44 protein-coding genes and 1 tRNA gene are annotated in these 52,314 nt (G+C 62.0%); 30 read left to right on the plus strand and 15 right to left on the minus strand.

Annotated elements, in window-relative coordinates:
- The first annotated feature begins 74 nt into the window (after positions 1-74).
- From fdnG to nrfD, 3 genes are read left to right on the plus strand one after another with little or no spacing between them, the layout of a single operon-like run.
- The gene (gene fdnG / locus QKE52_RS12010; RefSeq protein ID WP_232745308.1) at positions 75-3,350 is read left to right on the plus strand and encodes a formate dehydrogenase-N subunit alpha; all 3,276 of its coding nucleotides are present in this window, start codon (positions 75-77) and stop codon (positions 3,348-3,350) included.
- A gap of 9 nt (positions 3,351-3,359) precedes the next feature.
- Complete coding sequence (locus QKE52_RS12015) at positions 3,360-4,403, plus strand: 4Fe-4S dicluster domain-containing protein (RefSeq protein WP_347948884.1); 1,044 nt, start codon at positions 3,360-3,362, stop codon at positions 4,401-4,403.
- A complete protein-coding gene (gene nrfD / locus QKE52_RS12020; protein WP_347948885.1) occupies positions 4,400-5,491 on the plus strand; it encodes an NrfD/PsrC family molybdoenzyme membrane anchor subunit in 1,092 nt (363 codons plus the stop codon). The genes QKE52_RS12015 and nrfD overlap by 4 nt, the downstream gene beginning before the upstream one ends.
- On the opposite strand, the gene selD is transcribed toward nrfD, so the two are convergent.
- A complete protein-coding gene (gene selD, locus QKE52_RS12025) occupies positions 5,481-6,458 on the minus strand; it encodes a selenide, water dikinase SelD (RefSeq protein ID WP_347948886.1) in 978 nt (325 codons plus the stop codon). The two genes, nrfD and selD, sit on opposite strands and share 11 nt — an antisense overlap.
- 35 nt (positions 6,459-6,493) lie before the next feature.
- Between selD and QKE52_RS12030 the strand changes: the two genes are divergently transcribed.
- The 5 genes from QKE52_RS12030 (at position 6,494) to QKE52_RS12050 (ending at position 10,459) form a co-directional block, all read left to right on the plus strand.
- Positions 6,494-6,588 (plus strand) — tRNA-Sec (locus tag QKE52_RS12030).
- A 24-nt stretch (positions 6,589-6,612) separates the two neighbouring features.
- Positions 6,613-7,896 carry an L-seryl-tRNA(Sec) selenium transferase gene (gene selA / locus QKE52_RS12035; RefSeq protein WP_347948887.1) on the plus strand — a complete coding sequence of 428 codons (1,284 nt, stop codon included), beginning with the start codon at positions 6,613-6,615 and terminating at the stop codon, positions 7,894-7,896.
- On the plus strand, positions 7,897-9,687 hold the full coding sequence (gene selB, locus QKE52_RS12040) for a selenocysteine-specific translation elongation factor (protein WP_347948888.1): 1,791 nt from the start codon (positions 7,897-7,899) through the stop codon (positions 9,685-9,687).
- A 182-nt stretch (positions 9,688-9,869) separates the two neighbouring features.
- On the plus strand, positions 9,870-10,151 hold the full coding sequence (locus QKE52_RS12045) for a type II toxin-antitoxin system RelE/ParE family toxin (protein ID WP_049156403.1): 282 nt from the start codon (positions 9,870-9,872) through the stop codon (positions 10,149-10,151).
- 8 nt (positions 10,152-10,159) lie between these two features.
- Positions 10,160-10,459, plus strand: a complete 300-nt coding sequence (locus tag QKE52_RS12050) for a HigA family addiction module antitoxin (RefSeq protein ID WP_049156400.1) — start codon at positions 10,160-10,162, stop codon at positions 10,457-10,459.
- Positions 10,460-10,907: 448 nt separating this feature from the next.
- On the opposite strand, the gene QKE52_RS12055 is transcribed toward QKE52_RS12050, so the two are convergent.
- The gene (locus tag QKE52_RS12055; protein WP_347948889.1) at positions 10,908-11,765 is read right to left on the minus strand and encodes a hypothetical protein; all 858 of its coding nucleotides are present in this window, start codon (positions 11,763-11,765) and stop codon (positions 10,908-10,910) included.
- A gap of 79 nt (positions 11,766-11,844) precedes the next feature.
- Between QKE52_RS12055 and zupT the strand changes: the two genes are divergently transcribed.
- Positions 11,845-12,642 (plus strand): zinc transporter ZupT, encoded by a 798-nt coding sequence (zupT, locus tag QKE52_RS12060; RefSeq protein WP_347948890.1) that lies wholly within the window; start codon positions 11,845-11,847, stop codon positions 12,640-12,642.
- Positions 12,643-12,645: 3 nt separating this feature from the next.
- Here zupT and QKE52_RS12065 read toward each other — a convergent pair whose 3' ends face one another.
- Genes QKE52_RS12065 through QKE52_RS12075 form a run of 3 tightly spaced genes read right to left on the minus strand, consistent with a single transcriptional unit; the run spans position 12,646 to position 14,864 of the window.
- Entirely contained in the window at positions 12,646-13,566 is a 921-nt protein-coding gene (locus QKE52_RS12065; protein WP_010187282.1) for a DUF808 domain-containing protein, read from the minus strand.
- A gap of 42 nt (positions 13,567-13,608) precedes the next feature.
- Positions 13,609-14,145: a DUF402 domain-containing protein gene (locus tag QKE52_RS12070; protein ID WP_347948891.1), complete on the minus strand. Its 537-nt coding sequence runs from the start codon at positions 14,143-14,145 to the stop codon at positions 13,609-13,611.
- Positions 14,145-14,864, minus strand: a complete 720-nt coding sequence (locus QKE52_RS12075; RefSeq protein WP_347948892.1) for a hypothetical protein — start codon at positions 14,862-14,864, stop codon at positions 14,145-14,147. Before QKE52_RS12075 ends, QKE52_RS12070 begins: the two co-directional genes overlap by 1 nt.
- 281 nt (positions 14,865-15,145) lie before the next feature.
- Here QKE52_RS12075 and typA point away from each other — a divergent pair, with 281 nt between their 5' ends.
- The 8 genes from typA to QKE52_RS12115 all read left to right on the plus strand — a co-directional run bounded on the left by typA (position 15,146) and on the right by QKE52_RS12115 (position 22,928).
- Positions 15,146-17,056 (plus strand): translational GTPase TypA, encoded by a 1,911-nt coding sequence (gene typA / locus QKE52_RS12080; RefSeq protein WP_347948893.1) that lies wholly within the window; start codon positions 15,146-15,148, stop codon positions 17,054-17,056.
- Between the two features lie 81 nt (positions 17,057-17,137).
- Positions 17,138-18,739: an ABC transporter family substrate-binding protein gene (locus QKE52_RS12085; protein WP_347948894.1), complete on the plus strand. Its 1,602-nt coding sequence runs from the start codon at positions 17,138-17,140 to the stop codon at positions 18,737-18,739.
- Complete coding sequence (locus QKE52_RS12090; RefSeq protein ID WP_347948895.1) at positions 18,729-19,598, plus strand: PIG-L family deacetylase; 870 nt, start codon at positions 18,729-18,731, stop codon at positions 19,596-19,598. Before QKE52_RS12085 ends, QKE52_RS12090 begins: the two co-directional genes overlap by 11 nt.
- Positions 19,595-19,987, plus strand: a complete 393-nt coding sequence (locus QKE52_RS12095) for a hypothetical protein (RefSeq protein ID WP_049154368.1) — start codon at positions 19,595-19,597, stop codon at positions 19,985-19,987. Before QKE52_RS12090 ends, QKE52_RS12095 begins: the two co-directional genes overlap by 4 nt.
- A gap of 50 nt (positions 19,988-20,037) precedes the next feature.
- Positions 20,038-20,361 carry a ferredoxin gene (fdxA, locus tag QKE52_RS12100; RefSeq protein WP_005327491.1) on the plus strand — a complete coding sequence of 108 codons (324 nt, stop codon included), beginning with the start codon at positions 20,038-20,040 and terminating at the stop codon, positions 20,359-20,361.
- A 3-nt stretch (positions 20,362-20,364) separates the two neighbouring features.
- Entirely contained in the window at positions 20,365-21,450 is a 1,086-nt protein-coding gene (dapC, locus tag QKE52_RS12105; RefSeq protein ID WP_347948896.1) for a succinyldiaminopimelate transaminase, read from the plus strand.
- Positions 21,451-22,257, plus strand: a complete 807-nt coding sequence (locus QKE52_RS12110; protein WP_046648281.1) for a pseudouridine synthase — start codon at positions 21,451-21,453, stop codon at positions 22,255-22,257. It begins immediately after the preceding gene.
- Between the two features lie 107 nt (positions 22,258-22,364).
- On the plus strand, positions 22,365-22,928 hold the full coding sequence (locus tag QKE52_RS12115; RefSeq protein ID WP_046648283.1) for a GtrA family protein: 564 nt from the start codon (positions 22,365-22,367) through the stop codon (positions 22,926-22,928).
- Positions 22,929-23,360: 432 nt separating this feature from the next.
- On the opposite strand, the gene QKE52_RS12120 is transcribed toward QKE52_RS12115, so the two are convergent.
- The 6 genes from QKE52_RS12120 to QKE52_RS12145 form a co-directional block, all read right to left on the minus strand.
- Positions 23,361-23,840, minus strand: coding sequence for a SoxR reducing system RseC family protein (locus QKE52_RS12120; protein WP_232745310.1), 480 nt, complete (start codon positions 23,838-23,840; stop codon positions 23,361-23,363).
- On the minus strand, positions 23,824-24,033 hold the full coding sequence (locus QKE52_RS12125) for a helix-turn-helix transcriptional regulator (protein WP_046648286.1): 210 nt from the start codon (positions 24,031-24,033) through the stop codon (positions 23,824-23,826). The genes QKE52_RS12120 and QKE52_RS12125 overlap by 17 nt, the downstream gene beginning before the upstream one ends.
- Before the next feature lie 54 nt (positions 24,034-24,087).
- A complete protein-coding gene (locus QKE52_RS12130) occupies positions 24,088-24,948 on the minus strand; it encodes a DUF559 domain-containing protein (protein ID WP_049154375.1) in 861 nt (286 codons plus the stop codon).
- Between the two features lie 484 nt (positions 24,949-25,432).
- On the minus strand, positions 25,433-26,863 hold the full coding sequence (locus QKE52_RS12135; protein ID WP_347948897.1) for an amino acid permease: 1,431 nt from the start codon (positions 26,861-26,863) through the stop codon (positions 25,433-25,435).
- A gap of 87 nt (positions 26,864-26,950) precedes the next feature.
- The gene (dapD, locus tag QKE52_RS12140) at positions 26,951-27,922 is read right to left on the minus strand and encodes a 2,3,4,5-tetrahydropyridine-2,6-dicarboxylate N-succinyltransferase (protein ID WP_010187251.1); all 972 of its coding nucleotides are present in this window, start codon (positions 27,920-27,922) and stop codon (positions 26,951-26,953) included.
- Positions 27,923-27,940: 18 nt separating this feature from the next.
- Complete coding sequence (locus QKE52_RS12145; protein ID WP_347948898.1) at positions 27,941-29,299, minus strand: amino acid permease; 1,359 nt, start codon at positions 29,297-29,299, stop codon at positions 27,941-27,943.
- Between the two features lie 91 nt (positions 29,300-29,390).
- On the opposite strand from QKE52_RS12145, the gene dapE reads away from it, so the two are divergent.
- The 7 genes from dapE to QKE52_RS12180 are packed head-to-tail and all read left to right on the plus strand — an operon-like array spanning position 29,391 to position 34,294.
- Complete coding sequence (gene dapE, locus QKE52_RS12150) at positions 29,391-30,479, plus strand: succinyl-diaminopimelate desuccinylase (protein ID WP_347948899.1); 1,089 nt, start codon at positions 29,391-29,393, stop codon at positions 30,477-30,479.
- Positions 30,480-30,486: 7 nt separating this feature from the next.
- Positions 30,487-31,257: a TIGR00730 family Rossman fold protein gene (locus tag QKE52_RS12155; protein ID WP_144013745.1), complete on the plus strand. Its 771-nt coding sequence runs from the start codon at positions 30,487-30,489 to the stop codon at positions 31,255-31,257.
- A 26-nt stretch (positions 31,258-31,283) separates the two neighbouring features.
- A complete protein-coding gene (gene folP, locus QKE52_RS12160; protein ID WP_175972976.1) occupies positions 31,284-32,096 on the plus strand; it encodes a dihydropteroate synthase in 813 nt (270 codons plus the stop codon).
- Between the two features lie 3 nt (positions 32,097-32,099).
- Positions 32,100-32,837, plus strand: coding sequence for a glucosyl-3-phosphoglycerate synthase (locus tag QKE52_RS12165; RefSeq protein WP_158397602.1), 738 nt, complete (start codon positions 32,100-32,102; stop codon positions 32,835-32,837).
- Between the two features lie 3 nt (positions 32,838-32,840).
- A complete protein-coding gene (locus QKE52_RS12170; protein ID WP_347948900.1) occupies positions 32,841-33,194 on the plus strand; it encodes a DivIVA domain-containing protein in 354 nt (117 codons plus the stop codon).
- Between the two features lie 35 nt (positions 33,195-33,229).
- Positions 33,230-33,397 (plus strand): DUF3117 domain-containing protein, encoded by a 168-nt coding sequence (locus tag QKE52_RS12175; protein ID WP_010187237.1) that lies wholly within the window; start codon positions 33,230-33,232, stop codon positions 33,395-33,397.
- 9 nt (positions 33,398-33,406) lie between these two features.
- On the plus strand, positions 33,407-34,294 hold the full coding sequence (locus tag QKE52_RS12180; RefSeq protein ID WP_347948901.1) for a methyltransferase domain-containing protein: 888 nt from the start codon (positions 33,407-33,409) through the stop codon (positions 34,292-34,294).
- A gap of 588 nt (positions 34,295-34,882) precedes the next feature.
- Here QKE52_RS12180 and QKE52_RS12185 read toward each other — a convergent pair.
- Both QKE52_RS12185 and glgA read right to left on the minus strand, forming a co-directional pair.
- Complete coding sequence (locus QKE52_RS12185; protein WP_046648298.1) at positions 34,883-36,340, minus strand: GH32 C-terminal domain-containing protein; 1,458 nt, start codon at positions 36,338-36,340, stop codon at positions 34,883-34,885.
- Between the two features lie 11 nt (positions 36,341-36,351).
- Positions 36,352-37,506, minus strand: a complete 1,155-nt coding sequence (glgA, locus tag QKE52_RS12190) for a glycogen synthase (RefSeq protein WP_046648299.1) — start codon at positions 37,504-37,506, stop codon at positions 36,352-36,354.
- 188 nt (positions 37,507-37,694) lie between these two features.
- Between glgA and glgC the strand changes: the two genes are divergently transcribed.
- Entirely contained in the window at positions 37,695-38,912 is a 1,218-nt protein-coding gene (gene glgC / locus QKE52_RS12195) for a glucose-1-phosphate adenylyltransferase (protein ID WP_046648300.1), read from the plus strand.
- Positions 38,913-39,404: 492 nt separating this feature from the next.
- On the opposite strand, the gene QKE52_RS12200 is transcribed toward glgC, so the two are convergent.
- The gene (locus QKE52_RS12200) at positions 39,405-40,052 is read right to left on the minus strand and encodes a methyltransferase (protein ID WP_046648301.1); all 648 of its coding nucleotides are present in this window, start codon (positions 40,050-40,052) and stop codon (positions 39,405-39,407) included.
- 163 nt (positions 40,053-40,215) lie between these two features.
- Between QKE52_RS12200 and sigE the strand changes: the two genes are divergently transcribed.
- The 3 genes from sigE (at position 40,216) to QKE52_RS12215 (ending at position 42,053) form a co-directional block, all read left to right on the plus strand.
- Positions 40,216-40,881 carry an RNA polymerase sigma factor SigE gene (sigE, locus tag QKE52_RS12205; RefSeq protein ID WP_046648302.1) on the plus strand — a complete coding sequence of 222 codons (666 nt, stop codon included), beginning with the start codon at positions 40,216-40,218 and terminating at the stop codon, positions 40,879-40,881.
- A gap of 82 nt (positions 40,882-40,963) precedes the next feature.
- The gene (locus QKE52_RS12210) at positions 40,964-41,413 is read left to right on the plus strand and encodes an anti-sigma factor (RefSeq protein WP_046648303.1); all 450 of its coding nucleotides are present in this window, start codon (positions 40,964-40,966) and stop codon (positions 41,411-41,413) included.
- Positions 41,414-41,480: 67 nt separating this feature from the next.
- A complete protein-coding gene (locus tag QKE52_RS12215) occupies positions 41,481-42,053 on the plus strand; it encodes a Sec-independent protein translocase TatB (RefSeq protein ID WP_070700806.1) in 573 nt (190 codons plus the stop codon).
- Between the two features lie 7 nt (positions 42,054-42,060).
- Here QKE52_RS12215 and QKE52_RS12220 read toward each other — a convergent pair whose 3' ends face one another.
- Positions 42,061-43,200, minus strand: coding sequence for an Mrp/NBP35 family ATP-binding protein (locus QKE52_RS12220; protein ID WP_347948902.1), 1,140 nt, complete (start codon positions 43,198-43,200; stop codon positions 42,061-42,063).
- Between the two features lie 159 nt (positions 43,201-43,359).
- Between QKE52_RS12220 and QKE52_RS12225 the strand changes: the two genes are divergently transcribed.
- On the plus strand, positions 43,360-44,136 hold the full coding sequence (locus QKE52_RS12225; protein WP_347948903.1) for a hypothetical protein: 777 nt from the start codon (positions 43,360-43,362) through the stop codon (positions 44,134-44,136).
- 387 nt (positions 44,137-44,523) lie between these two features.
- Entirely contained in the window at positions 44,524-52,119 is a 7,596-nt protein-coding gene (locus QKE52_RS12230; RefSeq protein WP_347948904.1) for a G5 domain-containing protein, read from the plus strand.
- The last annotated feature ends 195 nt before the right edge of the window (positions 52,120-52,314 follow it).

Below are 52,314 nucleotides of genomic sequence, written 5' to 3' on the forward strand. Positions count from 1 at the left end.
GTTTTGGGTTTGTTCAGTATTTTCTGGTCTTGAACAGGGTGGAAAACGCAAGGCCAAGCCAGTAGGTTTGAATCATGTCACGTTTTAGCCCACTGAATTGGCCCGTTGTGCGCCAAATCCGGAACAAGGATGCCTTCGGCCGCGACGTGTCCACGCAGTCGGCTAAGAGTGAAGACCTGCGCGGACGCACCGTTGACGCGGACCGCGTCGTCCAGTCGGTCTGCCCCTACTGCGCAGTGGGTTGTTCTCAGCGCGTTTATGTCAAGGATGACCGCGTCATCCAAATCGAGGGCGACCCAGATTCCCCGATTTCCCGCGGCCGCCTGTGTCCCAAGGGCTCTGCGTCTGAGCAGCTCATTAATTCCTCGACCCGCATCACCACGATCAAGTACCGAGCTCCCTATGCCACCGAGTGGCAGGAGCTCGACGAAGAAACCGCGATGGATATGATCGCGGACCGTTTCGTGGAGGCGCGCGCGAGGCACTGGGAGGACGTCGATAAGCATGGGCGTCGTCTCAACCGCACCATGGGCATTGCGGGCCTGGGTGGTGCGACGCTGGATAATGAGGAGAACTACCTTATCAAGAAGCTGTTTACCGCCACCGGCGCCATTCAGGTGGAAAACCAGGCGCGTATATGACACTCCGCCACTGTTCCTAGTCTAGGAACGTCGTTTGGCCGCGGCGGCGCAACCCAACCGCTGCAGGATATGGCGAATGCGGACTGCATCGTCATCGAGGGTTCTAATATGGCGGAATGCCACCCCGTGGGATTCCAATGGGTCGTGGAAGCCAAGAAGCGTGGTGCGCGCATTATCCACGTGGATCCGCGCTACACACGTACGTCTGCCTTTGCGAACCGTCACATCGGCATTCGCGGAGGCACGGACGTGGTGTTGCTCGGCGCGATTATCAAGTACGTGCTGGATAATGACCTGTATTTCCACGATTACGTGGTGAATTACACGAACGCGGCGTCGATCATCTCGCCGGATTTCCAGGACACCGAGGATTTGGAGGGCTTGTTCTCCGGGTACGACGCAGAGAAGGGCAAGTACGTCACGGACTCGTGGCAGTACGTGCGAAAGCCTGAGGGCTCCTCGTGGAACGTGGAGAAGGACATGACGCTGGAGGATCCGAATACGGTCTTCCAGATTCTCAAGCGCCACTACTCGCGCTACACCCCGGAGATGGTGGAAGAGACCTGTGGCATTTCGCCGGAGGACTTCTACTACTTGGCGGACTCGATTGCGCAGAACTCCACCCCGGAGCGCACTACGTGCTTCGCCTACGCGCTGGGCTTTACCCAGCACACCCTGGGTGCACAGTTCATCCGTACCGCGGCGATCCTGCAGCTGCTCATGGGCAACGTGGGCCGACCTGGCTCGGGGATCATGGCTTTGCGCGGGCACGCCTCGATTCAGGGATCGACCGATATTCCGACCCTCTTTAACTCGCTGCCGGGCTACCTGCCCATGCCGCACGCGGATCAGGAGACCTGGGAAGATTACCTGGATTCCTTCCGGCAGGAAGACCAGAAGGGTTTCTGGCAGCTGGGTGAGAACTACGCGGTCTCGCTCATGAAGTCCTACTGGGGCGACGCCGCAACCAAGGAAAATAACTGGGGTTTTGACCTCATGCCGCGCCTGTCCGGTGCGCACTCGACGTATGAGACCTTGTTGGCCATGCTGCGCAAGGAGGTGGAAGGCTACTTTGTCTTTGGCCAGAACCCGGCGGTGGCGCAGTCCAACGGCGGCATGCAGCGCCGCGGGCTCGCCTCGCTGAAGTGGCTGGTTGTCCGCGATTTCCAGGAGATTGAAACGGCAAGTTTCTGGAAGGATTCGCCGGAAGTCAAGAACGGCGAGCTCAAGACCGAGGAGATTGCCACCGAGGTCTTCCTCATGCCGGCGGCAACGCACGTGGAGAAGTCCGGAACCTTTACCCAGACTCAGCGCATGGTGCAGTGGCGCTTCCAGGCGACTCCGCCGCCGGGCCAGGCCCGCAGTGAGGCCTGGTTCTTCTACCAGCTGGGCAAGAAGATTCGGGCGCGCCTCGCGGATTCAACTGATCCGCGCGATCTGCCGATCAAGTCTGTCACCTGGGACTACACCGAGGATGAGCACGGCGATCCAAGCTCGGATGAGATTCTGCGTGAGATCAACGGCTACTACCTTGATGGGCCTAAGAAGGGCCAGCTTTTGCCGGCCTTTACGGAGATGCGGGCCGACGGTTCCACCTCCGGCGGCTGCTGGATCTACACCGGCGTGTACAAGGACGGTATCAACCATGCCGCGAAGAAGGTTCCGGGTTCGGAGCAGAATGAAGTAGCACTCGACTGGGGTTGGGTCTGGCCGGCCAACCGCCGCATTCTGTATAACCGCGCCTCCGCCAAGCCGGATGGCACTCCGTGGTCGGAGCGCAAGAAGTACATTTGGTGGGACGAGGACCAGGGCAAGTGGGTCGGCGATGATGTCCCGGACTTCCCGGTGACCAAGCGCCCGGACTACGTCGCGCCTGTCGACGCCGTCGGCCCCGACGCCCTGGACGGTGATGATCCCTTCATTATGCAGCCGGATGGCTTGGGTTGGCTGTTCGCGCCGAAGGGGCTGTCCGACGGACCGCTGCCGACTCACTACGAGCCGCAAGAATCACCGGTGCACAACGCGCTGTACAAGCAGCAGCAGTCACCGACGCGCCTGACTATCAAACGCGCGGACAACCTTTCCCGCCCCGAGCCAGGGGAGCGGGGCGAGGACGTGTTCCCGTTTGTCTTCTCCACCTACCGTCTGACGGAGATGTACACCTCGGGCGCGATGTCACGCCGCCTGCCTTACTTGGCGGAGTTGCAGCCGGGGCTCTTCTGCGAGGTGGACAAGGAACTGGCCGCCAAGCGTGGATTGGTCAACGGCGAGTGGGCCACCATCGTGTCCCCGCGCGGCGTCATCGAGGCTCAGGTTTTGGTGACGGACCGCATGGAGATGCTCACCATCAATGGTGAGGACTTCCACCAGATCGGCTTGCCGTATCACTACGGAGAATCGGAGACCACCGAGGTGGCCGGCGATGGCGCCAACGACTTGTTGGGCCTGACCCTAGAGCCGAACGTGTTCATCCAGAACTCCAAGGTGGGGGCATGCGATATCCAGCCGGGCCGCCGTCCGCGTGGCGAAGCACGCGTCAAGCTGTTGCGCGAATACCAAGAGCGGGCGCACCTCACTGTAGATTCGGGTAACCGGATCCTCGATGTCTCAGACGCTTTCAGCACGGAAGAGAACACTGCTTCTGCAGAAAACACTGGTGATGATTCCACAGCTGGCAACGAAGCGGACTACGAAGGCAAAGAAAGCTAAGGAGGACTCATGGCGAATTTCTTGACCGAAAAGGCCGATCGACACGGCTATGAGACCTATCAGCGAATGGCGTTCTTTACCGATACCTCGGTATGTATCGGCTGCAAGGCCTGCGAGGTGGCGTGCAAGGAATGGAATCGCAACCCGGTGGAGGGTTATGCGGTCACCGGTAATTCCTATGACAACACCGGTGGGCTAGGCGCGAATACGTGGCGCCACGTGGCTTTCATCGAGCAAAACAACGAGCGTATTGAGCAGGCACGCGAGGACGGGCGCAAACTTGTCTCGCTGGGCCTGCCCACGGTGTCCGCACCGAGCGTCACCCCAGATACCGATGATTTTCGCTGGCTCATGTCCTCCGACGTGTGCAAGCACTGCACCAATGCTGGATGCTTGGACGTGTGCCCGACGGGCGCGCTCTTTCGCTCTGAGTTCGGCACCGTCGTGGTGCAGGATGATGTGTGCAATGGCTGCGGTACGTGCGTGGCCGGGTGTCCCTTCGGCGTCATTGAGCGCCGCGATGACGGCGGCGTGACGCTCAAGGCAGACAAGACCGCCACCGTGGATTATGAGGTCCCGGATCATGCGGGCGTCAACGTTCTGGCCAAGCTGAAGCAGCTGAAACCCCAGGGACCTGACCACATGCCGGGGCAGGCGATGCCGATCAAGAACTTGGGCGTGGCCCAGAAGTGCACCATGTGTTATGACCGACTCAAGATCGGCGAGCAGCCCGCGTGCGCCAAGACGTGCCCGACGGATTCCATCCAGTTCGGCCCTTACGAGGAGATGCTCGCTGCTGCGCAGGAGCGTGTGCGCGTCCTGCACGAGCAGGGGCTGACGGAGGCTCGTCTCTACGGCGCCAATTCCCAGGATGGGGTCGGTGGAACGGGTTCTATTTTCCTGTTGCTCGATTCCCCAGAGGTCTACGGGCTGCCGCCGGATCCACGCGTGCCCACGGCGGATTTGCCGCAGATGTACAAGACCGCAGTGAAAGCTATCGGAGGAATGGCGCTGGCCGTGGCCGGGGCATTCATGTTGGGAGGCCGCAAATGAGCGAATTTGATGAGTATCGCCCGCCCCAGGAGCCGCGGCGCCGGCGCGGCGGCAAGAAGCGCCGGCGTGGACGAGTCGGCGCTGGGGCACAGGATGGTTCCAAAGAAGAGCGTATGGCGGAGGACTTCGAGTTCTCCTCGTATTACGGCAAGCCCGTAGTCAAGGCCCCGCCGTGGGAGTGGCCCATCGGCGGCTATCTCTTCCTCGGCGGCGTGGCCGGCGGTTCTGCGATGTTGGCCGCCGGTGCCCAGGCCACGGGGAACGCACCGCTGAAACGCTCGACGCGGCTGACGGCTTTCTCCGCGGCGTCGGTAGGCTCGGTCTTTTTGGTGCTCGACCTCGGCCGCCCAGAGCGCCTGCTCAACATGTTCCGCGTCTTCAAGGTGACCTCGCCGATGTCCATCGGCTCGTGGATCCTGGGCAGCTTCGCTTCCGCCGCGGCCCTGCCGGCGGTCGTGGAAGCGGACGCACTGGTCGGCGGTGTGCTGCCGAAGCCGCTTCGCCGCCTCCTCGATACGGCGGCGGGTCCAGCAGGCGCTGTCGCCGGCGTGCTTGGTGGCCCGCTGGCGGGCTACACGGCGGTGCTGTTGGCCAACACGTCAAACCCGACGTGGAATGACGCGAAGAAGCATCTGCCTTATGTGTTCGTGTCCTCGGCTTCGGCGGCGGCGTCGGGCGCCGCCATGGTCTTCACACCGGTGGAGAATGCTGGCGCGGCACGAGTACTCGGTATCACTGCCGCGGCGACCGATCTGGCCGCGACCCGTGTCATGGAAGCGAACATGGAGCCCGAGCCTCTGCGTCCGCTGCACGAAGGCACGCCCGGGAAACTCATGAAGGCCTCCGAGGCGCTCATTGCCGCGGGCGGGGTGGGAACCGCAATCGCGTCGGTCACAAAGTCGCGCGCGGTGTCGGTGGTCTCCGGCCTGGCACTTCTGGCGGGTTCTGCCTGCACGCGTTTCGGCGTGCTCAATGCGGGGCTGGAGGCGGTGAAGGACCCCGCGACAAGCATCGGCCCGCAGAAGCGCCGTGCTGAGGCCCGCCGCCAGACAGAAGGCCTCACGCACTCGACGGTGACTAGCGGATAGTAATGCGCGCCTCACCCGTCACGGTGCGCCCAATGACCGGATAGCCAGGAACCTCGCCGATGACCAGCAGGCCACCCGAGGTTTGGGCATCGGCGAGGAAGACCAAGTCCTCTTCGCTCAAGTCTGAGTCGAGGTGGGGGCGGACCCAATCCAGGTTGCGGCGCGAGCCGCCCGGGATGAAGCCCTCCGCCAGGGCCTCCATGGCGCCGTCCACCGCAGGAACAGCGGAAAAATCCAGCTCCGCACCAATACCGGAGGCGCGGCACATCTTGTAGAGGTGGCCCAGAAGCCCGAAGCCGGTGACGTCCGTAGCCGCGCGCACGCCCGCGGCTACGGCGGCCGCGGCAGCGTCGCGGTTGAGCGTGGTCATGGAATCCACCGCGGCCTGGGAGACTTCACCGGTGGCCTTGTGCTTGTTATTGAGGATGCCCACACCAATCGGTTTGGTCAGCGTGATGGGCAGGCCCGCCTCGGCGGCGTCGTTGCGCATAATCTTGTCGGGGTGGACGATGCCCGTGGCAGCCAAACCATACGTGGGCTCCGGGGCAGTGATGGAGTGTCCACCAGTAATGGAGATCCCTGCCTCGCTGGCCACATCCATGCCACCGCGCAGGACTTCGCGCAAAATGTCGAGGCCGAGCTTCTCGCGCGGCCAGCCCACGAGGTTGATGGCGGTGATGGGAGTGCCGCCCATGGCGTAGACGTCGGAAAGCGCATTGGCTGCCGCCACCCGGCCCCAGTCATAGGGGTCGTTGAGCATCGGGGTGAAGAAGTCCGCGGTGGAGATGACCGCGAGGCCGTTTGGGATGCGCACGGCGGCGGCATCGTCGCCGTCGTCAAGCCCGACCAGCACGTTGGGGTCCGCGGTGCCCACGAGGCCCGCGACGGCCGATTCGAGCTCTCCCGGAGGAATCTTGCAGGCGCAGCCGCCACCGGCGGCAAAGGAGGTAAGTGTGATGTCAGACATGGGGGCCATTCTAGCCGCGTGTATGGTGAGCAGACGGAGGCGTACGTGTCCTGGTGGGCGCCCCGGTCTTCAAAACCGGTGAGGCCGAGTATCTCGGTCTGGCAGGTTCGATTCCTGTCCGTCTCCGCCATTAGCGCAGCTAGGAGGAACTTTGATGACTGACCCCCGCCGCTTCATCCCGAAGATGGATGAAATCCTCCAGTACCCAGCGGTGCAGGACGCCCACCAGCGCTTGGCCCCGCACTCGGTCCGGGCGACCATCGATGCCGTGCTTGCCGACGCCCGCTCCGGCTCCCTCGACCCCACCCGCATTCAAGAGGAGCTGGCCGACAGGCTGGAAGTAGCACAGCCCTATTCCTTGCGCCGCGTCATTAACGCCACGGGCGTGATCATCCACACGAACCTGGGCCGCGCCCCTTTGCCGCCGGCAGCGGTGGATGCGCTCGTGGCAGCAGCTGGCTATACGGACGTTGAGATGGATTTAGACAGCGGCCTGCGCTCACGGGATAGAGGGCGCGCGGCAGTCGACGCTGTCTTGGCTGCCTGCCCCGGCGCGGAGGATGCGCTGGTGGTCAACAACGGGGCCTCTGCGCTGTTGCTGGCGACCGCTGCCTTGGCCCCGGGCAAGGAGGTCATCATTTCCCGCGGCGAACTTATTGAGATTGGTGCGGGCTTCCGTCTGCCGGAGCTCATCGAGTCCACGGCCACACGGCTGCGGGAGGTGGGCGCGACGAACCGCACCCACGTGGCGGACTACGAGCGGGCGCTCGGGGAGAACACCGGGGCGATTCTCAAGGTGCATCCCTCGAACTTCTTGATCAGTGGGTTTACGTCTTCTGTGCCGGTTGCAGACCTGCGCAGACTCACAGATCTGCCGCTCATCGTGGATATCGGCTCAGGGTTGCTCGCACCCGATGAGGTGCTTCCTGAGGAACCCTCCGCCAGCGAGGCTCTTCGGGATGGCGCGGACGTAGTGCTCTTCTCGGGGGATAAACTCCTCGGCGGACCGCAAGCCGGCGTGCTTGTGGGAAAGAAGGAAGCGATCGCCGCGTGTAAGAAACATCCGCTGGCGAGGGCGGTGCGCATCGATAAGCTGCGGCTTAACGCCCTTGAGGCCTCCCTTGCCGCTCCCTCTAACGCCGTGCGGGATGCGCTGCACATTGACGCTAAACGTCATCGCGAGCGTACCGAGAAGGTCGCCGCGGCGGTGGGCGGCGAGGTTGTCGAGCATGCCGGGCGTGTGGGCGGCGGCGGGGCGCCCGAGGTACCGCTGCCGGGCTGGGCCGTGGCGTTGCCAGAAGAGCTGGCACGTCCACTGCGGTTGGGCGAGCCTCCCGTGGTGGCACGCGTGAACCAGGGACGCTGCCTGGTGGATGTGCGCTGCGTGCCGGAGGCGCAGGATGCGGAGCTTATTGCTGCGATTCAGGCGGTGATGTAGGTGTACGTTGTGGCGACCGCCGGGCATGTGGATCACGGAAAGTCGAGCCTGGTCAAAGCCCTGACGGGAATGGAACCGGACCGCTGGGAGGAAGAGAAGCGGCGCGGTTTGACCATCGACTTGGGGTTCGTGTGGACGAAGCTCGACTCCGGCGCCGACGTGGCTTTTGTCGATGTGCCGGGACACGAGAAGTTCCTGGGCAACATGCTGGCCGGGGTGGGGCCCGCGCCGGTGGTGCTCTTTGTCGTGGCGGCCGATGAAGGCTGGCAAGCGCAGTCCGCTGACCACCGCGATGCATTGCGCGCTCTGGGAATCGAGCACGGTGTGGTCGCGCTGACCCGCGCGGATAAGGCAGACGCTGCCCGCCGCGCTGAGGTCACCGCGCAGGTCAAGGCAGAGCTGGCGAAAACAGCGCTTGCCGACGCTCCCGTGGTCGAAGTCTCCGCAAAGACCGGCGAGGGCGTCGAAAAGCTTCGCGCCGAGTTAGACCAGGTGCTCGCCGCTATGCCCGCGCCGGATTGCCAAGCACGCGTGCGGTTGTGGGTCGATCGCGCCTTCAGCGTGAAGGGTGCTGGCACCGTGGTGACGGGAACGCTGGCGGCGGGGACTGTCTCGGTGGGGGATGAGATGGAGCTTGGCGGGCAACTCGTGACGGTGCGCGGAGTGCACAGTGAAAACACGTCGGTGGACAGCGCTGGTCCGGTTACGCGTGTAGCGCTCAACCTCCGTGGGGTGGCCGCGGATGAGGTTCATCGTGGGGATGCACTGCTGAGCCCAGGGCATTGGCGGGTGCTCGATACCGTGGATATTCGCCGTATCTTTGGCACTGAGATGGCTGAGCTTCCCCAGAACCTCGTGGTGCACATCGGCACCGCGGGCGTTGGTGCCCGTCTGCGGCCTTTAGGCGGTGACCATGCCCGGTTGACTCTCGAACGCCCGTTACCACTCACGCTGCTCGATCGGTTTGTGGTGCGCAGCCCCGGCGGGCGGCACGTGGCGGCGGGCTTTGAGGTCGTGGACGTGCACCCGGCTGAGCTGAGCAGACGTGGTGATGCGAAGAAGCGCGCAGCTGAGCTAGAAGTTTTAGAAGCAACCAACCCGTCCGAGTGGCTCAAGCGCTGCGGCTACGCTGCACGTGAAGAGCTCGTGCGCGATGGCTTCTCGGTGGAGGAAAAGCCTGCCGGAGTCATCGAGTTCGCTCAGTGGTGGATTGCCGCACGACAGGTGACCGCGTGGAAGGACGCACTTCTGCGTGCGGTCGACGAACACAGGGCAGCCAACCCGCTATCCCCAGGACTGACGAAAGCAGCGGCCATGGACGCGCTGAACCTGTCAGAGCCGGCCCTGCTGGGCCTAGCAGTAGCGGCAGCCAAGCTCGAATCGGTCGATGGCGTGCTGCGCGTGCCCGGTCAGTCCGTCGACCTGGGCCCCGCGGAGAGGGGAGTAGCTGAGCTCGAGCAACGCCTGCACGCCGAGCCTTTCGCTGCCCCGGAGGCAGAAGAACTCAAGGAACTAGGACTGGGCCCCAAAGAGCTCGCCGCTGCCGAGCGCGCCGGGCGTGTGCTCCGGTTAGACAAAGGCGTTGTGCTTTTGCCTTCCGCTCCTCGCGAGGCACTCGAAGTTGTCTCTACGTTGGAACAGCCTTTCACCCTCTCGGAGGCGCGCCAAGCCCTGGGGACGACGCGCCGGGTTGCCATCCCGCTCTTCGAGCACCTCGATGCCACCGGCGCGACCCGCCTAGTCGACGGCAAGCGCTTCGCATTCGGGCCAGGGGCAAAGGAACCAAAGTAAAGGCACCATTTGTCGCCGGTTTTCGGATAAACCCCAGGTCAATGAATTAGCGTAAGTGCATAAGGTGCCAGTTAAAAGGTGCCTTTGGTGGCCATTGAGAAAACTTTGAAGGCGCAAGTGTCTTCATTGGCTTAGCGGTGACCGTCATTGACGGTCTCCGTTATGTTTTGTAGGGTGAACCCATGATCCAGTCTTTCGGTAACCGTGATACCGAGCTTGTCTGGTTACGCGAAGCGTCGCCGCGGATTGATTCGAGAATCCACAAAACTGCTAATAGAAAACTCCATCAGCTCGATGCTGCTGTTTCGCTGAACTCCTTACGTATTCCACCGGGCAACCGCCTCGAAGCTTTGAAAGGTGACCGGAAAGGAACATTCAGTATCCGAGTCAATCAGCAGTGGAGGATCACCTTCCGCTGGACCGAGGCCGGCCCAGCGGACGTTGTTATCGAGGACTATCACTAAGGACGGTTATGAGTACTAAGCTTTATCCGCCGATTCACCCCGGCGAAGTGCTTAATGAAGATTTCATCGAAGCTTTTGGGATTACCCAACACCAACTGGCTGTAGAAATTGGCGTCCCGCTGCGGAAGATTAATGAGATTGTTCACGGCAAGCGTGGAATCACCGCAGATACCGCTCTTCGGCTAGGAAAGTACTTCGGAATCGAACCGCAGTATTGGCTCAACCTGCAAAGCCGTTATGAATTGGAGGTGGCTGAGGATGCCGTCGCTGATGAAATCGATGGCATCCGGCCCCTCGGGGCGGCTTAAATTCAGCGGTTAATAGCGAGAGCGATTGGACTGGGGGCGTCCGCCAGAAGCAGAGCGGACTGAATGGCGGCTGCCTAGGTCAGGATCATCGCTTCCCCAGGAGTCTTCGGCCCAGATCGCAAAATCGCGATCGGCATAGCGCTCTTGTCGGGTGGCAAGGTGCTCCATCCTCTGCGCATAGCGTTTCTTCGAAGCATTAACTTCGTCAGCTTTAGAGCCTGTAGAGGATCGATTTCTGCGATTGTTGTGTTGTTTGCTGGGCATGATGAGTTCCTGAGCTTCTGAAACGGTGAGCTAGCGTAAATAAGACCCTACGCGAGAGGTGGGTTTAGCAGCCAGGTCGCGGCCGACCAACAGGGGCAAAGGAACCAAAGTAAAGGCACCATTTGCGGCCGGATTTCGGAGAAACCCCAGGCCAATGAATTAGCGTAAGTGCATAAGGTGCCAGTTAAAAGGTGCCTTTGGGGGACGTGAAGGCACGCGATCCGGTGGGCAGAGGTGAGGCAAGAGGATCCGCAGGCGTGGTGAACTCCCAATCGGCGTCAGGGTCGAGCGCTGGCGGGATAGCGGGCTTGTCCGGGTCGAGCGGCAGCGGAGGGACAGCGGGGGCGAAGAGCTCGGCAGGGTCAGCAGAGTCAGCAGGGTCTAGGGGAAGGTCCACGGCGATGCGGCCCCCTGCAGCATAAGCCCGGGCGGCCAGGGAAACACCGGACTGAGAGGCAGCTGCGAACGCGGCGGCCAGCGCTGGGACGTCGGAGAGCTGCGCGCACGGGCCGAGGACGAGGTTGTCGTGGGTGGCGAGGACGGTGTCGTCGAGAAGCGCAAGCGTCACGATAAGCTGCTCGGTTCCCATCTCGCGCAGCTGGTGCGCGGTGAGCTCACCTTCCGCGACACGAACGAGGGCGCCGTACCCACCGCTGAGCAGGGCAGTACCCGCCGGCTGATTGTTTGCGGGAATCATCCACGGGTCGAGTCCCAGCGCAACGGCGACCTCCACCTCGCCATCAACAATCTCGACGGTGGCTTGCGTCGTTGGAGTCATCGCCGCAGTGCGCAGACGATTGAGCGCCTGATACCCGGAGGACTCCTCGCCATCGAGCGCGCCCAGAAAACCGAAATCCGAGCGCACACGCCAGCCGCCGGTGGTGGGATCGGGGAGCAAGGACACGTCGATGAGCGCAGGCTGCTGCGCCAACCCCGGGATGCTCAGCGCGGTGCCGAGGCTAAGATGCTCGAGAATCGCGACGTGCTCAACACCAAAGTAGGACGGAGCCAGCGGATATAGCGCCATGGTTGCGACAGTCACCTCAAGAGTCAGATGGGAAGCGATGGACTTCCTTCAAGCTTACGCAGAGGCCGGGTTAGACACGCTATAGTTTCCCACTATGGACTTAGCCACCATCGCGTTCGCTTTCAGCCTTGTGTTGCTGTCTGGCTTGTCGACGTCCATCGGAGGCGCCCTCGCCGTAGGCAAGAGAGAACCTGGCCCGAAGTTCATGGCCGCTGCCCTGGGCCTGTCCGCGGGCGTGATGCTCTACGTCTCCTTTATGGAAATCCTGCCGGAGGCCCTGAAGAAGCTAGAAAGCACCCTCGGGGACGAAGTGCGGGCCACCTGGACGATGATGGGGGCATTCTTCGCGGGCATTGCGATTATCGCCATCATTGACCGCCTGGTACCTGAAGAGATCAACCCGCACGAGCCGGCCACGACCGAAGAAGAGGCGCGGCGCAAAAGGCTGATGAAGACCGGCATGTTCACCGCCTTCGCGCTGGCCATTCACAATTTCCCTGAGGGCTTCGCCACGTTCCTCTCGGGACTTGAAGCCCCGGAGATCGCCATCCCCGTTGCCGTGGCTATCGCCATTCACAACATCCCCGAGGGCATTGCGGTGGCGGTACCCCTGCGCAGCGCAACGGGCTCGCGGAAGAAGGCGTTCTGGTGGGCCACGTTATCGGGGCTGGCCGAGCCCCTCGGCGCTCTCATTGGCTTCGCGCTGCTGATGCCGTTTATCGGGCCGATGACCTTCGGCATCAGCTTCGCCGTCATCGCCGGCATCATGGTGTTCATCTCCCTCGATGAGCTCTTGCCCACGGCGGAGGAAACCGGCGAACACCACTGCGCCATCTACGGACTCATTGCCGGCATGGCGGTCATGGCGGTTTCGCTCGCGCTGTTTATTTAGAGGTTATTTCACGCGCTCCGCGGTGGCCTTGACCGCCATGACAATGCTGACGATAACGGCGCCCAGAATAAAGCCGCACAGCATGGACAAGCCGGTGTCCGCCAACCAGGCGAGGGCGCCGTTGTTGATGCTCTCTGTCACGTGGTGGATGAAGCCATAAGGCTGCTCGGCGCCGAATTCGCTCAGGCCCTTGACCACGATATGCCCGCCGACCCACAGCATGGCGGCGGTGCCGATGATGCCGATGATGTTGAGCACGATGGGCATGCCCTTCACCAACGCGGTACCCAGGGCGGAGTCACCATCGTGGCGCTTGAGCAGGGCGACGCCGATGTCATCCATCTTGACTAGCAGCCCGACGGCGCCATAGACACCCAAGGTGAGGAGGACACCGACGGTGACTAGGGTGCCGAGGCGCAGCCAGAAGGGTTGGTCCATGACCTCGTTGAGGGAGATGACCATGATCTCGGCGGAGAGGATGAGGTCCGTGGTGATAGCGGACTTGACCAGGGAGTCTTCGGCCTCAGGGCCTCTTTCTTCCGCTGGCTTTTCCTCCTTTTCGCCACGGTGGAAAACTGAGTGGAAGATCTTCTCCGCGCCCTCGAAGCACAGGTAAGTACCGCCGCACATGAGGATGGGAGTCAGGGCCCAAGGCGCGATCCACGACAGGATGAGCGCGATGGGCAGGATGATGACGAGCTTGTTGATGAGCGAGCCCTTGGTGATGCGCCAGATCATTGGCAGCTCGCGCTGCGGCTTGACGCCCTGGACATATTGGGGTGTGACGGCGGCGTCATCGACGACGACGCCGGCGGCTTTCATCGACGTCTTTCCGGCTAGCGCTGCCACGTCGTCGACGCTGGAGGCAGCGGAGCGGGCGATCAGGGCGACGTCGTCAAGCAGGGCAAAGAGGCCACCGGCCATGGCTCACATCCTTAGGGGTAGGGGAGAAGTGTCTCCCCAACTTTACTCGGCAGGAACGAGCTCTACATCCTCTGCCCATGTGAGGTCCATGCCCAGCGTGCGCAGCCAATTCATGGCGTCATCGCCGTAACGCGTGATGCCCTCGACGGCGGCCAGCGTGCGCTCCATGGCGCGCTCGGCCTCCTCGGCGCTGATGAGGCCGTTGGAGGTGGCCGCGGCTAGCTCGTCGATGTCGAGCACGTCGACCGGCTCGCCGGAGGTGGAAACCAAGTCGACGTAGAGATCGCGGGTGGTCCACACGTCCCCGTCAACGTCGATGTCGGCGACGTCGATGTAGAAGTCCTGGTGCACGTCCACGCCCTCGCGGAAGTGGAAGATATTGGCGCGCAGGCCGAGCTCTGGCAGCAGCCAAGACTCGAGGTAGCCGAAGCGCGGGTGGTTGGCGCCGCGGGCCATGTACAGGCCAAAATCGGTGACCCGGTAGGTGTCTACCTCGCGCTGGAAACCTTTCGGGTCGACATTGATGTTGTCGGCCGTATTGAAGGTCTCTTGCTTGACTGGGTGCAGATCTGTGCTCATTAGTTCACCTCGAGGAAAGCCGCGGTAGGTGGGAAGGAACACGAGGATTCAGCAGTGTTGACCGCACCGGAGAGGACCGCCACGATGGTGCCCTTGCCGGTCGTTGCGCGGCCCGAGACCGTGGTTGGCCCATCGGTGTTGATGCCGTTGTTGAAGAGGGGAGTGGTGCCGAACTGGAAGGTGTCCAGGTTGAACCACTGGACGCGCATGGCGCCCTGTTCTTCAGCGGCGGTCGGGGTACCCAGGGCGGTGAAGAGGAAGACGGCTTCGCCTTCACCGGCGCCTGGGGCCGGCATATCGGTCGGGCCCGGTACGGCGATGGCGGAACCCACCGAATCGCCCTGCCCGCCGATGCACTGCGCGGAAACTGTGGGCCAGTAGAACTGGCGGAAGCCGGGGTTATTTCCCTCCGGCATCGCGACGCCGCCCTCACCGCCGTCACCAGCGGTGAAGTTGAGTGCGGTGAGGATGGCGCTGCGAGCCTCCTGCGGGACCCATGGCTGTGCCGCGAAAGCACGAACGCGCTCCTGCGTCTCCGGGGTGGGACGGCCGAGGCTGTCCAGCGGGTTGCTGCTCTGAGGAACGTTCACCAGCGAGGAGAGATCAGGGGCGCCGGCATGCGCGGGCGTGATGCTGAGCAGGCCCATCATCAGGGCAGCAGTGAGTCCGGCTACGCCGCGACGGGCGGAACCGGTGGAGTGCTGTTCAGAAAAGGCCATGGAGAATCCTTGCGTGTGGGTGGGGGAAGTGGCGTCACAGAAACTACACAGTGATCACATCAGTCACAATAGTATCTGCTGTCACAATATTCACTTTTTCGGCGTAGTCAACTCTTTTTAGAGCTCTACTGTGGGGTATGTCGGCGCTTGATACCAATCTGTTACATCCCGCAGCGCTCTGCGGGATGATGCGCGCGATGCTGCACATCAAAGGGCTAGAGAGTATATTTAAGGGCCGTTCACATCGCTAACGCACCATGCTTTGAAGGAGCACCCCACACGTGAGTAATACTGAATTCCGTAACGTAGCCATCGTCGCGCACGTTGACCACGGTAAAACCACCCTTGTCAACGGCATGCTGGAGCAGTCCGGCGCTTTCGGCGACCATGGCGAACACTCGGATCGCGTCATGGACTCCAACGATCAGGAGCGCGAGCGCGGCATCACCATTCTGGCGAAGAACACCGCCATCCACCGCAAGGGCCTAGGCAAGGACGGCGGGGATCTCATCATCAACGTCATCGATACCCCAGGCCACGCCGACTTCGGCGGCGAGGTCGAGCGCGGTATCTCCATGGTGGACGGCGTTGTGCTGCTTGTCGACGCCTCCGAAGGTCCCCTCCCGCAGACCCGCTTCGTGCTCACCAAGGCGCTGGAGGCGAAGCTGCCGGTCATCATTTGCGTGAATAAGACCGACCGCCCGGACGCCCGCATCGACGAGGTCGTCACCGAGGCCCAGGACCTGCTGCTGGAAATCGCCGCTGGCCTCGAGGACGAGGAAGCAGCCGCTGCCGCCGAGGAGCTGCTGGGCCTGCCGGTCCTCTACACCTCCGGCCGCGAGGGCAAGGCTTCCACTGAGAACCCAGGCAATGGCAACGTTCCGAACACCGATGATCTGCAGGCGCTTTTCGACGTTATTTATGACGTCCTCCCCGAGCCCTCCGCCAAGGTCGACGCTCCTCTGCAGGCACACGTGACCAACCTGGACTCCGATGACTTCCTGGGCCGTATTGCTCTGCTGCGTATCTACTCCGGCACCATCAAGAAGGGCCAGCAGGTGGCCTGGATTCACTACGATGATGAAGGCGAGATGCACACCAAGACCGTCAAGGTGGCGGAGCTGCTGCGCACCGTCGGTTTCCAGCGCCAGCCGGATACCGAGGCCATCGCCGGTGACATCGTGGCCATCTCCGGTATCTCCGACATCATGATTGGTGACACCATCGCGGACGTGGAGAACCCGCAGCCGCTGCCGCGCATCAAGGTCGACGAGCCGGCTATTTCCATGACCATCGGCGTCAACACCTCCCCGATGGCAGGCCAGGGCGGCGGCGATAAGCTCACTGCCCGCATGGTCAAGGCTCGCTTGGACCAGGAGCTTATCGGTAACGTTTCCCTCAAGGTGCTGCCGACCGAGCGCCCCGACGCTTGGGAAGTCCAGGGCCGCGGCGAGATGGCGCTGTCCGTGCTCATCGAGAACATGCGCCGCGAGGGCTTCGAGTTGACCGTCGGTAAGCCACAGGTGGTCACCCAGGTCATCGACGGAAAGACGATGGAGCCGTACGAGATGCTCACCATCGATTCTCCGTCCGAGCACCAAGGTGCCATTACCCAGCTGCTGGCCACCCGCAAGGGGCAGATGCAGTCCATGGACGTGCGCGAGGGTGACTGGGTCCGCATGGTCTTCCGCGTCCCCGCCCGCGGTCTCATCGGTTTCCGCACCCAGTTCATGACGGAGACCCGCGGCGCTGGCATCGCCAACTCCATCTCCGATGGCCTCGACGTCTGGGCCGGTGACATCAAGGCCCGGCCGACCGGCTCGCTGGTGGCCGACCGTTCCGGACAGATCACCGCCTACGCCCTCCAGCAGTTGGCGGACCGCGGTGACTTCTTCGTGGAGCCGGGCATGGAGGCCTACGAGGGCATGGTTGTCGGCGCCAATAACCGTGATGAGGATATGGATATCAACATCACCAAGGAAAAGAAGCTGACCAACATGCGCTCCGCCACCGCGGATGCCACCGTCACCCTCGCCAAGGCCCGGACCCTGTCCCTGGAAGAGGCGCTGGAGTTCTGTGGCACCGACGAGTGCGTCGAGGTCGGCCCGAACGTTCTGCGCGTGCGCAAGGTCGAGCTGTCCGCCACCGACCGCAAGCGCGCGGCCGCCCGCGCCAAGCAACTCAACAAGTAACCACTGGGGATGCGTGGGGCGTCGTCAAGCGCCGCCCCAGGGTGGTAAAGAAGTAATTTCCGGAATTTGAGGTTGTGTGGAGTGGACCGTTTCCTGCCTAGGCTCGGGGTCATCCTCTCAGCCGCTCTGCTTACCGCCTGCCAGGCCAACCCCGGTCCGCCGCCGGTGGTAGATGAGAACGATCGCAGTACCACGCCAACGAATTCCAGCACCACGGCCCCGCCACCTGAGGCAGCACCCGAAGAGGACCTTCTGCCGGAGCGCAGCACCGTGGCGATTGGGGTGGACCCGCTGCGCGGTGGGCTCAACCCACACCTAGTGGCGAACAACTCCGAGCTGGTCAACCAGATTGCGGAGCTGGTCCTTCCTTCAGCTTTCCACGGCTCTGAGATGGATACGGATGTCCTGGAATCCGCAGAGGAGATCGAAGCCCCCGGCAGCATTGCCATGCGGGTGCGCTATACCATCGCCGGGCCGGCGCAATGGTCGGATGGCACGCCGATCAGCGGCTCCGATTTTAACTACCTGTGGTCACAGATAACGCGCACGCCGGGCGCGAAGGACGTGGCTGGCTACCGGGCAATTACAGCCGTGCGGACCTCCGGGAATGGGCGCGTGGTCACCGTTGACTTTGGCCACCGCGTGGAGGATTGGCACAAGCTCTTTGCCAACCTCGTGCCCTCTCACCTTCTGGAAGACCGTGATTTCGCCTCGGCCCTGGCGGACGGGATCCCTGCCTCGGCCGGGCGCTACCTCGTCGCCGGAATGGACCGCGGCCGAGGAATCATTACCCTCAACCGCAATGATCGGTTCTGGGGAGAAGATCCCGCGAATATCGACGTCATTCAGCTGCGCGCTGTGCGCGATACCGCGCAGGCGGTGAACATGTTGCGCTCGCACCAGATCGGTTTTGCTGATATCACCCCGCAGCAGACCACCCTGGAGAATTTGAGCCTGCTCAGCAACGTCAATACCGGTGTGGTGACCCGGCAACGCCAGCTGCGGCTGAACATGTCGGCCGTCGAGGGAGCGCTCGATGAACAGGCGCAACGCCGTGCGTTAGCCTCGCTTCTCGACACCGACCAACTAGCCCGCCTGGCCACCGGCCGCGCCTCGGAGCTCAAGGCTGGGAACAATCCCTTCGATAGCCACGCGGAGCTCGCCCCGTTGCGCGAGCGTGCGGGCCGCAAGCCGGTGCGGATTGCCGTGGATCCCCAGTACCCCACCGCCTTGGCGGCGGCCACTACCATCGTGGACGTGCTCCAAGCCAAGGCCATCGACGCGGAGGTCGTCACCGAACGCCTGACCACGATTACCTCCGACCTGCTCCCGGCGGGCAAGGTGGATGCTGTGGTGGCGTGGGATGAGAACGGCGAGGACGCACTCAGCTTGGCCAACTATTTCGTGTGCGCGACACCCACGCGCCCGGCGGCAACGTTGTCTGGGTACTGCCCGGAAAACTCCGCCGACACTGCCCTGGGCATTCTCTCTGGCGAGGTGGATTCCGCGACCGCGCAGGAGCACGTAGAGCATCTCAACAGGGAGGAAGCGCTCTTCGTCCCGCTGCTCAACGAGGTGCGTATCCATGCTTTGGGCAAGGGTATTGTTGGCCCCGGACAAAGCATTGAGGACTGGGACTCCGGCCTCATCAGCGCACCGCAGTGGAGGAAAGATGATGACTAAGGATCTCACCGGCTACCGTGTCGTGGCCGTTCATGCCCACCCAGATGACGAGGTGCTTTTTACCGGCGGAACGTTGGCGGACCTGTCCGCCCGCGGTGCGCAGGTCACGGTGATTACCGCGACGCTGGGTGAGGAAGGCGAGATCATCGGCGAGCCCTACCAGGGCCTCGCGGAGACCGACCAGCTGGGAGGGTTCCGCGCCTGGGAGCTTAAGCACGCGCTCGACGCTTTAGGTGTCGACGGCATCCAGCTGGGCGGCTTCGGGCACTTCCGGGATTCCGGCATGGAAGGCTCGCCCGCTCACGAGAATCCGCGGGCCCTGGTCAACCGCGTGGAGGAGGCCGCCGACCTGTTGCGGGGCCACCTTGCCGCGCTGCGTCCACATGCAGTGCTGACCTATGGCCCGGACGGCGGCTACGGCCACCCCGACCACATCGCTGTGCACAAGGCCGTGCACGCGGCTGCCGCGCCTGAGCAGCGCATCTGGTGGGCCGTCTTTGAGCGCGCCGCCCACTACCGCGGACTCGATGCTGTTACCCCTCCGGAGGGCTGGAGCCTGCCCGATAAGGAGTACCTGGATAACTTCACCAATGATGGCTGCGACGTGACCTACGAACTCACTGACGCGGCTCTCAGCGCCAAGCGCGCAGCGATGCTGGTCCACGCCACGCAGATCTGGCTTGCCGACGGCTCCCTCACCACCGTCAACCCTCACGCCGCCCAGGCGGGTTTGAAGGATCCCGCGGAGGTTCCCGCTGCCTATGCCTTGTCCAACCTGCTCACCATGCCGCTGCTGCGCCACGAGTTCTACCAGCTGGGCCAAGGTGAGCCGCAGGATTCATTGCTGGGGGAGAAATGAGCGAGCGCGCAATCCGCACCGACTTCTCCCGCGGCGAGCAAGTAGGGGGCCTAGTGTGGCTCGTCTTAGGCGCACTCTGCTCGCTGACCTTAGAGGTGGTCTATCTCACCGCCCGCGTGCCATGGTTCGACGGGGCCAGCGTGGCCTTTCCGATCACCATCCTCATCGCCTTCTGGTTCAATGGGGTGCTGACCCGCACAGCGCGGCTGTGGAGTGAGAATCCCTACATCGCGGGCTTGCCCGGTTTAGCTTGGGTGGCGGGTTTCCTCGCGTTCATGCTGGGTGCCGCCATCGGGGACGGTAGCTTGCTGGCCAATAATATTCTCAGCCTGCTGCTGTTCGCCGCGGGAATCGCGGGTAGCGTTTGGCCATTTTTCGCCTCGGAGTAGCATACTGTTAGTCGTAGAAAACCCGTGACACACAGGAGTTTAAACACCTTATGACTTACACCATCGCGCAGCCTTGCGTCGACGTGATGGACCGCGGCTGCGTTGAAGAGTGCCCGGTCGACTGCATCTACGAGGGCAAGCGCATGCTCTACATCCACCCGGACGAGTGCGTGGACTGCGGCGCCTGTGAGCCGGCTTGCCCGGTGGAGGCCATCTTCTACGAGGATGATGTCCCGGATGAGTGGCTGGACTACAACGATGCTAACGCCGCCTTCTTTGATGATCTCGGCTCCCCGGGCGGCGCAGCTGCGCTCGGCCCGCAGGACTTTGATGTCCCGATGATCGCTGCACTCCCGCCTCAGAACCAGGAGTAATAGATGAGCCGCACGCCGCTTGGACACACACTCCCGGATTTTCCGTGGAACTCGCTTGCTGACGCCAAGAAGAAAGCACAGGCGCACCCGAACGGGATCGTTGACCTATCGGTGGGCAATCCCGTCGATCCGGTGGCCCCTGGCGTGCAGTTAGCGCTGTCCGCAGCGGCCGAAGCTCCCGGTTACCCGCAGACACAGGGCACCCCGGAGCTGCGCGAGGCCATTGCGAAGGCGCTGCAGCGCCGCTACAACATGAACGTGGACGCGGTGCTGCCGGTCATCGGCACTAAGGAAGCTATCGCCTGGCTGCCTACCTTGCTGGGCATGCGCGGCGAGACCGTGGCTTTCCCGACGGTGGCTTATCCCACCTATGAAGTCGGTGCACTTCTGGCCGGTGCCAAGCCTCTGCGCGCCGATGAGGATTTCCAGGATGCGTCGCTCGTGTTCATCAACTCGCCGTCGAATCCGACGGGCCGGGTGTTGGGCGTCGAGAAGCTGCGTGAGATCGTTGCCTGGGCGCGCGCGAACAACGCCATCGTGGCCTCGGACGAGTGCTACATGGGCCTGGGCTGGGATGATGAGAACCCGCCGGTGTCCATCCTGGATCCGCGCGTGACCGATGGCGACAACACCGGGCTCATTGCGATGCATTCGCTGTCCAAGAGCGCGAACATGGCTTCTTACCGTGCCGGTTTCTTCGCGGGCGATGCCCAGCTCATCGCGGAGCTGCTGGAGCTGCGCAAGCACGCAGGGCTCATCGTTCCAGGCCCCATCCAGGCGGCCATGGTCGCCGCGCTTGACGACGACCCCTCCGAAGCCCTCCAGCGCCAACGCTACGCCGCGCGCCGTGTGGATCTCATGCGGGCACTGACCGGCGCGGGCTTTCGGATCGAGCACTCCGAGGCTGGGCTCTACCTGTGGGCAACGCGCGGTGAGAACTGCCGGGCGACCGTCGACTGGCTGGCCGAGCGCGGCATCCTCGTTGCACCGGGTGACTTCTATGGCCCAGCGGGCGAGCAATTCGTGCGCATTGGCCTCAACGGCACTGATGAGCGCATCGCCGCAGCCGTGGCCCGCTTGGCTGCGTAAATGGCCTTTCGCCCACCAGCGCGGGAGGGGATTAGCCCGCGTAAGGTGATGCTCACGGGCATCGTGCCCGCCACTCCTACCTATTGGGCAGGTGAGGCGGGCGATTCCGCGTTTTCGCCCGGTACTCGCTTAGAGCCCGGCACTGTGCTTCCCGGCCCAACGCTGGCCTGGTATCACCCTTCGGTGCCTTCCGAAGAGCCTATTCCGTTTGATTACCGCGTGGTGTTTGAGGACGGGGACCTGATAGTCGCGGACAAGCCGCACTTTCTGCCCACGACGTCGAACGGGCGCATCGTGCGCGAGACCCTCCAAACCCGCCTGCGCGTGGACTACGGGGAGGACTCTATTGTGCCGCTGCACCGGCTGGACCGGTTGACGTCGGGGTTGGTGCTGTGCTCGCGTAATCCGCGCACGCGCGCTGCGTACCAGCAGCTTTTTCAGGAGCGTGCGGTGGTGAAGCGCTACCGTGCTCGGGTGGCCGCGCCCTTCTCCTTCGACGGCACGGTGCGGCTGGGCATGCGGCGAGTGCGGGGTGAGCGCCAGGTCCGCGTGGATCCTATCGGCACGCCTACGGTGACTCGGGTGCGCGCTCGGGGAGCGGTGGCCGATGTCTGGCCACTGACCGGCCATACCCACCAGATTCGCGTGGTGCTTAACCACCTGGGGCATCCGATTGTGGGGGACGATACTTATCCGGTGGATCGCGGGTTGTCCCTCTACGATTTTTCCACGCCCCTGCGGCTTACTCACGTAGCTTTGAGCTTTAAGGATCCGCTTTCTGGTGAGAAGCGTGAGTTTCAGCTGTGAGATTCGGCGCTCTTGCGGCGCGCGTTTTAGTTTGCGCTGAATGAGGGACTAAACTCAAACGAAGTTTTATTCATCATAATTGAGCATTTTGTACGAAGGGCGTGTCCATGGCGGATCTGAGCTTTGCTCGCTTTGCCTCGAATCTTGGCCAGTTCATTAAGTTCGGTTTGGTCGGTGGTTCGGGCACGTTGGTCAACATTGCGACTTCGATTGTGGCTGCAAAGTGCGGTTTGGCGTGGTTTGGTGCCACGCCGCATGACGCGATGTTCAACCTGTTCGGCACGCAGTTCCACGTGCGTTGGTTCATGCTCTTTTCCACGATTGCCTTCTTGGTGGCGAATACCTGGAACTACCAGCTCAACCGCATGTGGACGTTTAAGTCCGTGAACAAGGTGTCTTGGTTGCGTGGGTTCTTCCCATTCCTCATCACGGGTATCGGCGCCTACCTGGTTACCCTCGCGGTGCAGTACTTGCTGATGAATCCGACCTCGCCGTTGCAGCTGCCGCCGCATATTTTCGACGACTCTACCGGCTTCCGCACGATGTACTACTGGGCCAACGCCATTTCCATCGTGGTGGCGATGCCGATTAACTTCATCTTCAATAAGCTGTGGACCTTCCGCTCGACGCCAAAGACGCCGGTCGTGGTTCACGAGACCGAACCGGCTTAATACCAGCCCTTTGCCCCGCCTCGCCCCGCCTCGCCCCGCACCCTTCGCGCTCACCAGCGTAAGGCTGCGGGGCCTTTGTGTCGCGGCGGTGAGCGGGAAGGGAGGCGTCGGCACGCACCGCTTCCTTCGCGCTCACTGGAGACACGGCGTGGAACCGCTCCATCGTGCTGGTGAGCGCTTAGGGACGAAAATCGGAAACCCGCCCTTTGCGCTCACCGGCATCTAATAGATTCGCTAGTTCCCGTTTACAGTGAGCGGGAAGGGGCGGCGGCAGCGGTTTAGCGGGGCAGGGCAAGGCTGCATTCTTTGCGGGGGCCGGCAGTATCGGCTTGAACTACCCTTGGCGCTCACCGGCGCCTGTAAAAAGCAAGACCCGCCGTCCGCGGTGAGCGCGAAGGGCGGGATGGATGGGGATTGGCCGGGCAGTGCGGTCTAGTCGTCGAGCTCGGAGTCGAGGCGGGCCTGGTCGCGTTGATGCTGGCGGCGGCGAAGGAATGGCGTGAAGATGATGGCGGCGGTCACGCCAGCCCCAGCGCCAAGCAAGTAGGAGGTGGAGTCCGGTGCGTAAGCGTTGTGGGCAATTCCAACGAACATCACAATGAGCGGGATGAGGTAGACGGTCATCGCAGGCCAAATGCGGCCAACAGGCGGGGTGGCGACGCGCTTGCGCAGCCACGCCGTGCCGAAGAGATTGCCGATGATAGACGGTGCGATGGCGAGGAAGCACAGCATGCTCATCTGACCAGGAAGGACCCAGGCGAGGATGGCTGCGGCGACGAGCTCGAGGAAGCGGGTCGGGGTAGCGCTGATGGTGTTGGCCTTGTAGAAAGTCTCGCGCTCGAATTCGTCGCGAGAGGCTCGGTCGATCTCGCGGAGCGTGTAGTTGGCCAGGGCGTTAATCATGTTGTTCATCTCCAAAGACTTCTTCGATGGTTTTTCCTAGTTCGCGACAGATGTCTAGCGCTAGGTAGACGGAGGGGGAGTAGTTGCCGCGTTCGATATTGGCGATTGTCTGGCGGGAAACGCCGGCCCGTTCAGCAAGGTCGGCTTGAGACATCTCGAGCCAGCGCCGCCATTTGCGAACCATGTTCTGATGCTCGGCCATCTGGCCTCCTTTACGGTGTGTAACTCTTACATGCCTAAGTGTAAAGAAAACTTGTCACGATGGCAATGTTTGCATGCATAAGTGCCAAGTCCAATAAGGCTGGGTCGCCGCAGAAGGGAGCTTGGGATTTCGTCCTTTGAGCAGCTCAAGAGTCGCTTTGATAAGCAAGAAGGCGTCGTTGAGGTGGTAGCGGATATCGTCGGCAGTAAAGCGCAAAACCGTATACCCATGGGCTACGGCCGCGTTCTGCTTCGAGCGGTCCGCTTGAAACGCCCGATCATTTTTGTGGTACTCCCAGCCGTCGACCTCGATGATGAGCTTGCCAATCTTCAGGTCAAAGCGGTACCCCGCAATGAGCGCGTTGTGCTCAGGAAAGATCCCGTCCGCGCTAAGCCTTCGGCTGAGCTGGCGCTCCGGTACGCTATCGGCCCCAATCGGCGTGCGTCGGATAGTCTCTTTCAAGCGCCGGGGAACCCGACGCATCCTTCGCCGGTCATCTTCGAGGCGGGCTGGTCCTGTTTTGCCGCGGTAGTGCGCTTCCAGCAGCTGCCCGCACGCCGCGGCTATACGACGGGCTGCCCACAGCACCTGAACAACAGGCAGGCCATTTACCTTGGCAGTAGCCGACAGGCGTGAATGAGTCACGCGAAAATTTTTGCCCTTAAGCGTGCGCGGGCCCTCGGCTTCCAGCGGAAACGTCAGCTTCCTCCCCAGGTGAATCTCCTGTGCGGTCTTGCCCGTGAAATGTATTCGACTGAGCCCGTGTGCCAGAGCCCGCGCCACGGCAAGCGGCGACCACTCGTCGCTATAAATCCCGCGGTGCACGCGAAAGAGCGTCCCCGCGCGAAGCTTCCGCCTGATTGCCTCCTTGCTCAAGCCCTGCTCGCGAAGCTCCGCGGTCGTCCATGCCTTCATGAAGCTCAAGGTATGCAGTGCTTCACGACGCGTCGAGGGTCAATTCCCCGCCTGTGGATAACTTGGCCCTGCGGCGTCGATTTTGCGCTAAAAAGCTGTCGCGTCCGCAATTTTTGCACCTCTTGCCCGCCCCGAAACTCCCTTCGCGCCCACGGGCAGCCTTGAAAAAGCGACACCCCGGTCGCCGGTGAGCGCGAAGGGTGGTCAGTGATAGGCGTGGCGGGAAAGCGGCCCCGTTTGGTTCCGCCTTCCCCTTTGCGCTCACGGAGCACGTGCCTGGCGCTCTTCAGCTCATCGATGGTGAGCGCGAAGGGAGTGATTGAGTGGGTAAGCTCCTGCGCCTGACCCTTGGCGGCCACCAAGAGCGGACAAACTGTACAACGCTGGTCGGCCGGTGAGCGCGAAAGGTGGGGCGGCGATGGAAACGAGGGGGTTGGGCGGCGATGGAAACGAGGGAGTGGGGCGGCGAGATGGCGAGGGGCGGCTAGCGGGCCTCGAGCTCCTCGGCCGTCGGTAGGGGCAGGCGCGAGGTCGGGGCAATGCCGCGGGCCTTCGCGTTGATGACACCTGCAACTGCGAGTACCGCGAACATGGCGGCGGCGGAGAAGAGTTGGATGCGGGCGGAGGCGTCGGTAAGCATGAGCACCGCAATGGCCGCAAAGAGCGCCAGCGCGAACCACGTGAGGTAGGGGTAGGCCCACATGCGTACCGGCAGCGGGTGGATGGCCTCGAGCTGCGGGCGCAGGCGCAACTGGCTCACTGCGATGAAGACCCACACGATGAGCAGCGAGGCGCCAGCGGCGTTGAGCATGAAGGACAGCAGCCACCCGTTATCTGCATAGTTGAGAACAACCATCACCGCGGAAAGAATGACAGACAGCGCGATGGCCGCCGTCGGGACGCCGCGACGGTCGGTGGCGGCGAAGAGCTTGGGGGCTTCACCGCGGCTAGCCAGCGAGTGCATCATGCGGGAGGAAGCGTAGATCTGCGCGTTAAAAGCAGAGAGCAGTGCGAGAACGATGACCACTTCCATGATGGCAGCAGCACCTGGAATTCCCGCGCGGTCCAAGACCATGGTGAACGGCGACTCGGCAGCAGACTTCGCGGAACCGAGCGAGGAATAGGGCAAGAGGAAGGTGATGACGAGAACGGAGCCCAGGTAGAACACCGAAATGCGCGTAATGGTGGTGCGCACTGCGTTGACGAGGGACTTTTCGGGGTCCTCGGATTCTGCCGCGGCGATGGCGACAACCTCGATGCCGCCGAACGCGAAGGCCACGGCAAGCAAGCCGGCGGCCACGCCGCCGAGGCCGTTGGGCATGAAGCCGTCTTCGAGGAAGACAGACGTGGCGATGAAGGTGTGGCCGGGGAGAAGGCCGAAGATGAGCAGCGCGCCGATAACGAGGAAAGCAATAATGACGGCGACCTTGATGAAGGCGAACCAGTACTCAAACTCACCAAACAAGCGCACTCGCAGCAGGTTGATGGTGCCGAAGAGAGCCACGCAGATGGCTGCGGGGATCCAGGGCGGGCAGTTAAACCACGCGCCGATGAATCCGGCCGCGCCGGTGATTTCCGCGCCCAGAACCGCGACGGTGGCAAGCCAATAAATCCAGCCCTGCGTAAAGCCTGCCCAGCGGCCGATACCGTGCTCCGCATATTCGGAGAAGGAGCCGGATGCGGGGATGACCGTGCCCATCTCACCGAGCATCTGCATGACCAGGATGGCAAGGAATCCAGCGATGAGGTAAGCCAAGAGGACCGCGGGGCCGGCAGCAGAAATGCCAACACCGGTGCCTAGGAAAAGGCCGGCGCCGATAGTGGAGCCCAGCCCCATCATGGTCAGGTGGCGGACCTTCAAGCCGCTGCCGAGTGAGCGAGGAGAGGAATCGTTTTGAGCAGTCACCTTTAGCATTGTAGGCAGCCGCTCGCGGTAAGTGGGCATAAAGGGCCCGGGATCAAGAAAAGCCCCCGCAAGAACGGGGGCCTCAAGCAACAGCGTTTAGTTCTTGTGCAGGTCCTCGTTGAGGGCCACAGCCTCAGACTTCCACTCCACGGCCTCGACGGCGCCGGTGACGGAGTTGCGGCGCAGCAGTACGCCGGAAACGCCAGAGAGCTTGGATCCCTTGATGGTGTCGCCCTCAGACAGGCCCAGAGCCTCCGCGATCTTGCCGAAGACCGCAATCTTGGTACCGGCGGTGACGTAGAGGCCGGCTTCGACGACGGCGTCGTCGCCAAGCGAAATGCCCACGCCGGAGTTCGCGCCGAGCAGGCAGCGCTCACCGATGGAGATGACCTCCTTGCCGCCGCCGGACAGGGTGCCCATGATGGAGGCGCCGCCGCCGATATCGGAGCCATCGCCCACGACAACACCCGCGGAGATACGGCCCTCGACCATGGAGGCGCCCAGGGTGCCGGCGTTGAAGTTGACGAAGCCCTCGTGCATCACGGTTGTGCCCTCAGCGAGGTGGGCGCCCAGGCGAACGCGGTCGGCATCGCCAATGCGCACGCCGGACGGGACAACGTAGTCCACCATGCGCGGGAACTTATCGACGGAGTAGACCACGACCGGGCCGCGGGAAGCGAGGCGGCCGCGGACCATCTGGAAATCGGCAACCGCGCAGGGGCCGTAGTTGGTCCACACTACGTTGGCCAGCTTGCCGAAGATACCGTCTACGTTCAGGCCGTGAGGCTTGACTGCGCGGTGGGAGAGCAGGTGCAGGCGCAGGTAAGCGTCGTAGGTGTCGGCGGGAGCCTCGTCCAGATCCTTGATGGACGTCTCCACCGCGATGCGGGCGACGCCGCGCTCCTCGTCGGGGCCAACGAGGTCAGCGAACTGCTGCGGAACCTCCTCCAGGCGCTCGGTGCCGCTGGCTTCTACAGAGATATCGGTGTGAACTGCGGGGAACCAGACGTCCAGGACGGTGCCGTCGTGGGTAATGGTTGCCAGGCCGCGTGCGGATGCTGAAGTCATAGGGTCACACCCTAGCAGCTACGCGTTCGACGCGCGCCTTTTGTTACCCGGGAGTAGGTGGAAGATCACAACCAGGGAAACGGTCAGGATGAGGACGGCGAGGACTTGGTTGCGGGCGGAGGCGTCGAAAAGCATGAGAATCGTAAGACCCACCAGTGCCAGGGCGGTCAGCCACGGCAGCCACGGGAAGCCCGGCACGCGCAGCGTCGTGAGCTCGCCATTGGCCTTCATCTGAGGGTGCAGCTTGATGTAGGAGGCCACGATGAAACACCAGATGACCAGCAGGCAGCCGCCCACTGCGTTGAAGAGGAAGGCCAGAAGCCCCGGCGGGTTCCAGTACTGCAGCACCACCGATGCGAAGGCAAAGATGATGGAGAGCACGACCGCATAAATGGGGGAGCCGGAGGTGTTGGTCTTTAAGAAGACGTGGTGCGCGCTGTGGTCCTTGGCCATGTCGTAGACCAAGCGGGAGGTGGCGTAAATCTGCGCATTGAAGGCAGACAGCAGCGCCAAGGCGATGATGGCTTCCATGAATCCCGCGGCGAAGGGGATTTTCGCGGCGGCGAGGACCAGGGTGAAGGGCGAGTCCGCGGCCACATCGGCGTCCTGGATGGAGCTGAAAGGCAAGGCCATGGTGATGACCAGGATGGAGCCGATGTAGAAGACCATGATGCGCACGATGATGGCGCGCACGGCAGTAGCCACGTTGTGTGCCGGGTCTTCGGACTCGGCTGCGGCGATGGTGACCAGCTCAATGCCACCGAAAGCGAAAGCCACGGCGAGCAAGCCGGCAGCAAAGCCGGGGCCGCCGTTGGGCAGGAAGTTCTCCGTGAAGTTATGTCCCGCCATGGACAGGTCCATACCCGGCAGGATACCCAGTGCCATGAGCACACCGACGCCCAGGAAGGCCACGATCGTGGCCACCTTGATGATGGCGAACCAGAACTCGAATTCGCCGAAGCCACCCACGGCGGCAAAGTTAACGATGGCGAAGAAGACCACGGCCACCAATGCCGGAATCCAAGGGTCCACCCCGAACCAGTTGGAGACAATCGCCGCGGCACCGGTAATCTCCGCGCCCATCACCATGACCAGCATGAACCAGTAAATCCAGCCCAACGTAAACCTGGCCCATGGCCCGAAGGCCTGGCCCGCATAGGTAGAGAAAGCGCCCAGCGAAGGGCGCGCGGCGGCCATCTCGCCGAGCATCCACATCACCAAAGCGATGAGCGCGCCGGCGACCGCATAGGAAATAAGGACGGAGGTGCCGGATACCTGGATGCCTAGGCCGACGCCCAGGAAGAGGCCTGCGCCCACCGCGGAGCCGAGACCCATCATGGTGAGGTGGCGGGTTTTGAGTTGAGTGGCCGCAGCCATAGGGAAATCACCTTCAACGCTGTTGATTGTTTGCAACGGGAAGTACTTTACGCAATGCACTAAGCAACCGGGGGCGCTAGCATGGCGGGTTGTGACTTTAAATCTCTTCTCCGATCCCATCGAGCTGACCAAGGCGCTGGTGGATATCCCTAGCCCTTCGCACCACGAGCAAGCGATCGCTGATGCCGTCGAGGAAGCCCTGCGCGGTCTGGACCAGAGCACAGTAGAGGTGGAACGCTACGGCAACACTGTCTGCGCCCGGACGAATCGGGGCTTCGAAAGCCGCGTGGTCCTCGCCGGCCACATCGATACCGTGCCCTTGGCCGATAACGTCCCCCACACCATGTCGGAGGACGGCGCCACCATGTATGGCTGCGGCACCGTGGACATGAAGTCCGGCATGGCGGTCTACCTCAACGCCTTTGCACAGCTGTACGACTCCGATGAGCTCAAGCACGATCTCACGGTCATCGCCTATGAGGGCGAGGAGGTCGCCACCGAATTCAACGGCCTGGGCCACCTGCAAAAGGACCACCCGGAGTGGCTGCAGGGAGACCTAGCGCTGCTGGGCGAGCCCTCCGGCGCCATGATCGAGGCCGGCTGCCAAGGCACCATTCGAGTGCGCGTCACCGCCCACGGCACCCGCGCGCACTCGGCCCGCGCCTGGCTGGGCTCCAACGCGGCACACACCTTGGCGCCGGTGATGCTCAACGTGGCCAACTACCAGCCGCGCGACGTGGAGATTGACGGCTGCACCTACAAGGAAGGCCTCAACATCGTTCACCTCGAATCCGGCGTGGCCACCAACACCATCCCGGATGAGGCCTGGATGTTCGTCAACTTCCGCTTCGCTCCCGACCGCCATTCCGAAGAGGCGCTGGCGCACCTGTTGGAGGTCCTCGGCGAGCACGAGAACATTACCGTGGACGTCGATGACATCGCGGGTGCGGCCTTGCCCGGTTTGGGCCAGCCAGCGGCACGCGCGCTTGTCGACGCCGTCGGCGGCAACGTCCGCGCCAAATACGGTTGGACCGACGTGGCCCGTTTCTCCGAGATGGGAACCCCAGCCGTTAATTTCGGCCCCGGCGATCCGGGCTTTGCTCACAAGAAGGACGAGCAGGTGCCCATCGCCCAGATCACCGACGTCTCCACCGCACTCTTGAATTACCTGAAGGGATAAAACCACCATGACTCCTGAGCAACTGCGCACCTTGCGCGGACCTCTTCTCGTGCGCACCGCCGGAGAGCAGTCCTCCACCTTTGATCAGCGCCTGCTGCAGTCTGGTGCGGATCACGAGTGGCAGCACGCCGATCCCTGGCGCGTCCTGCGCATCCAGGGCGAGTTCGTGGACGGCTTCGACGCCCTGGCCAAGCTGCCCAAGGCCGTGACCGTCTTCGGCTCTGCCCGCACCCCAGAGGATGATCCGAATTACCAGCTGGGCGTTGCCTTGGGCCGCCGCCTAGTAGAGGCAAAGTATGCCGTTATCACCGGCGGCGGCCCCGGCATCATGGAGGCGGCCAACCGCGGCGCGCATGAGGCCGGCGGGCTGTCTGTGGGCCTCGGCATCGAGCTGCCGCATGAGCAGGGCCTGAACCCATACGTCGATCTGGGCCTGAACTTCCGCTACTTCTTCGCGCGCAAGACCATGTTCCTCAAGTACTCCCAGGCCTTCATCTGCCTGCCGGGTGGCATGGGCACCATGGATGAGTTCTTCGAGGTCATGTGCATGGTCCAAACCGGCAAGGTGACTAACTATCCCATCGTGCTCATGGGCACCGACTACTGGGCCGGCTTGGTGGAGTGGATGAAGACGACCCTGGCTGAGGGCGGGTTCATTAACCCCGAAGACCTTGATCTCTTCCTCATCACGGATGATATCGATGAAGCCGTCGCCCACATCCTGGCCTCGCACAAGGTCATGTCGGACAAGCGCCTGCGGGAGCAGGAGAGCAAGTGACCTTTGCCCCCAACCTCGCGCGGGTCATGGCGATCGTGAACCGCACGCCCGACTCCTTCTACGACAAAGGCGCTACCTTCGAGCTCGACCCCGCCATCCAGCGCGCTGAGCAGGCGCTTGACGACGGCGCCTCCATCATCGACATCGGCGGAGTCAAGGCTGGCCCGGGTGAGCACGTGGATGCGGCCGAGGAAATCGAGCGCGTCGTGCCGACTATCGCGGAGCTGCATCGGCGCCGCCCGGACGCGCTGATTTCCGTGGACACGTGGCGCGCCGAGGTAGCAGAAGCAGCTATCGCCGCTGGTGCCAGCTTGGTCAACGACACGTGGGCCGGCTGGGATCCAGAGCTCATCGAGGTGGCCGGCGATAAGAAGGTGGGCTACGTGTGCTCGCACACCGGCGGCGTGACCCCGCGCACCCGCCCGCATCGTGTGCATTTCGACGACGTGGTCGCTGACGTCATCGCCGAGACTACGCGACTGGCGGAGCGCGCCGCCGACCTCGGCTGCCCGGAGGAGCTGACGTTCATCGACCCCACGCACGACTTTGGCAAAAACACCTTCCACGGTCTGGAACTGTTGCGGCGCATCGATGAGATCGTGGCAACGGGCTGGCCGGTGCTCATGGCGTTATCGAATAAGGACTTTGTGGGCGAGACCCTCGACCGAGCCGTCGACCAGCGCGTCGCGGGCACCCTGGCAGCGACGGCGTGGTCGGCAGCGCGCGGCGTGGCGGCGTTTCGGGTGCATGAGGTGGGCCCGACGCTCGATGTCATCCGCATGACCGCTGCCATTCAGGGACAAATGGCGCCGCTCGCGACGACGCGGGGGCTGGCCTAAGGCATGTTTCCGAGCATTTCTGTGGTCATCCCTGCGCTGAATGAGGAGCGCACCGTCGCGCACGTCGTGCGCGCCTGCCTGGCGGATGAGCCTTTAGAGGTCATCGTCATCGACGCCGATTCCACCGATGAGACCGCCGCCCGGGCCGCCGCGGCGGGTGCCCGGGTGTGCAACTGGCGCGAGGTGCTGGACGAGGAACCGCGTCCGGGAAAAGGCGAGTCCCTGTGGCGCGGGGTGGCCGCGGCCCGTGGTGAGGTGGTCGTGTTCATCGACGCGGATTTAGAGTCTGCGCGGCCCGGCATGGTCACAGCACTGACCGAGCCCTTCGTGGATCCCCACGTGCAGCTGGTCAAGGCGCGCTACGCGCGCAGCCTGAACGGCCAGCCCACCGGTGGCGGGCGAGTTACGGAGCTGAGCGCCAAGCCGCTGCTGCGCATGTTCTTCCCCGAGCTCGCGCACATCGATCAGCCTCTGGGCGGGGAGTACGCGATTCGCCGCGAGACAGCCCTGGGTCTGCCTTTTGTGGCGGGCTACGGGGTGGAGGCGGGGTTGCTGATAGACGTCGCCAAGCGCTATGGCCCCCACGCCATCGCCGAGGTGGACCTGGGCACCCGCGCCCACCGCAACCGGCCGCTTGAGGAGCTGGCCCCGATGGCCGATGTTGTCGCGCGCACCATCCTCTCCCGCGCGGGCGTGGTTGGCCCCGTTGCCCAACGTCCGCCGCTGCTGGGTAAGATTTAGCGCATGATGTCCTGGATTCTTCTCATCGTCGTCCTTATCGCCCTCGTCATTATTGGCACATGGGCGTGGGGAACCATCGTGGGTCGGGGGACCGTGATGGAGGCTCCCGATACGGCCGTGGATACCAACGAGGAGAATCTGCGCGCTCTTGAAGAGGGGCGCTTCGACGACCTGCGTTTCGACGTCGTGACACGCGGCTACCGCCAGGACCAAGTGGACGCCCTGCTGGCCGCCGTGGAGCGCCGCTTGGGCGCTGAGCCGGTGGCTTCTGACGGTTCTGCAGATGATTCTGCGGAACCTTCCGCTGCGGGTGTGGCAACGAGCCTGCCGCTGTCGACCGAAAAAGAGCTAGACTAGAAGGACGTTCTAAAAATAGTCGAAGGAGACTCAATATGGCAGCGATGAAGCCCCGTACCACTGGTGGAGAGATGGAAGCGGTAGAGGAGTCCCGCAAGATCGTGATGCGCATTCCTTCTGACGGGGGTGGGCGCATTGTCATTGAGCTCAGTAAAGAAGAAGCAGCGGAGCTGGGTTCACTCCTCGTAGCAGTTTCTAGCTAGTCTAGGAGCATGCTTTCACATATCGTCGATATTCTGGCCGATCCCGCCGATGGCAGCGCCCTGCAGGGCGCGGATGATTTTTCTCGCCTCGTGTCGGAGACCGGCCATTCTTATGACGTGGCCAAGCAGGGCTACGTCACGCTGGCGGCCGGCGCGGGCCTGAAACATCAGGGCGACGATGCCGCGATGGTTACCGCCCGCGAGACCTACCTGGCCATGGGGCACTTCGCGCCCTTCGTGGAGGCAGTGACTGGCGCGGTCCAGGATTCTTTGGAAACCCAGGATGCGGCTGAGCACGTAGCAGGCCTCGATGAGGACACCGCCCCCGTGCTCCTTGAGGTGGGCGCGGGCACGGGTTACTACCTTGCCCACACGCTCGATTCGATTGAGGGCGCTCGTGGCGTGGGCCTGGATATCTCTACGCATGCGGCCAAGCACCTGGCCAAGTCGCACGAGCGCGTCGGTGCCGTGGTCGCGGATGTGTGGGAGCGTCTGCCCCTCAAGGATGATTCGATTCACGCCATCTCGGTCGTTTTTGCCCCGCGCAACCCGGCGGAATTCCAGCGCGTTCTCGCTCCCGGTGGGGAGGTCGTTGTGCTGACTCCGCAGGCTGGCCACCTCGATGAGCTGCGGGAGCCTTTGGGCATCCTCGGCGTCGAGGAAGGAAAGGTGGAGCGTCTTTACGCGCAGGCGGAAGGTTTCCTTGAACAGGCGGCCGATCCGGTCGATATTTCCTTCCCCATTGTCCTCGACAAGGCCTCCATCGCCGCGCAGGTGGGAATGAGCCCCTCGGCGCGCCACATCAGCCCGGAAGAGCTGGCTGAGCGTATGGCCTCTCTGCCGCAAACCCTGACCGTGACGGCGCATGCCCGTCTGGACCGCCTGCGCTCTGCTTAATAGGCGGCTTTAATCTCGGGCCGCGTGCTGATTGCATTTCTGGCCTAAACGCTTCATAGCTGCAGCTGTGGCCCATCCTCAGCATTTCATGGCTACATCCCCGGTCCATCCTCAGCATTTCATGGCTACATCCCCGGTCCGGCCTTGACGCCGCGCGGCTACCAAAACTTCCCTTCGCGCTCACCGGCAGTGCACGCGACGGTTGTCTGAAGCCCACGGTGAGCGCGAAGGGCGGAGTGAGGCCCGGCCTGGCTGAGTGACGCGCGTCAGCTGCGTGGTCCCGCTGGCGCTCGAGGGCATCCTCGCTAATCTCCCTTCGCGCTCACCGGCCGCGCCCGCGGTGGTTGTTTGATGTCTATGGTGAGCGCGAAGGGCGGGGTGTGATCTGACCTGGCTTAGGGAAGCAGGGAAGCTGTGTAGCCTCGCTGGCGCTGAAGAGGAACTGCATCAGTCTCCCTTCGCGCTCACCGGCCGCGCCCGCGGTGGTTGTTTGATGTCCACGGTGAGCGCGAAGGGTAGGGGAGCGCATTAAGAGGAGGACCGGTCATCCCGGTCCTCCTCTTATAGTTCAACACACGCGCGATGCGATTAAGAGCGCTTGGTGCCCTTTCGGCTCCACGACTGCTCAATGACAGCCTCGCCCTCCGTGCTGACCTCGATGGCAGAGCACCCGCCCTCGAAGTAGACGCGAGAGCTCATGGCCACCAAGCCGCCATCCACAAACACCTCAACGCTAGCGCCGTCCTGGATGACGGTGAGCGTGTCCGAATCGCCCTCAGCCAGCTGGGTCACCGCAGGAGCAGAGTCCTTGAAGTAGTGATCAAAGGCCTTCGACATGGAGCGATCCAGGCTGATCTCGGAGCCGGTGTGGCGGATGACCGCGGCGGCATCACCGTTACCGTCCTTCAGCGTGACGGTCACGGCGGAGCCTTCCGGAACCTCCAAAACACCAGTCCAGGATTGGGCATAATCGGAGAGCTTCACCGCATCCGGCAGACCCTCCGCCGGGGTCTGGTACAGCACACCGCCCTGCAGCGTGACCGCACGGGGCAGCGACAGGCTATTGGCCCAGCCCTCCGCCTCCCAGGATGGGTGCTTGGTGGCGTCGTCACCGCGACCGTTGCCGTTGAGCAGACCGAGGATGACCGCACGGTCGTAGCGGCGCTCTTGCGGAATCGTTCCGGTCGTGGTGTTGGTGTTGCGCGGGCGGGAGAAATCGTGGCCAAAGTCCACGCGCTGGAAACCCTTCGCCACGGTGAACACCGTGCCATCAAGGCGGCCCACGATATAGCCGGAAACATCGCGGCCCTCGCGCTCTAAGGTCACGAAGAGCACATCGTAGATTTCCCTATCGACCTCGTCGCGCAGGCGCACCAAGCGCGGCGAGACCACCGGCGGGATGGGGGAGGTAGCCGGAACCTCGCCCTCCTCAAAACCGGGGTCGCCGTCGAAGCTCAACGGCCCGAGGAGCGTCCAGGATTCGCCATCGGGGCTATCCAGGATCACCGGCACCGGCGCGTCCGAGTGCCCGGTCAGCGCAAGCATGAGCCAGCCATCGTGGCCTTCCTCGCGGTCCTCCTTAGCCCAATCTGGGACCACAGAGGGAGAGCGGAAGCGGTCGTGATTGGTGCTGGCACCGACAGCTTCGCCGAAGCGGACGACATCCGGGTCGAGCGCCGTAGGGTCATCGGAGACGACGCACTCATCGGCGTAGTCGGTGTAGCGCGCTAGGCGCACGCTCGTACCCACCGAGGTCACCGAGGTGAAATATAGGTTGAGGGCCTCCTTGCCCTCCGCGACGGAGCCAGCACGCAGCGACAGCTCTCCGCCCACGGGGGCGAGGACATCGTCGCAGTCGAGCCACTCAAAAGCTGTTTCTTCCGACGTGGAATGGCCCCAGCGTGCGGGCTGGTCAGCCGCGGGCCGGTACTGGTGGAACAGGTGCCACGTGTTACCGTCGCGGACGATTCCCGCGGGGGCTTCGAGGATCCCGGTGTCGGGAACGAAATGTAGTTCTGGGCGATGAGGCGGTTCGTTAAGAGTCACGGCAGTCCTTCCTACATCAACGAACGGTAAATGTCCACGGTCTGCTGCGCGATGGTAGCCCACGAGAAAGCATCAATGGCGCGCTGGCGACCGGCGCTGCCAAAGCGCTGCGTCAGTTCCTTGTCCGCTGCCACTCGATTCACGGCGGCGGCGAGATCAGCCTCAAAGGTGGCTTCATCAGCGGCATCGTAATTGACCAAAACGCCGGTCTCACCATCCACGACGACCTCTGGGATGCCACCCACATTGGAGGCTACGACCGCGGTGCCGCAAGCCATGGCTTCGAGGTTAACAATGCCCAGCGGCTCATAGATCGACGGGCAGACGAACACATCGGCACCGGAATAGACTTGCTTAATCTCCTCGCGGGACAGCATGTCCTTAACCCAGAACACACCATCGCGCTTGGAGCGCAACTCCTCCACGAGGGCTTCGGTCTCCGCCGCAATCTCCGGCGTATCCGGCGCGCCCGCACACAGCACGAGCTGGATATCCTCGTCAAAGCTCTGGGCCGCCTTGAGCAGGTGCTTCACGCCCTTCTGTCGGGTAATCCGGCCCACGAAGGCAACGACGGGACGCTGCTTGTCGACGCCCAACTTATCCAGCACCGCCGACTCACCCGGCTGCCACACCTGCGTATCGATGCCATTGAGGACCACATGCACCTTATCGGCGTCGATACGGGGGTAGGCATCCAAGATGGAATCTTTCATGCCGGCAGATACGGCGATGACGGCGTCGGCGTATTCCATCGCGTTCTTCTCCGACCAAGAGGAGACCTCATAACCGCCGCCCAGCTGCTCGCGCTTCCACGGGCGGTGCGGCTCGAGGGAGTGCGCGGTAACCACGTGGGGGATACCGTACAACCGGCTGGCGAGGTGCCCACCAAGGCCCGTGTACCACGTGTGCGAGTGAGCCACATCGATGTCGGAGGCGGCGTTGGCCATGCGTAGACCCGTAGACAGTGTCTGCAGCGCAGCGTTGGCATCCTTCAATGCGGGGTCAACGCCATGGACAAAAACGTCTTTCTCGTCGCGCTCAGACCCCATGCAGTGGACGGAGACATCGATGATCTCGCGCATGAAACGGGTGAGCTCTGCAACATGGACGCCAGCTCCACCGTAAATCTCAGGCGGATACTCCTTAGAAAAAATTCCGGCTCTCATACTCGCCAGAATACGGACATTCCGCAGCGCGCGCTAAACCTTCCTATCGCGCGCCTCGGGCGCGGCGCGCAGCGGCTTTGGGACGCAAACACGAAGGAAGCACGCAAGAGGGGTGAGGGAGGTTAAAGGGGGTAAAAACACGCAAACTTCTACTGCACGATGCGGAAAATGTCTATAAGTTGGGTGGTGTGAGAAGCCTTCCTAATGTCCTTGCCATTGTCCTTGCCGGCGGCGAGGGAAAGCGCCTCTTTCCGCTGACGGAAGACCGCGCTAAGCCCGCCGTTCCTTTCGGCGGCTCCTACCGCCTGATCGACTTCGTGCTGTCCAACCTCGTTAACGCCGGATACCTCAAGATTGCGGTGCTAACCCAGTACAAGTCCCACTCTTTGGACCGCCACATTTCCCAGGCGTGGAACCTGTCTGGCCCGACTCCGCAGTACATCGCCTCCGTACCCGCCCAGCAGCGCCGCGGTAAGCGTTGGTACAACGGTTCGGCCGATGCCATCTTGCAGTCGCTGAACCTGATTTATGACGAGAAGCCGGATTACGTCATCGTCTTTGGCGCCGACCACGTCTACCGCATGGACCCGGCCCAGATGGTGGAGGAGCACATCGCGACTGGCCTGGACTGCTCCGTGGCGGGCATCCGCGTCCCGCGCTCGGAGGCTTCTGCCTTCGGCTGCATCCAGGCGGATGGGATGGGCACGATTACGGAGTTCGTCGAGAAGCCTGCGAATCCCCCGGCCACCCCGGATGATCCGAACATGACCTACGCCTCCATGGGCAACTACGTCTTCACCACGCAGGCGCTTATCGACGCTTTGCTGGAAGACGAAAAGAATGAGGACTCCGCGCATGACATGGGCGGCAACATCATTCCTTATTTCGTGAAGCGTGAGCAGGCACACGTCTACGACTTCATGGCCAATGAGGTGCCCGGTTCTACGGAGCGTGACCATGGCTATTGGCGCGATGTCGGTACCATCGACTCCTTCTATGAGGCACACATGGACATGATTTCGGTGCACCCCATTTTCAACCTGTACAACCGCTCGTGGCCTATTCACTCCACAGATGACTCGAACTTCCCGCCGGCGAAGTTCGTGCAGAACGGTATCGCCCAGTCCTCGATGGTGGCTCCGGGCTGCATTGTCTCCGGCGGTACGGTGCGTAACTCTGTGCTCTCTTCGGACGTGCACGTGGCCGATGGCGCGACGGTGGAAGGCTCCGTCATCCTGCCGGGCGTGCGCATTGGACGCGGCGCGGTGGTCCGCCACGCCATCCTGGACAAGAACGTGGTGGTCAGCGATGGTGCGATCATCGGCGTGGACCGCGAGCGCGATGAGGAGCGCTTCAAGGTTTCCGAAGGTGGCGTGGTCGTCGTGGGTAAGAACGTAAAGGTCTAAGCCGCGAGACAGCACAGTAGTTTAAGCGGGCGTGCGGGTGGATTGAAGACCACTCCACGCCCGCTTTTCGTGGCTTTGATGGCGCCGACGAGTTCCGGGCTGCTTCAGGAGCCTGCGTAACAACACTCCCAGCAACAGCACACTCTGCAACAACACGCGCGGCACAACCACACCCTGCAACATCACGCGCGGCACAACCACACCCTGCACCAACACACCCGTGCAACACCACAATCCTGCACCAACACACCCTTCGCGCTCACCGAAAGTGCGCGGCCCGCCTCGTGAAGCCCCATGGTGAGCGCGAAGGGCGGGGGTGGGAACGGAGAAGGAGTAAAAGTGGGCGCAAAGAAGGACACCGGCGCCACAGGGCGGGGTTTAGCTCGGAGACGTATCAGTGGCTAAACCAACGGTGTCCTAAATGACGAAAGTCTCCGAGCCGATCGAAAAACAGGCGATGGTTTTGGCAGATCGGGCAGTTTCAGAAGGCGGCTACAGCTTGGTAATGAGCGTCAGGCCCGCGCCGTAGGGCAGGCGCGTCACGGCCGCGCCCTCGAGGGAGCGGGCAACCTCGTCGGCCTCGCGGGCAGCGGCGGTGTCGCGGTCGGTGCGGGAGGGGTCGGCCACGGTGCCGTCGAGAAGCGCATTGGCCAGCACCAAAGTGCCGTGCTGGTGCAGCAGCGGCCAAGCAGCCTTGAGCAGTGCAGGCATGTCGAGCGCGGGGACCTCGGCGTAGATCACCTGGTAGGTGTCATTGGCCAGGCGGCCCATGATGTCGAGCGGACGAGACGGCAGGAAGCGGCCGCGGCTGGGGGAGTAGCCGGCCTCGCGGAAGGTTCGCTTGGCGCTGGCTTGATGTTCTGCCTCCGGATCGATGCAGGTGAGGATTCCGTTCTCCGGCATGCCTGCAAGCAGATAGAGGCCCACGACGGATGCTGCGGGAGTAATCGCCACCGCCTGCGGCCGCGAGGTGGTGCCGGACGAGACCGCCGCGAGCGTGGTGAGCAGCTGGCCTGTTGCCTCATCCGGGGCTGGCAGGCCATACTCCTCCGCGTGGGCGCGAGCGCCGGCGAGAACCTCGGAGACCTCGCTGGTGGATTCGATGTAGGTTCGCATTGCGTCATAAGCCGTAGTAGTCACAAAAGAAAACCATAGTGAAATCGCCACAGCTGCGTGCCGAGAATCGCCCACAACTCTCCTCAGCTGTGACGCAAGAAGCGCATGTAAGCGGTGTGACGGATTCACAGGCTGCTCACAGGGCCGTGGCTGGAGTTTCGACGCGCACTATAGAAAGATATTCGGCATGACCACACAGCAGCGCGAGTTTGAGCCCGCTCACCGTTCCACCGATTCCTCCGCCACTGGCAGCCATGATGCCAGCGCTGAAACTGAGAAGTTGACCGGAACCGCTGCGTTCGACGCCGGCCAGGCCGATATGCCTTCCTGGGGCGAACTCGTGGCTGAGCACGCCGATGATGTCTACCGCTTGGCTTACCGCCTCTCCGGTAACCAGCATGATGCCGAAGACCTCACCCAAGAGACCTTCATGCGCGTCTTCCGCTCCTTGGATAAGTACCAAGCGGGGACCTTTGGGGGCTGGCTGCACCGCATCACCACCAACCTCTTCTTGGATATGGTCCGCCACCGCTCCAAGATCCGCATGGAGGCCCTGCCGGAGGATTATGAACGCGTCCCCGGCACTGACATGACCCCGGAGCAGGCCTATTCGGTAGCTAACCTGGATCCGGCGCTGCAGTCCGCACTGGATAACCTCGCACCGGATTTCCGCGTGGCCGTGGTTCTCTGTGATGTCGTGGGCATGAGCTACGACGAAATCGCTGAAACCCTCGGCGTCAAGATGGGCACCGTGCGCTCCCGCATCCACCGCGGCCGCTCCCAGCTGCGTGCCGCTCTGGAGAAGGAAGCCGAGAGCAACGCAGACACCCGCAGCCTGCTGCGTACGCGCTAGACTAGGCAGCGTTTAAGTCTGAGACCGCGAGAATTCTGCCGCCTAGGTGGAAGAGAACGCACTGAGGTGAGGTGACGTTGAGGTGAAAGCAGAAGGACATAGCAGCGACGGCCAGTCCCTGAGTCTGTCCGGGTTCTTCACCGAGGCCCAAGCCAAAGTCCGCGATAAGGCGAAGGCCCGCGCCCAGCGGGCAGATACTATCGGCCATTTGGGGCCCGAGGCGGTCGTCGCTTTCGTCGACGGCGAGATGCCAGCCAAATATGCCCACCGCGTACGCATCCACCTTGTGCACTGCCCGGAATGCCGGGCAGAAATCCACCACCAGCGCAACGCCGCCGAGTGGGTTCGCGAATGCAGCGTGGAATCCCACGTTAAGGCGCCGGACTCGCTCATGGCAAAGCTCGCTGGCATCGCCCATCAGGGCGTAGGGCCCGGGCCGGATGCGGAAGCGCCTGCGCACCAGCCACGTCAGGATTTCCTGGACAAGGTGGAGATGGTTGTGCGCGCCATCCGGCACAACCAGCGGGGCTAACAAGAGACCGAAGCCTTCCGCGCGCCCGTCGCCCTGTCATCACTAGCGAAGTAGTTAAGATAGTTTCGTGTTTTCCTCAATTGGTTGGGTAGAGATCATTGTCATCGTGCTGCTGGGGCTGGTGATCATCGGCCCTGAGCGCTTGCCCGGCGTGATCATGGACGTCCGCGCGGCTATCTACGCGGCGCGCAAGGCCATTGCGAACGCCAAGGCGGAGCTCAACGGTGAGATGAGCGGTCTCGGCGCGGAGTTCGACGACCTCCGCGTGCCCCTGAGCCAGGCGGCGGAGTGGACGCGCATGGGGCCGCGCGGGGTTATCACCAAGGCGCTTTTCGACGGCGACGATTCCGCCTGGGACGACTTCAACCCGAAGAAGATGGCAGAGGACATCAAGAAGAGCACCAGCCCGTATGAGCATGACGCGGAAATAAACAACCAACCCGCGCATAACCAGCAGGGGCCGGCGCAGCCAGCGCCGGAGCAGAACACTGGCCGACCGACCTTCGATTATTCGCAGGTCTATCCGGACCTTGGCGCCCAGCAGCCAGCGGGGGAGAAGGCGGCTAAAACGACACAGCCCCCGCGCGGCGGAAATGCATCCACCGGCGAGGGCAGCTCCTCCTGGGAGGACGTCACCTAAGGGTTATTTAGCCCTTGCGGGTGACACCCAAGCCGAGCTTCTTGCCCACGAGGGAATCGGAGCGCACCGCGATCGAATCCGCCACCTTGTTGATGGCCTGGGTAGCGGGGGAGTCGGGCGCGGAGATGACGATGGGGGTTCCGGCATCGCCAGCCGCGCGCAGGCTCGGATCCAGCGGGATGCTGGCCATCAGGGGAACCTCGTGGCCCAGCAGCACGCTGAGGCGCTCGGCTACTACGCTGCCGCCGCCGGAGCCGAAGATATCCATGGTGGAGCCATCCGGCATGACCATCGCACCCATATTCTCAATCACGCCGGCCACGCGCTGGCGCGTTTGCTGGGAGATGGAACCGGCACGCTCAGCCACCTCGGCCGCGGCTGCCTGCGGGGTGGTCACAATCAGCAGCTCGGCATTTGGGATGAGCTGGGCTACCGACAGGGCCACGTCACCGGTACCCGGCGGCAGGTCCAGCAGGAGCACATCCAAGTCGCCCCAGAAGACGTCCGCGAGGAATTGCTGGAGGGCGCGGTGGAGCATTGGTCCGCGCCAGACCACCGGCGCGTTGCCCTCGACGAATTGGCCAATGGAAATGTGCTTAATGCCGTGGGAGATGGGGGGAAGCAGCATTTCGTCGTCAAGCACTGTGGGGCCCGCCGTGGAACCCAGCAGGCTGGGCACGGAGTGGCCGTAAATATCGGCGTCCACGATGCCCACCTTGAGCCCCTTGTTGACCAGGGCCGCGGCCAGGTTCACCGTGACGGAGGACTTGCCCACGCCACCCTTGCCGGAAGCCACTGCGAATACGCGGGTGGTGGACTCGGGCTTGGCAAAGGGGATCTCCGGCTCAGCCTGCCCGCCGCGCAGCTTCTGCTTGAGCTCCTTACGCTGCTCGTCGCTCATCGGCGTCATCGAGATGCTGATGTTGCCGACACCGTCGAGCTCCGCCACGGCCGCGCGGGTATTGGACTCGATGGTGCCCTTCATCGGGCAGCCGGCGATGGTGAGATAAAGCTCGATGTCCACGTCCGAGCCGGTGACGGTCACGGACTTCACCATGCCGAGCTCCGTGATGGGGCGTCCGATTTCTGGGTCATCGACGCGTGTGAGCGCGTCGCGAACGGAAGATTCAGTAATAGCGCTAGTCATAACGCGCATTAGTCTAGTCACTTGCTATCGGGGAGAGCCACACCGCCGTCTGGCCAGCGAGGTGTGTAAGATTCAGCCAGATGCTGCGGCCCAGCGCTGCGGACTGAGGAACTTTAAGAACAGCGACATGTGTGCTGCATGTCCGGTTGAATAGAAAGAATGCGCCTGATTCTGATGCCCCGCCTTATTGCACGTTCCCGCACCTTCGCCCGCGTTGTTGGGGTGGCCTTGGTGGCGGTTGCGGGGGCGTCGTTAAGCGCCTGCTCCGGGTATGAACCCAAGCCGGAGCCGAACCCAGTGAACTCTGCGCCGATCACCATCATGATTGACCCGACTTCCCACAAGCAGCGCGTGCTAGCGGAAATCTACCGCCAGACCCTGCTCGACGAAGGGCGTGCAGTCACCGTGTCCCAGGATCCCATGGTGGTGCGGCGCGGCACTGGACACACAAGTGGGGTGAGCCGCAACGGCAACTTCTTTGTTGGTTGCACGGGTGAGTTTTTGAACGCCTTCAACCCAGCGGAGGCCCGCGCGATATCGAAAGACTACGCGGCCGCTCAGGATGAGGGCACAAAGGACGTGGATTTCTTGGAGCGTGCACACATCGCGCTCATGGCGTCGGTGCCGCCGGAGCTTTCCGTAGTGGAACCCGCAGGCGCCCAAGGCTGCCCGAACGCCAAGCCGGAGCTGCCGCAGAACTACGTCGTGGTCTACCAGGATGGCCTGTTTAACCGCGACGAGAAGCTCGAAGTCGCCTCTTTTACCAAGTTCCTCACCGCGCAGGACCTCGACGAGGTAGTGCAGGAAGTCGAGGACTCCGAGGACTTTGAGGGAACCGTGCGGGCCTGGATGGAGGCCAACCTCCAGCAAGACCTTAATGAGGAGGGCGACTCCAACTCTTCCGGCGGTTCGGATTTGGTCCATGAGGAATCCTAGAAGAGACAGGCATAAGGGGTGAAGCTCCAGGCATCTGAGCGATGTCCCAGGAGTGTATAAAACGCCGATGGGCACGCCCTGCTTGGCGACGTTTCACCGAACCGCCCGTTCCTTCAGTGCAGAAACGGATCAGTTTCTCACAGAGTGGTCGATGCTGGGAAGTTTATGTTTCCCATGAGGATCGTAACTATTCTTAGAAAAGCCAGATAAAAGCCTGTTTTCCTTGAGACTTTCTGTGACGGCGGGTAATATCCAAGGTGATCATCTGCCTTTTTCCTGTCTATTCTCAAGAGGATTTGTGAGGAAATGTCTTGAGAAGCCGCCGCGGCTTTCGGGTTTCCACACTGTGGGGTGGGGCAGGGTACTGCGTTTGAAAGGACCTAAGGAATGAATACACCACGAAGTGGCTCGGCCCGTCGGCGCTCTTCCCGTAAAGGAGTGGCAGCCCTTTCTGCTATTACGCTCGCGCTGAGTGGCCTCAGCATCACCTCTTTTAATACGGTGGTCCCTGACGCCATCGCCGCGGAGTTCTCTGGGGGTATCCGCGACAAGTCGGGAGCGGTGGAGCAGGATGCCCAGAAGGCCTCCGACCTGCCGGCCGGTTCGTGTGTTGTCTCGGGAAAGGCTGAGAATGGTAGCCAGGCTGGTTTCAGCTGGAATACCTCTGAGCCGTCTGCGTCCAGCCCCAACAAGAAAGCCTGGGGATTGAGCGTCTCCTTTGACAACTCGAAGGACCGCACATTCGCTGATTGGGCCTTTACCAATTCAGGCCTTATGGGTGCGTACCTTGATGCAGCTCAGGTTCCCGCCATGGATGCCGGTCAGACCCTTGTTGACAAGGTAGTCACACACAAGGCCGACGAATTCCTCAAGATTGATGGCTCTGGGCGACAGCGAAACCTGAACCTTGTCGCGGAACTGACCGATGCGGAAGTCAAGCAGTTCGCTGAGGCCACTGCCGCGAACCCGGTACGCTACGCCTGGCAGGGTAACTATAAGACTGACCGAACCTCCGGTCCGTTTGCCACCCAGGGAGACAGTGCATCCTTTTCGGCCGTGGTGAACCCGTGGCCGAGCGAGAACATCGAATGTAACCCGATTTCAGTGTCATGGGAGAACCAAGAAAAGCTGGTGATCAGGCCGGGCGAGGAGCTCAAGGTCGGCAAGATTAACGTTCCAGCGATTAAAGGCGAGGGCGTGGATGATTCCCTGTCCCGCATGGTTGTGGAGGCCTACGACGCCCAGGGTAGCTTCATCGGAACGAGCGACACCGCTGCTTCAGGTGGCGGCACGTCGAGCCTACGTATCGATCAGACTACCGGCGATATCTTCTACACCATGCCGGAGTACAAAGGCACGAAGCTGAGTCAACAGCAGGGCATGCGGTTTAGCGTGTTGGCAAAGCCGCGTTCTGTGGAGCAGCTTCAAGCTGCAGCTGAGAAGAATAACGACGGCGAAGGCAGTGCTTTTGATAGCTCTAATTCGCTTTCTCGCTACAATAAGGCCAACGTAGTGAGCAACAATCAGTGGAGTTTCGACGACACTCAGTTCCACGATCCGGAGTATTCGCCGGTCCAGCAATCAGTGACCTCTGGCGTTGATAAGACTTCGAATACAGTTGTCACTGGGCCCCAAACTCTTACCTATAAGCAAGTGGGTGACAAGATCGCTGACTTGATAAGAAGACGTGAGGATGGCGGCGTCGAAGCCGAGGTGAAGCTTGATAAGCGCTACGTTTATAAAGGTTGGGACGCCAAGCTAGATCCAAACACTTACGATGTCACCGTCACAACACCTGCTAATCCGATGCCGGGCACGTTCGCTCAGCCTCGTGTTATCGTCACCTATTCCAATGGCTCGCAAGATATTATTCCGCTGCTCGCTGTCATCGACCCGAACGATACTCAGGTTACGGAATTAGCTGTCAGGGGAACGGTTGAGGGCCCAGCTGGTAAAGTACTCGTTTCAGAGCTTGACCTAAAGCCTAGCTTTGAGGGATACGACCCAGTCCGGCCCAAGTCTTTTGATGTTGACCCTGCGTCAGTTCCAGAAGGATGGAAGGTGACCGTCGATGATGATGGCACCGTCAAAGTCAGGGCAACGTCCCCGGAAGCTGCTGCGAACAACACCAAGATTTTGCCGAGGGTTATCGCTACCTACCCAGATGGGACGACCGATACCGTTGAGGTTCCCTTCCAGATTGTCAATGCGATCAAGGTGCCGGACTACACCGCGGAATCCGGCCACGTAAATGAAACGGTTACGCTTCAGCCAACCTTGCCGGAGCTTGGCTTGGGCGGTCGCACCGATGACGAGAAACCTAATCGCTATACTTTCCCAGACGGTTCTTTGGAGTACAAATATGGTGACTGGACAGTCACTATCGACGAGAATACTGGTGAGCTGACTTCGACGATTCCGGAAACAGCTATACCTGGCGCGCGACTAACCATCCCAGTGAAGGCTTACTACGCTACGGGCGCTACCCCACAGGTGGTGACCGGAACCATCAACGTTATTGGTGATGGTTCCGGTAAGGACTTCGCTTCCTACCCTGCGCAGGTGACTAAGGCAGGGGAGAAGGCGACTTCGGATATCGATACGATGTTGTCCGATCCGAAGCTCGCTAAGTACAAGTTGCCTGATAACTTGCCGCAGGACTGGGAGTTCGGCATTGATGAGAAGGGTACGGTTACCGCAACCCCGAATGCGACAGTGGAGAATGGTACGACTGTCACCGTCAATGTAGAAGTAACCTACCCGGATGGTTCCACCGCTACTGTTCCGGCAGAGTTTACGGTCATCGATGCCTACGCGCGTACGAATGATCCCTTGTATCCGACGGTTAGTGGTCAACCCGGTACATTAGTGGTTAGCCAGGTGGATCGTACTAACCTGTACGATGCTGCTGAACCGAAGTTTTCCATTATTACGGATCCGAATGACCCGGATTATATTGATCCACCCCGCAACCTGAAATGGGAAGATGTGAAGATTGACCCGGTTACGGGTGTCATCACCACGCCGATCAGCAAGTTTGCTCTGCCTGGGACCTCTGCGGATATCCCTGTTCGTGTCACATACAAAGACGGTTCGACTGATAAGACGATTGCCACAGTCGTCGTTAAGGCGGAAGTACGGCAGGTCTATGAGGCACAGTACTTGCTGCAAAACACCACGCCTGGTGGAACAATTAAGTCCGAGATTACGGAAGTAACGAGGATTCCTGAACGCGACCTCGCTAAGGATCCTTCGAAGCGTTTCCAGGTGCCCTCAGACTTCAATGGATGGAAGGTCAGCGTCGACGAAAACGGTGTCGTCACCGCCACCGCACCGAAGGACGCTCGACCTGGTGACGGCGTGAGTATCCCTGTTACCGTCACTTACTATGACGGCTCCACCGACACGGTCTATGCACCGTTTAATGTCAAGGAGAACCAGAAGGACATCAGCGAGCCTACATACCCGGTCGAATCAACCAAGCCAGGCACCGAGGTGAAGCGTTCCGTTAACCGGGACGGTGCGCCGAACGGTACGACCTTCTCCTTCGGCTTGGACGGCGACAAGCCGAAAACTGAGGACACCGTTGACGGGTGGACCTACAAGATCGATCCGAAGACCGGTGAGGTTTCCGTAACCCCGCCCGCTGACTCTAAGCCGGGTGACAAGCACGTACACAACGTCACGGTGACGTACCCCGATGGTTCGACCGACGAGACTCCAGTAACCACTGTGGTGAACTTGACTCAGAACTTCGAGGTCGATCCAACCTACCCGCCGGAGACTACGTTCCCTGGTGAGACGGTTACTTCTCCGCTCACTATTGAGCTGCCTGAAGGTATTACCGTGGCGCCGGATCAGCCGTACAAGATCACTCCGGCTGATGGCTACACTGCAACCGGGGATAAAAACGAGTTTGGTAATCCGACGTACACGGTTACGACGGCCAACGGCAATTGGCTGGTCGGCCTGGATGACAAGGGCAACGTAATTGCTACTGCACCTAAGACCGCGAAGCCGGGTGACTCTATCAAGGTTCCGGTCACGGTTACCTACTCCGACGGTTCCACCGATCGGATTTATGCACCGATCAACATCCAGGATGCCCCGACGCGCGAGGTGCCGTTCGATGTTGAGTACAAGTTCGATGACACCGTCCCGCAGGGCACCTACAAGGTCGAAACCGAAGGTGTTCCAGGCACAGAGGTACAGGACCGAAAGGGCAAGTGGTCGCAGACCAAGGCTCCGGTCAATGAGGTCGTCGTCATTGGTACCAAGCCTGCAAAGGCTACCGATGAAATGACTTGGAAGATGTCTACTGGTTTCGACACCATCATGCGTCCGAACTCGGCACTCAAGCCGGGTGAGGTGAAGGTTGTTCAGGAGGGCGAAGCTGGCGAGCGCACCATCACTGCGAAATTCGACGCCACCCTTGAGCCGGGCGGTGTTCCAACGGTGAAGACCACGTCGGATACCGTGACCAAGGATCCGAAGCCACGCATTGTGGAGTACGGCCCGCGCCTTGAGGATCAGGAACTGGTTTTCACTGACAAGAACCGCATCCCGTTCGAGACTGAGATCATTTATGACGACACTCTTAAGGCTGGCGAGCAGGTCGTTAAACAGAAGGGTGAAGAAGGCGAAGAGACCGTTACGACTAAGCAGAAGCTTGTCGACGGAATACCTTCCGGTGATCCGGTAGTCACCAAGGAACGGACTAAGGCTCCGGTCAAGCAGATCATCCGCGTTGGTGGCAAGACCACTGGTGAGAACGTCGAAACCTTCAAGACGGAAGCTCCGTTCAAGGTCGTCATCAAGTACGACCCGAACATGCCTGCTGGTGAGTCCAAGGTGACGACGCCAGGTGTTCCGGGTGAGAAGACGGTGACGATCAAGCGCAACATCACCAACTCGAACCCGGACAGTGAGCCGACGGTCTCTGAAGAGATCACGAAGCAGCCTGTCGACGAGGTCATCACCGTTGGTACCAAGCAGGCCACTGCGACCGATACGGTCGAGTGGAAGGAGCCGATTCCATTCGGCACGACTCTGCGTCCGAACCCTGACCTCGCTCCGGGTGAGACTAGGGTGGTTCAGGAAGGCAAGAACGGCGAGGCTTCCTATGCTGCAGTCTTTACCAGCACCAACGGTGAAGCACAGGTTAAGGAAGTCAAGGCCCGCACTGAACCTGTCGAGCGCATCGTCGAGTACGGCCCGAAGGCTGAAGACACCTCTGTGGTAACCAAGACTGAGAAGCCGGTGCCGTTCGAGACGAAGATTACCGCGGACCCGAACTTGGAGGCAGGCAAGCAGGTCGTCGACAAGCAGGGTGAGCTCGGCACTGATGTCGAGACCTCTACTCAGAAGATCGTGGATGGCAAGCCTTTCGGCGAGCCGACCGTGACGACTGAGCGCACCAAGGAGCCGGTTGCGGCCGAGATTCGTGTGGGTACCAAGACCGAGGGCTCTCATGAGACAGTGACCGAGGTTGACGTTCCATTCGAAACCGAGATTCAGTTCGACGACACCATGGAGGCCGGCACCCAGGAAACGGTTCAAGAAGGTAAGCCGGGCAAGGACAAGGTAACGACGACTCAGAAGATTGAGAACTCGAATGTTGTCGGTACCGAGACCAAGACCGAGCGCGTGACCGAGCCTGTCAAGAAGATCATCAAGGTCGGCACTAAGGGCAAGACCACGTCCAAGACCATCGAGTGGACCGAAAACACCCCATTCGAGGTCGAGGTTCGCGAGAATCCGAACCTGAAGGCTGGTGAGACCAAGGTTGTCCAGGAAGGCAAGCCGGGCGAGGTCAAGCACACCGTTACGGTGACCTCCGACAACGGTGAGATTTCCACCAAGGATGACGCCACGGAGATCAGCAAGCCGACCAAGCAGATCATCGAGGTCGGTACTGCGCCGACTCAGACCGAGCTGACGGATAAGCACACCGAGCAGACTCCGTATGAGACCCTCATTGAGACTGACCCGAACCTTGAGGCCGGAAAGGTTGTAGAAGACCAGGCCGGTTCCTTCGGCGAGAAGGAAGTCACGAAGGTTTGGAAGCTCAAGGATGGAAAGGCCGTAGGTGACCCAGAGACCTCTGAAAAGGTCACCAAGGAGCCGACGCCGCGCAAGCTGCGCATCGGTACCAAGGCCGTCACGGAGACCTCTAAGGTCACCACGACGGAGAAGGTTACCGAGACCAGCAACACCACCACGACGGTGACGGAGAAGGAGCCGGCCCCGGAGATTGAACGCTCCTTCTACGGTGTTGAGCTGGTTAAGCCAGGCCAGTCTGAGTCGCAGGACGTGAAGAAGCACACGGATGGCAACACCTATGAGGTGCCGTCGGACGTGGATGGCTGGACCGTCTCCGTTGATGAGAACGGCCGAGTGACGGCAACCGCACCGTCGACGGCGAAGTCTGGCGACTACATCAAGGTTCCGGTAAGGGTGACCCCGAAGGGCGGCAAGCCGTACGAGACGAACGCTGTCTTCATCGTGAAGGAAGACGAGCCGATCGCTCCGGAGCCGAATGACCCGGAGATCATTCAGGCACCGACCTACAACCCGGATGTCATCAAGGCCGGCGAGACCAAGAAGGTTGGCATCAACTATGGCCATACTGAGGGCAACACCTACGAGTTGGGTGAGGTGCCGGCTGGTTGGACCGTGACCATTGATGAGTCCACGGGTGAGCTGACGGTGACTCCGCCGGTTGATACCCCAAGCGGCACCATCAAGGAGATTCCGGTCAAGGTCACCACGAAGAACGGTGATGTCTTTGATGTGAAGACTGTAATTGGTGTCGTCAGCGATAACTGTGGCTGCGGCCCGGTTGAGTCGACCAAGCCGACCGAACCGACGGACGACCCAAACGAGCCGACCAAGCCGACCGAACCGACGGACGAGCCGAACGAGCCGGGAGAGCCGACCAAGCCGACCGAACCGACGGACGAGCCGAACGAGCCGGGTGAACCGAACGAGCCGGGTGAACCGAACGAGCCGGGAGAGCCGGACGAGCCGGGTGAACCGAACGAGCCGGGAGAGCCGGACGAGCCGGGAGAACCGGACAAGCCGGGTGAACCGAACGAGCCTGGCAAGCCGAACGAGCCGGGTGAGCCGAACGAGCCTGGCAAGCCGAACGAGCCTGGCAAGCCGAACGAGCCGGGTGAGCCGAACGAGCCTGGCAAGCCGAACGAGCCGGGTGAGCCGAACGAGCCGGGTGAGCCGAACGAGCCGGGTGAGCCGAACGAGCCGGGTGAGCCGAACGAGCCGGGTGAGCCGAACGAGCCGGGTGAGCCGAACGAGCCTGGCAAGCCCAACGAGCCGGGTGAGCCGAACGAGCCTGGCAAGCCCAACGAGCCGGGTGAGCCGAACGAGCCTGGCAAGCCCAACGAGCCGGGTGAGCCGAACGAGCCGGGCAAGCCCAACGAGCCTGGCAAGCCCAACGAGCCTGGCAAGCCCAACGAGCCTGGCAAGCCCAACGAGCCTGGCAAGCCGGGCACGCCGTCCGACCCGAACGAGCCTCGCATCCCTGAGCTCGGTGGTCTGTGGCCGCTACTCATTCCGTTGGTTCTTGTGCCGCCGGTCTTGAGTCACTTCTTCAAGCCGCCGCATGATCCTGCACTGCCGCAGAAGCCGTTTGAGCCGCTGAAGCCGCTGGATCCGAAGGCCCCGGCCCCTGGCGAGGCCCCGCAGCCGCAGGCACCAGGTGAGGCTCCGAATCAGCCGCAAGCACCAGGTGAGGCAGCACAGCCGAGTGCTGTGGAGTCCAACAACAATGCTCAGCCGAGCCAGAGTGACAACACCACTCGCTCTACTAGCTCGCCCTCGAGCACCAAGGACTCCAAGAAGAGTTCCTCTTCTAGAGCCCTGGCGAATACCGGTGCAAATATCCTGTGGCTACTTGCCGCAGCATGGGCACTGATTGCTGGAGCAGTACTGCTTCTGCGTCCTGGTCGCCGCAAGGAGTCCTAGTCCGCTAGGAAGCTTCAGGGCTGGGTTGCCCTGAAGACACGGTTCACCAAGCCGTGAATGAAACGCCCGAGCAAATGCTCGGGCGTTTCTCTTTTGTCTACTTCATTGCGGTGGTCGGATTCCGTCGTTGAGAACCAATACCGTGTAACCTGACTTGGCTCAAATTAGTGCCGAAGGGTTGGGGTGGTGATGGTG

The organism is Corynebacterium sp. c25Ua_47 (genome assembly GCF_039907205.1).
Taxonomy (GTDB): Bacteria; Actinomycetota; Actinomycetes; order Mycobacteriales; family Mycobacteriaceae; genus Corynebacterium; species Corynebacterium hiratae.

Coding starts and splice junctions, on each gene's coding strand:
- QKE52_RS12015 (WP_347948884.1), top strand. CDS start 3,360: ATGGCGAATTTCTTGACCGAAAAGGCCGATCGACACGGCTATGAGACC.
- QKE52_RS12045 (WP_049156403.1), top strand. CDS start 9,870: ATGATCCAGTCTTTCGGTAACCGTGATACCGAGCTTGTCTGGTTACGC.
- QKE52_RS12130 (WP_049154375.1), bottom strand. CDS start 24,948: ATGAAGGCATGGACGACCGCGGAGCTTCGCGAGCAGGGCTTGAGCAAG.
- QKE52_RS12135 (WP_347948897.1), bottom strand. CDS start 26,863: ATGCTAAAGGTGACTGCTCAAAACGATTCCTCTCCTCGCTCACTCGGC.
- QKE52_RS12145 (WP_347948898.1), bottom strand. CDS start 29,299: ATGGCTGCGGCCACTCAACTCAAAACCCGCCACCTCACCATGATGGGT.
- QKE52_RS12170 (WP_347948900.1), top strand. CDS start 32,841: ATGATGTCCTGGATTCTTCTCATCGTCGTCCTTATCGCCCTCGTCATT.
- fdxA (WP_005327491.1), top strand. CDS start 20,038: ATGACTTACACCATCGCGCAGCCTTGCGTCGACGTGATGGACCGCGGC.
- QKE52_RS12125 (WP_046648286.1), bottom strand. CDS start 24,033: ATGGCCGAGCATCAGAACATGGTTCGCAAATGGCGGCGCTGGCTCGAG.
- QKE52_RS12230 (WP_347948904.1), top strand. CDS start 44,524: ATGAATACACCACGAAGTGGCTCGGCCCGTCGGCGCTCTTCCCGTAAA.
- sigE (WP_046648302.1), top strand. CDS start 40,216: ATGACCACACAGCAGCGCGAGTTTGAGCCCGCTCACCGTTCCACCGAT.
- QKE52_RS12050 (WP_049156400.1), top strand. CDS start 10,160: ATGAGTACTAAGCTTTATCCGCCGATTCACCCCGGCGAAGTGCTTAAT.
- QKE52_RS12110 (WP_046648281.1), top strand. CDS start 21,451: ATGGCCTTTCGCCCACCAGCGCGGGAGGGGATTAGCCCGCGTAAGGTG.
- dapD (WP_010187251.1), bottom strand. CDS start 27,922: ATGACTTCAGCATCCGCACGCGGCCTGGCAACCATTACCCACGACGGC.
- glgA (WP_046648299.1), bottom strand. CDS start 37,506: ATGAGAGCCGGAATTTTTTCTAAGGAGTATCCGCCTGAGATTTACGGT.
- QKE52_RS12075 (WP_347948892.1), bottom strand. CDS start 14,864: ATGGCCTTTTCTGAACAGCACTCCACCGGTTCCGCCCGTCGCGGCGTA.
- folP (WP_175972976.1), top strand. CDS start 31,284: ATGGCGATCGTGAACCGCACGCCCGACTCCTTCTACGACAAAGGCGCT.
- QKE52_RS12095 (WP_049154368.1), top strand. CDS start 19,595: ATGAGCGAGCGCGCAATCCGCACCGACTTCTCCCGCGGCGAGCAAGTA.
- QKE52_RS12220 (WP_347948902.1), bottom strand. CDS start 43,200: ATGACTAGCGCTATTACTGAATCTTCCGTTCGCGACGCGCTCACACGC.
- QKE52_RS12090 (WP_347948895.1), top strand. CDS start 18,729: ATGATGACTAAGGATCTCACCGGCTACCGTGTCGTGGCCGTTCATGCC.
- nrfD (WP_347948885.1), top strand. CDS start 4,400: ATGAGCGAATTTGATGAGTATCGCCCGCCCCAGGAGCCGCGGCGCCGG.
- QKE52_RS12115 (WP_046648283.1), top strand. CDS start 22,365: ATGGCGGATCTGAGCTTTGCTCGCTTTGCCTCGAATCTTGGCCAGTTC.
- QKE52_RS12120 (WP_232745310.1), bottom strand. CDS start 23,840: ATGAACAACATGATTAACGCCCTGGCCAACTACACGCTCCGCGAGATC.
- dapC (WP_347948896.1), top strand. CDS start 20,365: ATGAGCCGCACGCCGCTTGGACACACACTCCCGGATTTTCCGTGGAAC.
- selD (WP_347948886.1), bottom strand. CDS start 6,458: ATGTCTGACATCACACTTACCTCCTTTGCCGCCGGTGGCGGCTGCGCC.
- QKE52_RS12180 (WP_347948901.1), top strand. CDS start 33,407: ATGCTTTCACATATCGTCGATATTCTGGCCGATCCCGCCGATGGCAGC.
- QKE52_RS12165 (WP_158397602.1), top strand. CDS start 32,100: ATGTTTCCGAGCATTTCTGTGGTCATCCCTGCGCTGAATGAGGAGCGC.
- QKE52_RS12225 (WP_347948903.1), top strand. CDS start 43,360: ATGCGCCTGATTCTGATGCCCCGCCTTATTGCACGTTCCCGCACCTTC.
- QKE52_RS12175 (WP_010187237.1), top strand. CDS start 33,230: ATGGCAGCGATGAAGCCCCGTACCACTGGTGGAGAGATGGAAGCGGTA.
- QKE52_RS12070 (WP_347948891.1), bottom strand. CDS start 14,145: ATGAGCACAGATCTGCACCCAGTCAAGCAAGAGACCTTCAATACGGCC.
- zupT (WP_347948890.1), top strand. CDS start 11,845: ATGGACTTAGCCACCATCGCGTTCGCTTTCAGCCTTGTGTTGCTGTCT.
- selA (WP_347948887.1), top strand. CDS start 6,613: ATGACTGACCCCCGCCGCTTCATCCCGAAGATGGATGAAATCCTCCAG.
- QKE52_RS12065 (WP_010187282.1), bottom strand. CDS start 13,566: ATGGCCGGTGGCCTCTTTGCCCTGCTTGACGACGTCGCCCTGATCGCC.
- QKE52_RS12155 (WP_144013745.1), top strand. CDS start 30,487: ATGACTCCTGAGCAACTGCGCACCTTGCGCGGACCTCTTCTCGTGCGC.